Source organism: Pseudomonas sp. CC11G (assembly GCF_056174845.1).
Window position 1 is genome coordinate 600996 of sequence record NZ_JBWBZC010000001.1, and the last position, 56885, is coordinate 657880.

49 protein-coding genes and 4 pseudogenes (2 of these 53 cut by a window edge) are annotated in these 56885 nt (G+C 61.5%); 28 read left to right on the plus strand and 25 right to left on the minus strand.

The features are described 5' to 3' along the window. The 3 genes from AC0V2S_RS02855 to AC0V2S_RS02865 form a co-directional block, all read left to right on the plus strand. Window positions 1–336, plus strand: partial view of a spore coat protein U domain-containing protein gene (locus AC0V2S_RS02855; protein WP_475508421.1) — the 3' portion only. The gene continues 273 nt to the left of window position 1, outside the view; 336 of the gene's 609 nt are visible here — the last part of the coding sequence; its start codon lies beyond the left edge, outside the window; its stop codon occupies window positions 334–336. Further along, window positions 330–734, plus strand: a complete 405-nt coding sequence (locus AC0V2S_RS02860) for a Csu type fimbrial protein (RefSeq protein WP_475508422.1) — start codon at window positions 330–332, stop codon at window positions 732–734. Before AC0V2S_RS02855 ends, AC0V2S_RS02860 begins: the two co-directional genes overlap by 7 nt. 137 nt (window positions 735–871) lie before the next feature. After that, window positions 872–1465 (plus strand): HAD family hydrolase, encoded by a 594-nt coding sequence (locus tag AC0V2S_RS02865; RefSeq protein WP_475508423.1) that lies wholly within the window; start codon window positions 872–874, stop codon window positions 1463–1465. A 175-nt stretch (window positions 1466–1640) separates the two neighbouring features. Here the strand turns inward: AC0V2S_RS02865 and ureC are convergent, their stop codons facing one another. The 5 genes from ureC to AC0V2S_RS02890 form a co-directional block, all read right to left on the minus strand. Continuing rightward, the gene (gene ureC, locus AC0V2S_RS02870; RefSeq protein ID WP_475508424.1) at window positions 1641–3341 is read right to left on the minus strand and encodes an urease subunit alpha; all 1701 of its coding nucleotides are present in this window, start codon (window positions 3339–3341) and stop codon (window positions 1641–1643) included. A 115-nt stretch (window positions 3342–3456) separates the two neighbouring features. Further along, window positions 3457–3762, minus strand: coding sequence for an urease subunit beta (locus AC0V2S_RS02875; RefSeq protein WP_475508425.1), 306 nt, complete (start codon window positions 3760–3762; stop codon window positions 3457–3459). Further along, window positions 3759–4271 (minus strand): N-acetyltransferase family protein, encoded by a 513-nt coding sequence (locus AC0V2S_RS02880; RefSeq protein ID WP_475508426.1) that lies wholly within the window; start codon window positions 4269–4271, stop codon window positions 3759–3761. The genes AC0V2S_RS02875 and AC0V2S_RS02880 overlap by 4 nt, the downstream gene beginning before the upstream one ends. A gap of 17 nt (window positions 4272–4288) precedes the next feature. Then, a complete protein-coding gene (gene ureA, locus AC0V2S_RS02885; protein WP_108098576.1) occupies window positions 4289–4591 on the minus strand; it encodes an urease subunit gamma in 303 nt (100 codons plus the stop codon). A 3-nt stretch (window positions 4592–4594) separates the two neighbouring features. Then, a complete protein-coding gene (locus tag AC0V2S_RS02890) occupies window positions 4595–5446 on the minus strand; it encodes an urease accessory protein UreD (protein ID WP_475508427.1) in 852 nt (283 codons plus the stop codon). A gap of 309 nt (window positions 5447–5755) precedes the next feature. On the opposite strand from AC0V2S_RS02890, the gene AC0V2S_RS02895 reads away from it, so the two are divergent. The 3 genes from AC0V2S_RS02895 to AC0V2S_RS02905 all read left to right on the plus strand — a co-directional run bounded on the left by AC0V2S_RS02895 (window position 5756) and on the right by AC0V2S_RS02905 (window position 9762). Continuing rightward, window positions 5756–6466: a TSUP family transporter gene (locus tag AC0V2S_RS02895; protein WP_475508428.1), complete on the plus strand. Its 711-nt coding sequence runs from the start codon at window positions 5756–5758 to the stop codon at window positions 6464–6466. A gap of 310 nt (window positions 6467–6776) precedes the next feature. Next, entirely contained in the window at window positions 6777–8135 is a 1359-nt protein-coding gene (locus AC0V2S_RS02900) for an 8-oxoguanine deaminase (RefSeq protein WP_475508429.1), read from the plus strand. 112 nt (window positions 8136–8247) lie between these two features. Continuing rightward, the gene (locus AC0V2S_RS02905) at window positions 8248–9762 is read left to right on the plus strand and encodes a nucleobase:cation symporter-2 family protein (protein WP_475508430.1); all 1515 of its coding nucleotides are present in this window, start codon (window positions 8248–8250) and stop codon (window positions 9760–9762) included. Window positions 9763–9909: 147 nt separating this feature from the next. Here AC0V2S_RS02905 and AC0V2S_RS02910 read toward each other — a convergent pair whose 3' ends face one another. The 5 genes from AC0V2S_RS02910 to AC0V2S_RS02930 form a co-directional block, all read right to left on the minus strand. Then, window positions 9910–10671: an SDR family NAD(P)-dependent oxidoreductase gene (locus AC0V2S_RS02910; RefSeq protein ID WP_475508431.1), complete on the minus strand. Its 762-nt coding sequence runs from the start codon at window positions 10669–10671 to the stop codon at window positions 9910–9912. Between the two features lie 35 nt (window positions 10672–10706). Then, window positions 10707–11495 (minus strand): amino acid ABC transporter ATP-binding protein, encoded by a 789-nt coding sequence (locus AC0V2S_RS02915; RefSeq protein WP_475508432.1) that lies wholly within the window; start codon window positions 11493–11495, stop codon window positions 10707–10709. Beyond that, on the minus strand, window positions 11488–12150 hold the full coding sequence (locus tag AC0V2S_RS02920; protein WP_475508433.1) for an amino acid ABC transporter permease: 663 nt from the start codon (window positions 12148–12150) through the stop codon (window positions 11488–11490). Before AC0V2S_RS02920 ends, AC0V2S_RS02915 begins: the two co-directional genes overlap by 8 nt. A 12-nt stretch (window positions 12151–12162) precedes the next feature. After that, the gene (locus tag AC0V2S_RS02925; protein WP_475508434.1) at window positions 12163–12804 is read right to left on the minus strand and encodes an amino acid ABC transporter permease; all 642 of its coding nucleotides are present in this window, start codon (window positions 12802–12804) and stop codon (window positions 12163–12165) included. Between the two features lie 237 nt (window positions 12805–13041). Next, on the minus strand, window positions 13042–13929 hold the full coding sequence (locus AC0V2S_RS02930; protein ID WP_475508435.1) for a transporter substrate-binding domain-containing protein: 888 nt from the start codon (window positions 13927–13929) through the stop codon (window positions 13042–13044). A 166-nt stretch (window positions 13930–14095) separates the two neighbouring features. On the opposite strand from AC0V2S_RS02930, the gene pdxR reads away from it, so the two are divergent. Further along, the gene (pdxR, locus tag AC0V2S_RS02935) at window positions 14096–15592 is read left to right on the plus strand and encodes a MocR-like pyridoxine biosynthesis transcription factor PdxR (protein ID WP_475508436.1); all 1497 of its coding nucleotides are present in this window, start codon (window positions 14096–14098) and stop codon (window positions 15590–15592) included. Between the two features lie 743 nt (window positions 15593–16335). Here pdxR and mscL read toward each other — a convergent pair. Further along, window positions 16336–16752: a large-conductance mechanosensitive channel protein MscL gene (gene mscL, locus AC0V2S_RS02940; RefSeq protein WP_108098587.1), complete on the minus strand. Its 417-nt coding sequence runs from the start codon at window positions 16750–16752 to the stop codon at window positions 16336–16338. A 160-nt stretch (window positions 16753–16912) separates the two neighbouring features. Here mscL and AC0V2S_RS02945 point away from each other — a divergent pair, with 160 nt between their 5' ends. Together AC0V2S_RS02945 and radA are read left to right on the plus strand one after the other, a co-directional pair. After that, window positions 16913–17161 (plus strand): HP1242/YdcH family protein, encoded by a 249-nt coding sequence (locus tag AC0V2S_RS02945; protein WP_475508437.1) that lies wholly within the window; start codon window positions 16913–16915, stop codon window positions 17159–17161. A gap of 62 nt (window positions 17162–17223) precedes the next feature. After that, window positions 17224–18591, plus strand: coding sequence for a DNA repair protein RadA (gene radA, locus AC0V2S_RS02950; protein ID WP_108098591.1), 1368 nt, complete (start codon window positions 17224–17226; stop codon window positions 18589–18591). A gap of 122 nt (window positions 18592–18713) precedes the next feature. Here the strand turns inward: radA and AC0V2S_RS02955 are convergent, their stop codons facing one another. The 3 genes from AC0V2S_RS02955 to AC0V2S_RS02965 all read right to left on the minus strand — a co-directional run bounded on the left by AC0V2S_RS02955 (window position 18714) and on the right by AC0V2S_RS02965 (window position 22529). Next, window positions 18714–19082, minus strand: coding sequence for a PilZ domain-containing protein (locus AC0V2S_RS02955; RefSeq protein ID WP_475508438.1), 369 nt, complete (start codon window positions 19080–19082; stop codon window positions 18714–18716). Window positions 19083–19153: 71 nt separating this feature from the next. Further along, window positions 19154–21349 carry a hypothetical protein gene (locus AC0V2S_RS02960; protein ID WP_475508439.1) on the minus strand — a complete coding sequence of 732 codons (2196 nt, stop codon included), beginning with the start codon at window positions 21347–21349 and terminating at the stop codon, window positions 19154–19156. Next, complete coding sequence (locus AC0V2S_RS02965; RefSeq protein ID WP_475508440.1) at window positions 21336–22529, minus strand: DUF3142 domain-containing protein; 1194 nt, start codon at window positions 22527–22529, stop codon at window positions 21336–21338. Before AC0V2S_RS02965 ends, AC0V2S_RS02960 begins: the two co-directional genes overlap by 14 nt. 155 nt (window positions 22530–22684) lie before the next feature. Between AC0V2S_RS02965 and AC0V2S_RS02970 the strand changes: the two genes are divergently transcribed. Next, complete coding sequence (locus AC0V2S_RS02970) at window positions 22685–23191, plus strand: DUF3015 domain-containing protein (protein WP_475508441.1); 507 nt, start codon at window positions 22685–22687, stop codon at window positions 23189–23191. A gap of 101 nt (window positions 23192–23292) precedes the next feature. On the opposite strand, the gene AC0V2S_RS02975 is transcribed toward AC0V2S_RS02970, so the two are convergent. From AC0V2S_RS02975 to AC0V2S_RS02985, 3 genes are read right to left on the minus strand one after another with little or no spacing between them, the layout of a single operon-like run. Then, the gene (locus tag AC0V2S_RS02975) at window positions 23293–27036 is read right to left on the minus strand and encodes a hemagglutinin repeat-containing protein (RefSeq protein ID WP_475508442.1); all 3744 of its coding nucleotides are present in this window, start codon (window positions 27034–27036) and stop codon (window positions 23293–23295) included. After that, window positions 26922–27359, minus strand: coding sequence for an ESPR-type extended signal peptide-containing protein (locus AC0V2S_RS02980; RefSeq protein WP_475508443.1), 438 nt, complete (start codon window positions 27357–27359; stop codon window positions 26922–26924). Before AC0V2S_RS02980 ends, AC0V2S_RS02975 begins: the two co-directional genes overlap by 115 nt. A 31-nt stretch (window positions 27360–27390) precedes the next feature. Continuing rightward, entirely contained in the window at window positions 27391–29214 is a 1824-nt protein-coding gene (locus AC0V2S_RS02985) for a ShlB/FhaC/HecB family hemolysin secretion/activation protein (protein ID WP_475508444.1), read from the minus strand. 421 nt (window positions 29215–29635) lie between these two features. On the opposite strand from AC0V2S_RS02985, the gene AC0V2S_RS02990 reads away from it, so the two are divergent. From AC0V2S_RS02990 to yjiA, 3 genes are all read left to right on the plus strand, one after another. Beyond that, entirely contained in the window at window positions 29636–31702 is a 2067-nt protein-coding gene (locus tag AC0V2S_RS02990) for a carbon starvation CstA family protein (RefSeq protein ID WP_475508445.1), read from the plus strand. 49 nt (window positions 31703–31751) lie between these two features. Then, on the plus strand, window positions 31752–31955 hold the full coding sequence (locus tag AC0V2S_RS02995; protein ID WP_108098596.1) for a YbdD/YjiX family protein: 204 nt from the start codon (window positions 31752–31754) through the stop codon (window positions 31953–31955). Between the two features lie 90 nt (window positions 31956–32045). Next, window positions 32046–33023, plus strand: coding sequence for a GTPase (yjiA, locus tag AC0V2S_RS03000; protein WP_475508446.1), 978 nt, complete (start codon window positions 32046–32048; stop codon window positions 33021–33023). 91 nt (window positions 33024–33114) lie between these two features. Here yjiA and glyA read toward each other — a convergent pair whose 3' ends face one another. From glyA to rutA, 7 genes and pseudogenes are all read right to left on the minus strand, one after another. Then, window positions 33115–34368, minus strand: coding sequence for a serine hydroxymethyltransferase (gene glyA / locus AC0V2S_RS03005; RefSeq protein ID WP_475508447.1), 1254 nt, complete (start codon window positions 34366–34368; stop codon window positions 33115–33117). A gap of 195 nt (window positions 34369–34563) precedes the next feature. Continuing rightward, window positions 34564–38799: a sensor domain-containing protein gene (locus tag AC0V2S_RS03010; RefSeq protein ID WP_475508448.1), complete on the minus strand. Its 4236-nt coding sequence runs from the start codon at window positions 38797–38799 to the stop codon at window positions 34564–34566. Window positions 38800–39008: 209 nt separating this feature from the next. Next, window positions 39009–39521, minus strand: coding sequence for an NADH-dependent FMN reductase RutF (rutF, locus tag AC0V2S_RS03015; protein WP_475508449.1), 513 nt, complete (start codon window positions 39519–39521; stop codon window positions 39009–39011). Window positions 39522–39538: 17 nt separating this feature from the next. Further along, window positions 39539–40314: pseudogene (gene rutD / locus AC0V2S_RS03020) on the minus strand (pyrimidine utilization protein D). A gap of 14 nt (window positions 40315–40328) precedes the next feature. Next, on the minus strand, window positions 40329–40715 hold the full coding sequence (gene rutC / locus AC0V2S_RS03025) for a pyrimidine utilization protein C (RefSeq protein WP_108098601.1): 387 nt from the start codon (window positions 40713–40715) through the stop codon (window positions 40329–40331). A 2-nt stretch (window positions 40716–40717) separates the two neighbouring features. Continuing rightward, window positions 40718–41451 (minus strand): annotated as a pseudogene (gene rutB / locus AC0V2S_RS03030) (pyrimidine utilization protein B). After that, window positions 41451–42532, minus strand: a pseudogene (gene rutA, locus AC0V2S_RS03035) (pyrimidine utilization protein A). The pseudogenes rutB and rutA overlap by 1 nt, the downstream one beginning before the upstream one ends. A 273-nt stretch (window positions 42533–42805) precedes the next feature. Here rutA and rutR point away from each other — a divergent pair. Further along, window positions 42806–43480, plus strand: a complete 675-nt coding sequence (gene rutR, locus AC0V2S_RS03040) for an HTH-type transcriptional regulator RutR (RefSeq protein ID WP_108098604.1) — start codon at window positions 42806–42808, stop codon at window positions 43478–43480. Between the two features lie 6 nt (window positions 43481–43486). Here rutR and aphA read toward each other — a convergent pair whose 3' ends face one another. Further along, window positions 43487–44128, minus strand: coding sequence for an acid phosphatase AphA (aphA, locus tag AC0V2S_RS03045; RefSeq protein ID WP_475508450.1), 642 nt, complete (start codon window positions 44126–44128; stop codon window positions 43487–43489). A gap of 433 nt (window positions 44129–44561) precedes the next feature. Between aphA and AC0V2S_RS03050 the strand changes: the two genes are divergently transcribed. The 14 genes and pseudogenes from AC0V2S_RS03050 to AC0V2S_RS03115 all read left to right on the plus strand — a co-directional run. Further along, window positions 44562–44969: an ExbD/TolR family protein gene (locus AC0V2S_RS03050; RefSeq protein WP_475508451.1), complete on the plus strand. Its 408-nt coding sequence runs from the start codon at window positions 44562–44564 to the stop codon at window positions 44967–44969. Between the two features lie 3 nt (window positions 44970–44972). Then, window positions 44973–45743, plus strand: a complete 771-nt coding sequence (locus AC0V2S_RS03055) for an energy transducer TonB family protein (RefSeq protein ID WP_475508452.1) — start codon at window positions 44973–44975, stop codon at window positions 45741–45743. Window positions 45744–45793: 50 nt separating this feature from the next. Continuing rightward, entirely contained in the window at window positions 45794–48133 is a 2340-nt protein-coding gene (locus AC0V2S_RS03060) for a TonB-dependent receptor (RefSeq protein ID WP_475508453.1), read from the plus strand. Window positions 48134–48193: 60 nt separating this feature from the next. Then, window positions 48194–48835, plus strand: coding sequence for a MotA/TolQ/ExbB proton channel family protein (locus tag AC0V2S_RS03065; RefSeq protein ID WP_475508454.1), 642 nt, complete (start codon window positions 48194–48196; stop codon window positions 48833–48835). A 16-nt stretch (window positions 48836–48851) separates the two neighbouring features. Further along, on the plus strand, window positions 48852–50573 hold the full coding sequence (locus AC0V2S_RS03070; protein ID WP_475508455.1) for a bifunctional metallophosphatase/5'-nucleotidase: 1722 nt from the start codon (window positions 48852–48854) through the stop codon (window positions 50571–50573). Beyond that, window positions 50570–50989: a cytidine deaminase gene (locus AC0V2S_RS03075; protein ID WP_475508456.1), complete on the plus strand. Its 420-nt coding sequence runs from the start codon at window positions 50570–50572 to the stop codon at window positions 50987–50989. Before AC0V2S_RS03070 ends, AC0V2S_RS03075 begins: the two co-directional genes overlap by 4 nt. 62 nt (window positions 50990–51051) lie before the next feature. Beyond that, the gene (locus AC0V2S_RS03080) at window positions 51052–52317 is read left to right on the plus strand and encodes a NupC/NupG family nucleoside CNT transporter (protein ID WP_475508457.1); all 1266 of its coding nucleotides are present in this window, start codon (window positions 51052–51054) and stop codon (window positions 52315–52317) included. 30 nt (window positions 52318–52347) lie between these two features. Then, window positions 52348–53124 carry a deoxyribose-phosphate aldolase gene (gene deoC / locus AC0V2S_RS03085; RefSeq protein WP_475508458.1) on the plus strand — a complete coding sequence of 259 codons (777 nt, stop codon included), beginning with the start codon at window positions 52348–52350 and terminating at the stop codon, window positions 53122–53124. Further along, the gene (deoA, locus tag AC0V2S_RS03090; RefSeq protein ID WP_475508459.1) at window positions 53124–54446 is read left to right on the plus strand and encodes a thymidine phosphorylase; all 1323 of its coding nucleotides are present in this window, start codon (window positions 53124–53126) and stop codon (window positions 54444–54446) included. Before deoC ends, deoA begins: the two co-directional genes overlap by 1 nt. Further along, window positions 54443–55863 (plus strand): annotated as a pseudogene (locus tag AC0V2S_RS03095) (phosphopentomutase). The gene deoA and the pseudogene AC0V2S_RS03095 overlap by 4 nt, the downstream one beginning before the upstream one ends. Continuing rightward, window positions 55818–56405 (plus strand): purine-nucleoside phosphorylase, encoded by a 588-nt coding sequence (gene deoD, locus AC0V2S_RS03100; protein ID WP_475508693.1) that lies wholly within the window; start codon window positions 55818–55820, stop codon window positions 56403–56405. Before AC0V2S_RS03095 ends, deoD begins: the two are co-directional and overlap by 46 nt. A gap of 49 nt (window positions 56406–56454) precedes the next feature. Further along, window positions 56455–56724, plus strand: a complete 270-nt coding sequence (locus AC0V2S_RS03105; protein ID WP_475508460.1) for a hypothetical protein — start codon at window positions 56455–56457, stop codon at window positions 56722–56724. After that, the gene (locus AC0V2S_RS03110) at window positions 56721–56870 is read left to right on the plus strand and encodes a hypothetical protein (RefSeq protein WP_475508461.1); all 150 of its coding nucleotides are present in this window, start codon (window positions 56721–56723) and stop codon (window positions 56868–56870) included. The genes AC0V2S_RS03105 and AC0V2S_RS03110 overlap by 4 nt, the downstream gene beginning before the upstream one ends. Beyond that, window positions 56867–56885 carry the 5' portion of a S1/P1 nuclease gene (locus AC0V2S_RS03115; RefSeq protein ID WP_475508462.1) on the plus strand. The gene runs 551 nt beyond the window's last position, so 19 of the gene's 570 nt are visible here — the first part of the coding sequence; it begins with the start codon at window positions 56867–56869; its stop codon lies beyond the right edge, outside the window. The genes AC0V2S_RS03110 and AC0V2S_RS03115 overlap by 4 nt, the downstream gene beginning before the upstream one ends.

The following is a 56885-nucleotide window of genomic DNA, read 5'->3' on the forward strand; positions in this document are numbered from 1 at the left end:
AACGGTGGTTACTCGGTGCCCTACACCATCAGCACCACCCAGAACGGTACACCGCTGCAAAACGGCGTGACCGCAACCGCCACCGGCCTTACCGTGCTGTCGCTCGGCGGTGGCAGCAACGGCATCGCTCTGTATTTCACCGTGCCCATGGGGCCCAATGTGCAAGCGGGCACTTACACCGGCACCGTCAGCCTTCGCTGGTACTACGCCATTTGCGACGCCGGCCTGCTCGGCGCATGCAATTGGAGTCGCTCACCGGCCTGGTGCAGGGGTGCACTATCGTCCTGGGCCTGGAGCTGTGCGCCGACCCGACCAACTGGGGCACGGGCGTGCTGACCAGTGCCACGCTGACGCTGGTGGTGACCAAATCCTGCCTGATCAATACCGCCAATCTGGATGTGGATTTCGGCACCAAGGCGCTGGTCAACCAGTTCACCACGTTCACCCAGACCGTGAGCGTTACCTGCACGAATAACGAAGGCTTCAGTGTCAGCTTCGACAATGGCGCGAACTACTCGGCACCCTGGCGCCAGATGGCCAGCGGCGCCAACCGGATGCGCTACAACATCTACCAACCCAACACCACGGTGATCTGGAACGCCACGCAGCCGGTGGCATTTCTGGGGACCGGGTTGGGGCAGACTTTCAAGTTTGATGCGGCGGTGGATGCCACGCAGAACAACGTGCCCTCAGGGGCCTATCAGGACAATGTCATCATGACGTTGACCTATTAGGTTCTGCGTTTGCAGGAATCGAGGCTGAAGCCTCTCCCACCGGGGCGTGCGATCAATTGTGGGAGAGGCTTTAGCCTCGATGCTTTTGACTTTCGCCCCGTATACTTCGGCGATATTTGTTGCGCTGGAGTTAACCGATGAGCCTGGCCCCGATTCGTCACTGGGTGTTCGATATGGACGGCACCCTGACCATTGCCGTGCATGACTTTGCGGCGATTCGTCGTGAGCTGGAAATCCCTGCCGAGGACGACATCCTCCATCACCTCGCCGCGCTGCCGGCCGAGATTGCCGCCGCTAAACATGCGTGGCTCATGGAGCATGAGCGTGAGCTGGCGTTGAATGCGCAACCGGCGCCGGGGGCTATTGAACTGGTGCGTGAGCTTCACGAGCGCGGCCATCAGCTCGGCATTCTGACCCGCAATGCTCACTCGCTGGCGCTGCTCACGTTGGACGCGATTGGCCTCGGTGATTGCTTCGCCACGGCGGATATTCTCGGTCGCGACGAGGCACCGCCCAAGCCGCATCCGGGCGGTTTGCTGCACTTGGCTGAGCAATGGCAGGTGGCGCCGGGTGAGATGGTGATGGTCGGCGATTACCGCTTCGACCTCGACAGCGGCAGGGCGGCGGGCACTCACACGGTGCTGGTGAATGTGCCGGAGAATTTGTGGCCGGAGTTGGCCGATTGGTATGCAGAGGATTGCGAGGCGTTGTTGCGGTTGAGCCGGGCATAACGCGGAAATTCGACCCACACCGCAATCCCGCCATACCTCGTCATCCCGCCTCACACCGTCATTCCCGCGCAGGCGGGAATCCAGGCGCGGAGATAGCACTGCGAAAGGTATTCCCCTTCAATATTCTGGATCCCCGCCTGCGCGGGGATGACGGTGTCAGCTTTGAGGTCTTGGTTTAAAACAAAAAATACCGCTGCGCCATCGGCAACACTTCCGCCGGTTCACACCACAGCAACTGCCCATCGGCTTTCACCTGATAGGTCTGCGGGTCTACATCGATTTGCGGGGTGTAGTCGTTGTGGATCAGGTCGCTTTTCTGCACGGTACGGCAACCCTTTACCACGCCAATCAGCTTCTTCAAGCCCAACTGCTCGGGCACCCCGAGGTCCATTGCCGCCTGGCTGATAAAGGTCAGGCTGGTGGCGTGCAGCATGCCGCCGTAGCTGCCGAACATCGGGCGGTAGTGCACCGGTTGCGGCGTCGGGATCGAGGCGTTGGCATCGCCCATCAGGCTCGCGGCAATCGCGCCGCCCTTGAGGATTAGCGTCGGTTTCACGCCGAAAAACGCCGGGCGCCACAGCACCAGGTCGGCGAACTTGCCCACTTCAATCGAACCCACTTCATGGCTGATGCCATGGGTGATCGCCGGGTTGATGGTGTACTTGGCGATGTAGCGTTTGACGCGGAAGTTGTCGTTGCCCGCACCGTCGCCCGGCAAAGCGCCGCGCTGTTTTTTCATCTTGTCGGCGGTCTGCCAGCAGCGGGTGATCACTTCGCCAACACGGCCCATGGCCTGGCTGTCGGAGCTGATCATCGAGAACGCGCCGAGGTCGTGCAGGATGTCTTCCGCGGCGATGGTCTCGCGGCGAATGCGGCTTTCGGCAAAGGCCACGTCTTCGGCAATGCTTGGGTCCAGGTGATGGCAGACCATCAGCATGTCCAGGTGTTCATCGATAGTGTTGCGGGTGAACGGCCGGGTCGGGTTGGTGGAGCTGGGCAGTACGTTGGGCAGGCTGCACGCCTTGATGATGTCCGGCGCATGGCCGCCACCGGCACCCTCGGTGTGGTAGGTGTGAATGGTGCGGCCTTTGAACGCGCCGAGGGTGGTTTCCACAAAGCCCGACTCGTTAAGGGTGTCGGTGTGAATCGCCACCTGCACGTCGTACTGGTCGGCCACGCTCAGGCAGTTGTCGATGGCGGCCGGGGTGGTGCCCCAGTCTTCATGCAACTTCAGGCCGATGGCGCCGGCTTTCACTTGCTCGATCAATGGCTCCGGCAGGCTGACGTTGCCTTTGCCGGTAAAGCCGATGTTCATCGGGAATGCGTCGGCGGCCTGGAGCATGCGCGCCATATGCCACGGCCCCGGCGTCACGGTGGTGGCGTAGGTGCCGGTGGCCGGGCCCGTGCCGCCACCAATCATGGTGGTGGTGCCGCTCATCAACGCTTCTTCGATCTGCTGCGGGCAGATGAAGTGGATATGGGTGTCGATGCCGCCAGCGGTGAGAATCATGCCTTCGCCGGCAATCACTTCGGTGGCGCCGCCGATGGCAATGGTGACATCCGGTTGAATGTCCGGGTTACCGGCTTTGCCGATGGCCGCGATGCGTCCGCCCTTGAGGCCGACGTCGGCTTTGACGATGCCCCAGTGATCGATGATCAGCGCGTTGGTGATCACCGTGTCGACCACATCGGCCGCGCACAGTTGGCTCTGGCCCATGCCATCGCGAATCACCTTGCCGCCGCCGAATTTCACTTCGTCGCCGTAGACGGTGAAGTCTTTCTCCACTTCGATCCACAGCTCGGTATCGGCCAGGCGCACCTTGTCGCCGACGGTGGGGCCGAACATGTCGGCGTAGGCTTGTCTGCTGATTTTCATAGATCTGTCCCTGGCCACATGGGGAAATTCTTTCTGTGGGAGAGGCTTCAGCCTCGATGCTTTTAAGATCAAAAACATCGAGGCTGAAGCCTCTCCCACACGTCATCTGTTTGATTTAAAGATCGCCCATCACCCGCCCGGCAAAGCCGAACACCCGGCGGCCACCCGCCAGCTCCACCAACTCCACATCCCGCGATTGCCCAGGCTCGAAGCGCACCGCCGTGCCGGCCGGAATATTCAGGCGCATGCCACGGGCCACCGCGCGGTCGAAGGTGAGGGCGTCGTTGGTTTCGAAAAAGTGAAAGTGCGAGCCCACCTGAATCGGCCGGTCGCCGCTGTTGGCAACGTTCAGCGTGGCGGTGCGGCGGCCTACGTTGAGTTCGATGTCGCCGGGCAGAATCTGGTATTCACCGGGAATCATGGCGCGCTCCTTTCAGGGGTAAGGATCAGTTGCATAAAAGTCAGGTCCAGCCAGCGCCCGAACTTGCGGCCCACCTGGGGCATCTGCCCGGTGGTGATAAAACCGAGGCGCTCGTGCAGGCGAATCGAGGCCGCGTTGCCGCTTTCGATAGCCGCCACCATCACGTGCTTGCCGCCGGCTTTGCAGCGCTCGATCAGTGCTTGCATCAGCAGCGGGCCCACGCCCTTGCCGCGCTGGTCGCTGCGCACATACACCGAGTGTTCGACGGTGTTGCAGAACCCATCGAACGGACGCCAGTCGCCATACGAGGCGTAGCCGACCACTTCATCGGCTTCATCGACGGCCACCAGAATCGGGTAAGCCTGCTGGGCGCGGGCGGCGAACCAGGCCTCGCGGTTGGCCAGGTCGACCACGGCGTCCATCCAGATGGCGGTGGTGTTGAGGACCGCGTCATTGAAGATGTCGCGGATGGCGGGCAGGTCGGCCGAGACGGCGTCGCGAATAATCATGGGCTCTCTTCTTTTTCTCAGGCGATGGGCTGGTGCACGGTGACCAGTTTGGTGCCATCGGGAAATGTCGCTTCAATCTGAATGTCCGGAATCATCTCCGGGATGCCGTCCATAACCTGGTCACGGGTGAGCAGGGTGGTGCCGAAATGCATCAGCTCGGCCACGGTGCGGCCATCGCGCGCGCCTTCGAGCAAAGCTGCGGAAATATAGGCCATGGCCTCGGGGTAGTTGAGCTTCACTCCGCGCGCCAGACGGCGCTCGGCCACCAGGCCGGCGGTGAAAATCAGCAGCTTGTCTTTCTCGCGTGGGCTCAGGTCCATCGGTCAGGTACTCCAGATTCGCGGCGGTACGGCAGCGCGGCCCAACAAGGCCGGACGCAGCACACGCCAAAGGTCGATCAGCCAGGCTCGCGCATGCAGCGCCTCTACGGCGAGGCAGCGGGCTACCACCAGGCCTGGCAATTGGCTGAGGTCACCGCGCACCCGGGCATGGGGCCCGGCACAGAGTTCGCGGCAGTGTTCGAGTAGTTCGGGATCAAGCTCGCCGGTAATCAACAGGGTGGCGAACACCGGGTTGCCGGCCAGGCCGATGGGCGAGTCGAGCAGGCCATCGCCACCGACCACCCGTTGGCGTTCATGCCAGAGCAGCTTGCCGTCGCGGCGGATATCCAGGTGGGCCTGAAAGTGGCCTTTGTCGAAACGTTCACCGGCGGCGGGGCGGCCGAGGGCGATCATGTCCCAGTAGAGCAGCTTGGCATCGCCCTGCAGCTCGATACGGGTGGTGAGTTCGGCCTGGGCAGCGGAGTAGACGATGGTTTCCTGCGGCAGCCATTCCAGAGTGGCGCCAGCGGCAACCTGCATATCGAGCTGCTGAAACGCCGGCCCGGTGGCGCGGTACCACTTGGCCGCGCCCGGGCTGGTGAGCTGCGCCCAGGCCTGTTCCTGGACCTGCACGCTGATATTCAGGCGGTCGCCACCGGCAATGCCGCCGGGCGGGTGGACGATGATGTGCTGACACACCTCGGGCCCCTCGGCATACAAGTGCTTTTGCACCCGCAACGGCCCTTGATGGCGGCGCATCACCGGGCGTGTGCTGTCGCCCTGACGGGCATAGGCCAGCTCCAGCTCGGCGTACCAGCTGGGGGTGAAGAGGGTGGGGGGCAACGGTGCGTTCATCAGGGTCTTAGGTGAATTCGGTCTGTTGCAGGCTAGAGCAATAGCCGTGCCTTTTGCGCCGAAGTAGTGCGATGAAAGGCTGAAGGTGGCGGGTGTGGGGAATTTGTTGGCGTGTTGATCAGGTTTTCGGCTCGGCGGCGGTGCTTTTTGTGTGCTCTTTGTTGGTGCATATGTTGTGGGTTGATCTGAAATGGTGCGCGCCGCCTCGATGCTATTTGGGCGCTGGCTCAACCGCCGCGTCTATCTGGCTCTCTCGCCGCGCGCAGTCCACACCCTACAGTCAGCCCTCCACCACCAGGGGCTCCTGACATGTTGTTGATTCTGGCCTTCGCCGCCGGCCTGCTGCGCGGTTACAGCGGCTTTGGCTTTTCCATGGTGCTGGCCTTGGGGCTGCTCACCGTCAGCCCTCCGGCCGTGGCCATTCCCGTTGTGCTGCTGTTGGATCTGGTCTGCAGCGTTAGCCTCTGGCCTGGCGCGCGCAAAACCTTCGATACCGGCGTAGGCCTGCGCCTGCTCGCCGGCATGCTGCTGGCGGTGCCAGTGGGCTCGCTGGCGTTGGCGCGGTTGCCCGAGCAGTGGATGGCGCCGGTGGTGGCGCTGTTGTGCCTGCTGGGCGGCGTGCTGGTGCTGTTTCGCCAGCCGGTGGCAAGCCGGCCGGTGACTTCGGGATGGGCCATGCCGGCCGGGTTTATCTCCGGTTTGGTGACCGCCATGGCTTCGGCCGGAGGACCGCCCGTCGTCGTGTATCTGCTGCGCAGTGGGCTATCTGCCGTCAGCGTACGGGGCACCGCCATCGTGTTTTTTGCCGTCAGCGATGTGCTCGCCCTGGCCAGTTTGTGGTGGCTGCACGTGCTCAGCCTGGAACACCTGCACCTGGCGGCCAGCCTGCTGTTGCCGGCGCTGTTGGGCAATGTGGCGGGGCAGGTGTTGTTCCGCCGTAAGCCCATGTCGTTGCACCTGCTGATCGGCAGCGTGCTGGTGCTGCTCTCGGCGGCGACCTTGGCCAAGACGCTGTTGTAGGTATCGCCAGGGCTACATATTTTTTGTATACAAAACTTAACGTTCCTGGTTACATTATTTCCGCGCCTACGACACCGGTAATCGCCGGTGTGTATTGCGACGGTCTCAAGCCATGCAACACCCCTTGCTGCTCGAACCCATCAAGCGTCCATCACCCGCGTCGCTTGTCCCCTGCACCACCGGCCGCACCTGCGCCTACAACACCCCTGGCCCACCCTGGACCCCTTAGCTGATGCCCTCGCAGTACCTCAACGCGGTAACTGCAACACAACCAACGTGAAATCAGATTCAAGCGGGAAAGGAATACGTAATGCCCAAGACTCTACTGGTCAAAAACGCCGAACTATTGGTGACCATGGATGGCGAACGCCGCGAAATTCGCCGCGGTGGCCTGTACATCGAAGACAACGTGATCAAGCAGGTCGGCCCCAGCGACACGCTGCCGCAAACCGCCGATGTGGTGCTGGATATGACCGGCAAGGTGGTCATTCCCGGCCTGGTCAACACTCACCACCATATGTACCAAAGCCTCACCCGCGTGGTGCCGGCGGCGCAGGATGGCGAGCTGTTCAACTGGCTGGAAAACCTCTACCCGATCTGGGCCCGCCTGACGCCGGAAATGATCGCCGTCTCCACCCAGACCGCGATGGCCGAGCTGATTCTCTCTGGCTGCACCACCTCCAGCGACCACCTCTACATCTACCCCAACGGCTGCAAGCTGGATGACAGCATTCACGCCGCCGGCGAGATCGGCATGCGCTTTCACGCCGCGCGCGGCAGCATGAGCGTCGGCCGCAGCCAGGGCGGCCTGCCGCCGGACTCGGTGGTGGAGAAAGAAAGCGACATCCTCAAAGAATCCCAGCGCCTGATCGAGGACTACCACGACGCCAGCCACGGCTCGATGCTGCGCGTGGTCGTGGCGCCGTGTTCGCCGTTTTCGGTAAGCCGCGATTTGATGCGCGAAGCCGCTGTGCTGGCGCGCCAGTACGGCGTATCGATGCACACGCACCTGGCCGAGAACGTCAACGACATCGCCTACAGCCGCGAAAAATTCGGCATGACGCCAGCCGAATACGCCGAAGACCTTGGCTGGGTCGGTCACGACGTGTGGCACGCCCACTGTGTACAACTCGACCAGCACGGCATTGAGCTCTTCGCCCGTACCGGTACCGGTGTCGCCCACTGCCCATGCTCGAACATGCGCCTGGCTTCCGGTATTGCACCCATCCGCAAGATGCGCGACCACGGCGTGCCGGTCGGTCTGGGCGTCGACGGTTCGGCCTCCAACGATGGCGCCAGCATGATTGGTGAAGTTCGCCAGGCCCTGCTGCTGCAGCGTGTGGGTTTCGGCCCGGATGCCATGACCGCTCGCGAGGCCCTGGAAATCGCCACCCTGGGCGGCGCCAAGGTGCTTAACCGCAACGATATCGGTGCCTTGGCGCCCGGCATGATCGCTGACTTCGTGGCCTTCGACATGAGCCACGTGAGTTATGCCGGTGCCCACCACGACCCATTGGCGGCGCTGGTGTTCTGCACTCCAACCCAAGTTCATACCAGCGTGATCAACGGCCGTGTGGTCGTTCAGGACGGTCGCATTACCACCGTCGATCTCCCGCGGGTGCTGGAACGTCACAACCAATTGGCCCGCCAACTGGTGACCGGCGAGTAACGCCTCCAGTCGCTGCGCCCGGCACAGGGCGCAGTGGCAGGAATGCACGTGCAACACGGAACTCATCGACTGCTGTTAGACGCATAAAAACGACAAAAGCGAGCTACCTACCATGACTTCTCCTGCTACATCTCGTCCCGAAGACGAAAACCTCGGTATAGGCGCCAACCTGGCGTACGGCCTGCAACACGTGCTGACCATGTATGGCGGCATCATCGCGGTGCCGCTAATCGTGGGTCAGGCGGCCGGCCTTGCGCCTGCCGAAATCGGCCTGTTGATTGCGGCTTCGCTGTTTGCCGGTGGCCTGGCCACCTTGCTACAGACCCTGGGCCTGCCTTTTTTCGGTTGTCGTTTACCACTGGTGCAGGGGGTGTCGTTCTCCGGCGTCGCCACCATGATTGCCATCCTCGGCAGTGATGGCTCGAACGGCCTGCCCGTGGTGTTCGGTGCGGTGATAGCGGCGTCGGTGATCGGGCTACTGATCACGCCGGTGTTCTCGCGCATCATCAAATACTTCCCGCCGCTGGTGAATGGCATCGTCATCACCACCATCGGCCTGACCCTGATGCCCGTCGCAGCGCGCTGGGCCATGGGCGGCAACAGCCAGTCGCCAGACTTCGGCAGCGTGGCCAATATCGGCCTCGCGGCCCTCACCCTGGCCTTGGTGCTGCTGCTAAGCAAATTGGGCAGCTCGAGCATCTCGCGCTTGTCGATTCTGCTGTCGATCATCATCGGTACGCTGATCGCGACCGCCACCGGCATGGCCGATTTCTCCCGCGTGCTGGACGGGCCGATTGTTGCGCTGCCCGGCCTGCTGCACTTCGGTGTGCCGCAATTTCAGCTCGCCGCCATTCTGTCGATGCTGATTGTGATTGTGGTGACCATGGTGGAAACCTCGGCGGACATTCTGGCCGTCGGTGAAATCATCGACACCAAGGTCGACTCCAAACGCCTGGGTGACGGCCTGCGCGCCGACATGATCTCCAGCGCCCTGGCGCCGCTGTTCGGTTCGTTTACCCAAAGTGCGTTTGCGCAGAACGTGGGCCTGGTCGCCGTTACTGGCGTGAAGAGCCGCTACGTGGTGGCTACCGGTGGTTTGATTCTGGTGACTCTTGGTTTGCTTCCGGTGATGGGCCGTCTGGTCGCTGCCGTACCCACGGCTGTGCTGGGTGGTGCTGGGCTGGTGCTGTTCGGCACCGTGGCTGCCAGTGGTATTCGCACCCTGGCGCAGGTGGACTACCGCAACAACATGAACCTGATCATCGTCGCCACCTCGATTGGTTTCGGCATGATCCCCATCGCCGCCCCGACCTTCTACCACCAGTTTCCGGGCTGGTTCGAAACCATCTTCCACTCCGGCATCAGCTCGGCGGCGATCATGGCGATTCTGCTGAACCTGCTGTTCAACCACCTGCGGGCCGGCAACTCCGACCAGCAATCGGTGTTTGTGGCCGCGAGCGATCGCACCGTGCGCTACCGCGACATCGCCTGCCTGAACGATGGCGACTTTGTTCGCGACGGCAAGCTGTTCGACTGCGACGGGAAGGAAGTGCCGATTGTGGAGGCGGATGAGCACCATGAGCCGGGTGCGCCGCTGAGCAAGAAACGGACTGAGCACGCGCACTGATTATCAGATCAACGGCCCCTCACCCCCGACCCCTCTCCCGCACGCGGGAGAGGGGTGACGAAGGGCGTCGACTTCCCTCGGTCAGGCCCCCTCTACCGCTTGCGGGAGAGGGTTGGGGTGAGGGGCTTTTGATGTTTGCGCTGTAAGTTACTTATCCCGATCTACCGCAAACGCCGACCACGCCTGACGACTCGGCATGATTTCCAAGCGGTTGATGTTGATGTGATCCGGCAGACTCGCCACATAGAAAATCTGCTCAGCAATATCCTCAGCACTCAACGGCGTAGTCGTGCCGTACATAGCATCGGAAGCCGCCTGATTGCCCTTGGTACGCACCAACGTAAATTCAGTCTCGGCCATCCCCGGCGCAATGTCGGTAACCCGCACACCGGTCGCAATCAGGTCGCAGCGCAGGTTGTAGCTGAACTGCTTAACAAACGCCTTGCTCGCGCCATACACATGGCCACCCGGATACGGCCATTCACCGGCCACCGAACCGATATTGACGATGCTCGCGCCCGCGCCTGTTTCCAGTAGCTTCGGCAACACCGCGTGGGTCACGTTGACCAGCCCGGTGATATTGGTGTCGATCATGGTGTGCCAGTCTTCCAGAGCCACCTTTTGCGCCGGCTCCGGCGCCAGTGCCAACCCGGCGTTGTTGATCAGGCTGCGTACGTTGCGAAAGCCTTCAGGCAAATCGTCGACCATCTTCTGCACGGCGGCAGAGTCACGCACGTCCAGCACCGCAATATGCACAGGCACCTTGGCGGCCAGTTCGTTCTGCAGCTCGATCAGGCGCTCTTCACGGCGCCCGCTGAGCACCAGCGACCAACCCGCTTCGGCAAAACGCCGCGCGGTAGCCCGGCCAAAACCCGACGTTGCCCCTGTGATAAATACCACCTTGCTCATGTTTACCTCGTCTTCACGGCGACTTGATGGAGCGGTCAGTTCGACAGCTCGAGAAATTTGCGCACCCGTTCGGTTTCCGGGTTGCTGAAGAATTTGTCGGGCGCCGACTTTTCAATGATCAGGCCCTTTTCCAGAAACACCACCTGGTCCGACACGGCGCGGGCGAATTCCATTTCGTGGGTGACCACGATCATGGTGTAGCCCTCGCCCGACAAATTCTTCATCACCTGCAGCACTTCACCGACCCGCTCGGGGTCCAGCGCTGAGGTGGGTTCGTCGAACAATATCACTTCCGGGCTCATGGCCAGCGCGCGGGCAATGGCCACGCGCTGCTTCTGCCCGCCCGACAGGGTAAAGGGATAAGCGTCTTTGCGCTCGCTCATGCCGACCTTTTCCAGCAGCTGTTCGGCGACGGCGCGGGCCTGATCCTTGGCCATGCCTTTTACGTAAATGGGCGCTTCCATCACGTTCTGAATCACCGTCAGGTGCGGCCACAGGTTGAAACCCTGGAACACCATGCCGGTTTTGGCGCGCAGGGTGGCCAGTTCCTTGTTGTTCATTTTGCGCCCGGCGGCTTCGTTAACGCCGATGCGCTCGCCGGCGATATGAATGGTGCCGCGGTCCGGTACTTCCAGCCAGTTGATGCAGCGCAGCATGGTGGATTTACCCGAGCCGCTTGAGCCCAGCACGCTGACCACTTCGCCTTTTTTAACTTCAAGGTCGATATCGCGCAGCACCTCGATATCGCCAAAACTCTTGGACATGCGCTTGATGCTGACGGCAGGTGCGGCATCGGTATTAGACGCAGCGGTTGATTCAGACATAGTCAAAACCTCGTTTGGCGCCGAAGCGGCCGGCCCATTTGAGTGCCAGTTCCAGGCAGATGCTGATCAGCCAATACAGGATGATCACCAGCACAAACGCCTGGGTAGGAATGAAGTAGGTGGACTGCGCCGAGTTTGCGGCGGCGGTCAGTTCCTGCACGGTGATGATGGTGAGGAACGCGGTGTCTTTGAGGGCGATGATCAACTGGTTGCCCAGCAGCGGCCGGGTTTTGATCACCAGCTGCGGCAAGATAATCCGCCAGAACAGCCGCCCCGACGTAAAGCCATGGGCCAGTGCCGCCTCCACCAAACCGGCCGGCATCACCAGCCGGCTGCCGCGCAGAATCTCGGCAAAGTAGGCAGCGTGATAAATGATCAGGCTGATAAAGCCGGCGGTCCAGGCGTCCATGCGCACACCCAGTTGCGGCAGGCCGTAGTACAGCAGGTACGCGAGGATCAGAAACGGCAAGGTGCGCATCAGGTTCATCAACACGCGAATCACGGTGGAAAACCGGTCGCCAGCTTCTAGCCGATACACCGCCAGGCACCCCAGCGCAAAGGCGCAGACGGTCGACAACACGAACAGCACCAGGGTGCCGATCAGGCCGTTGATAAAGGTGTCGCGGGCTTCCCACAAAATCGTCCATTCGGTCATGGTGCGTCGCCCCTACATGGCCAGTCGGTTGGCTTTCTTTTCCGCCATCGCCTGCAGCTTGAGCAGCACGCTGATGATCAGCATGTACAGCAAGGCAGCGCACAGAATCGGCGGCAACGGCTCGTACGTAACGGCGGAAATCCGGTTGGTCACCCGTGTCAGGTCGACGATGCCGATCACCGCAATGGCCGGGCTGCCCTTGATCAGAAACGACATCTCGTTGACCAGGCCGGGCAGGCTGCTGGTGATCATCTGCGGCAGCATGATGCGGCGGAAAAACACCCCGCCCGTCATGCCGCAGGCCAGCGCGGCTTCACGTTGATCGCGGGAGAAACTGATAAAAGCCGCGCGCCAGATTTCGGCATTGAAGGCGGCGGTGTTCAACGTCATGGCCACGATGGCGGCGGTGTTGCGGTTCATGTTGATGCCGAACATCGGCGCCGACAGAAACAGAAACAGCACAAAGGTCACCAGCGGCGTGGCGCGGGCCAGGCTGATATACAGCACCAGAATTTGATCAACGAAAGGGATCTTGGCCATGCGCACCAGCGCGATGCCAAGGCCCAGCACAACGCCGATGGAAATGGCGATGCCACAGAGCCACAAGGTGGTCCAGGCGCCTTCCAACAGCAACAACCAGGCTTGACCGTTCATGCCTCGGCTCCTTAGTTAAAAACGGGGTTGATGCGAGCCAGACCGTGAGGGGTTTGTAAGGCTTGGGGGAAACAGAAGCAAAGCGGGGGCCAGGTGTGAGAGGGGGAGGCTTTAGAGACGAGACCCAACCAACCCACCGTCATCCCAGCGCAGGCTGGGATCCAGAATCTGTCAGGAGAACCGCGCTCGCCGGGCAATTCTGGGTCCCAGCCTGCGCTGGGACGACGGTGTGGATACTTACATCCCCGCCAATTTATGAAACTGCTCAACATTGGTGATCGGCTCTTTCGGCATATCCGGGAACGCTTCACCAAACCACTTGGTTTGCAGGGCAGCCAGGCGGCCATTGGCGCGCACTTTGTCCATAAAGCCGGTGAGGAACTTCAGCAGCTCTGGGCTGTTTTTCGGCATTGGCCAGGCCGCAAAACCAGGGCCGGAAACCGCGACACCTTTGGCGAAGGTATCGCCACGGGTTTTGATCAAATCATTTACCGAGATCAGCGCGTTGACCGCGTAATCCAGGCGGCCGTTGGCCAGGTCGGCATACACCTCTGGGTAGGATTGGTACTCCACCACTTTGCCCATCTCACAGCCTTTTTCTTTCATCATCGCCTTCAGCTCTGGCAAACGCGCCAGCAGGGCGCTACCGGCTTGCACGCCCACAGTTTTGCCGCACAGGCTGGCGATATCGCTGAGGCTCTTGTCGTCGGCGCGCTTCACGTAATAGTGCTGGGCGCTGGCGAACGGCGGGGTGAAGTTGAACACGCGCAGGCGCTCATCGGTGACCAGGGCGCCGGTAAAGGCCACATCGTATTGGCCGGACGACACCGAGGCGAGCAGACCGGTCCACGGCAGGATGTCCTGCTTCACATCGATTTTCTGTTCCTTGGCGTAAGCGACCAGGTCTTCCAGCAGCTCCTTGTGAAAGCCTTCCGGCTTGCCGTCGACGATGTAGTTGAAGGGCGCGTAGTCATCTTCGGTAGCCACGGTAAGCACGCCTTTGCTCTTCACGTCGTCAAGGTCGGCGTGGGCAAATGGGGCACTGAGTACCAGGGTGGCGAGGGTCAGCTTGCGCAACAGGCCAAGCGATTTGAGGGCCAGCGAACCGTTGTTCGTGTGCTTCATACGTGCTGCTCCAGTTGTCGTTTCAAGGTGGCTGGCACTCACCATAGAGAGGCGTCGAAGCGAGGGGATAGGGACAGATTTGGCCATTCCACTGGCCAGTCTGCGGGGCCAAAACCATGGCGCGCGAATTGCAAAGCTCATCGGTCGGCAAGCGAGAAAACCCACCATGATCGATCACCTGTTTCATCTGGATTTCGACCACCAGCGTGGCCTTCAGGAGCAACTGCGCGAGTCACTGGTGTCGACCATTCTCGGCGGCGGCTTCCCCGCGGACGAGCCGTTGCCCTCGTGCCGCAAGCTGTCCCAACAGCTCTCCATTTCCCGTAACACCGTGGCGCTGGTGTACGAAAGCCTGCTGGACAACGGCTACCTCGTCAGCCGCCCACGCAGCGGCTACTACCTGCACCCGGACTACTGCGGCGCCGACTTCGACGACAGCGTGCTGCGCATGACGCCGCAACGCCAACCCGAACATAACGATGACGGCGGCGAGGAACGTGCACCGAATTGGGCTGCGCGCTTCAAGATGCAGCCCAGCCTGAAGCATGGCGTGCTGCGCCCGAGCAACTGGCCGGGCTTTACCTACCCCTTCGTCTACGGCCAGCCGATTCGCGACCTGTTTCCGCTGGAGCGCTGGCGCGAAGTGTCGCGCAACACCCTGCGCAGCGAGCGCGACCAGGGTTGGCTGCGCGACCGTTTCGACCGCGACGATGAAATGCTCATCGAACAACTGCGCACCCGCGTGCTGCCCAAACGCGGCATCTGGGCGCGGGCCGATGAAATTCTGGTCACCCTGGGTTCGCAGAACGCGCTGTACCTGTTGGCCACCTTGTTGATGGGCAAAGGCGTAAAAGTCGCAGTGGAAAACCCCGGCTTTCGCGACGCGCTGAGCATCTTCGACCTGCAAGGCGCGCAGGTGCAGCTGCAAGACATCGACCGCGAGGGCCTGGTGGTCGACTCGCGCCTGAACGACTGCGAATACCTGTACGTCACCCCCGGCCACCAAGTGCCGACCGGCATCGCCATGAGCCCCGAACGACGCGGGCAACTGCTGCGGCAGATTCGTGAGCACGACCAGGTGCTGATCGAAGACGACTACGACGCCGAACTGAACCTGGACAACCATCCGCAACCGGCGCTGAAAGCCAGCGATAGCCAGGGGCGGGTGATTTACTTGAGCAGCCTTTCGAAAGCGTTTTCGCCGGGGTTGCGCATGGGGTACATGGTGGCCGATGCCGAGCTGATCGACGAGCTTCGCGCATTGCGGCGACTGATGTACCGGCATCCGCCGTTGAACAACCAGCGGATGCTGGCGGAGTTTCTCGCCCAGGGGCATTACGACGCGCACCTGCGCCGCTTCCGCGAAGAGCATGCGCGGCGGCGGGAGACATTGAGTGCCGCGTTACGTGAAGACTTGCCGGGGTGTGAGCATGTGGGTAGCCCGGGGGCGAGTGCGTTCTGGCTGGCGGCGCCGGAGGGGGTGGATACGCAGAAATTGGCGTGGGCGGCGGCGCAGCAGAGTGTGTTGATTGAGTCCGGGGCGCAGTTTTTCTTTGGGCAGCATGTGCCGGTGAATTTTATGCGGTTGGGGTTTCATGCGATTGATGCTGAGCGGATTCGGCCTGGCATCGGTGTGCTGGCTGAGGTGTTAGAGCGGATGTAGGTGGTGGTATTCGTTATCGCGGGTGCTGAGCGTTTTTGTTTCGCGCCTTACGCGCGAGTCACTTTTTAGCAGTCGCCCTAAAAAGTAACCAAAAACGGCTTGCCCCTACCTGGGTCCTCCGCTGCGCTCCGGATTCCCTCGCTCCGTCGCCGCTCCAGGGGTCGGCAAAACGCGGCCATCCATGGCCCGTCTTTGCCTTTCGCGGCTCCTGCCGCTCAACCCCTTCCACGACGACTCCGCTCGGCCTGCGCTAAAGGGGCGGGCAGATCAAGGTCAAAAGCCAGATCAAAAACAGATCAACAGCCCCTCACCCCAACCCTCTCCCGCAAGCGGGAGAGGGGGCAGATCGGAGTGGATTTTTCGCTCTACGTCACCCCTCGCCCGCGTGCGGGAGAGGGGCCGGGGGAGAGGGGCATTTGATCTGTCGCTTGTGATCTACCCGCCCCTTTAGCGCCAGGCCGAGCGTAGTCGTTGCGTAAGGGGTCGAAGCGGCCTGGAGCCGCGGAGAGGGATGGGGCCAAGGATGGCCCTCAGCCCGGCCCCTGGAGCGACGACGTAGCGAGGGAAGTTTTCACGCAGTGAAAACCCCAGGTGGGGGCTAGACCTTTTGGTTTCTTTTGGGGCAATGCCAAAAGAAACTCGCGCGTAAGGCGCGAAACAAAAACGCCCAGCGCACGCGCCAACGAATACCAACACAAATCCAAAAGCCAACAATGGCGCCGAAGCGCCACCTAAAAAAACCATCAAACCGGCGGCTGTTTATCCACCTGCTCGGTCTTCAACAAATCCCGAATCTCCGTCAACAAAACCACCTCGGCGGTAGGAGCAGCCGGCGCCTTAGCCTGTTCCTTATGCAACTTGTTAATCACCTTCACCCCCATAAAAATGGCAAAAGCCACAATCACAAAATCCAGACACGTCTGCAAAAACTTGCCATACGCCAGCAACACCGCCGGCTTGTCACCCACAGCCTCTTTCAACGTGATCGCCAGATCAGAGAAATCCACGCCACCGATCAACAGGCCAATCGGCGGCATCACCACATCGCCCACAAACGACGACACAATCTTGCCGAACGCCGCGCCAATAATGATACCGACCGCCATATCGACGACATTGCCCTTGACCGCAAAGGCCTTGAATTCGCTGAGTATGCTCATAGATGGACTCCCTGTTACTGATGATATTTGGAGGCAGTGTAGAGCAGCGCTTTAACCACTCCCAGCTTCAAGTGACCGGCCTGGGCGCTGAGTGTTCCCCGATTTTGCCGCTGGTCTAGGCTGTAAGGGTCAATCCACCCACCGCGACAGGAGACGGCTTATGACCCTCGAACACCACCCGCTGCATCAGGAATTCCCCGAGTTTCAGGGCGAGTTGCAACGGCTGCTGGGCCAGGACGCACACTTCAGCAAGCTCGCTGCCGACTACACGGCGTTGGATAAGCAGATCTTTCAGGTCGAGGACGGCCGCCAGGCCATGGACGATATGGCGCTCAAGGCGCTGAAGAATGAACGGGTAAAACTCAACCTGGAGATCGCCAGGCTGCTGCAGGCCGCCAGTAAAGGCTGACGCCCGGACCACCGGCGCCGGTAGCTGAGCTATCATCGGCGCTTTTCGGCGAGGGGGTTGAGATGGCCAAGGCCAAGCGTATGTATGGCTGCACCGAATGCGGTGCGACCTTCCCCAAATGGGCCGGCCAGTGCGGCGAATGCGGCGCCTGGAACACCCTGGTGGAAAGCATGATCGAGGTTGGCAGCGAAACCGCCGCCAGCGGTCGTGCCGGTTGGGCTGGGCAACAGGCGCAGCTCAAAACCCTGGCCGAAGTCAGCGTGGAAGAAATGCCGCGCTTCTCCACGGCCTCGGCCGAACTGGACCGCGTGCTCGGCGGCGGCCTGGTCGATGGCTCGGTGGTGCTGATCGGCGGTGACCCCGGTATCGGCAAGTCCACCATCCTGCTGCAAACCCTGTGCAATATCGCCATCCGTATGCCGGCGCTGTATGTCACTGGCGAAGAATCCCAGCAACAGGTGGCCATGCGCGCCCGCCGTCTGGGTTTGCCGGAAGACAAGCTCAAGGTGATGACCGAAACCTGCATCGAGCAGATCATCGCCACCGCCAAGATCGAAAAACCCAAGGTCATGGTGATCGACTCCATCCAGACCATCTTCACCGAACAACTGCAATCAGCGCCCGGCGGCGTCGCCCAGGTGCGCGAGAGTGCGGCCTTGCTGGTGCGCTATGCCAAGCAGAGTGGTACGGCGATTTTCCTGGTGGGTCATGTGACCAAGGAAGGCGCGCTGGCCGGCCCGCGCGTGCTGGAGCATATGGTGGACACCGTGCTGTATTTCGAGGGCGAGTCCGACGGCCGCTATCGTTTGCTGCGGGCGGTGAAAAATCGCTTTGGTGCGGTGAACGAGCTGGGCGTGTTCGCCATGACGGACCGGGGTTTGAAGGAGGTGTCCAACCCGTCGGCCATCTTTCTTACCCGCGCCCAGGAAGAAGTGCCGGGCAGCGTGGTGATGGCCACCTGGGAAGGCACGCGGCCGATGTTGATCGAGGTGCAAGCCTTGGTGGACACCAGCCATCTGGCCAACCCACGGCGGGTGACGGTTGGTTTGGACCAGAACCGGCTGGCCATGCTGCTGGCGGTGCTGCACCGCCACGGCGGCATTCCCACCCATGACCAAGACGTGTTTTTGAACGTGGTGGGCGGGGTGAAGGTGATGGAAACCGCGTCGGACCTGGCGCTGATGGCAGCAGTGATGTCCAGCCTGCGCAACCGGCCGTTGCCCCATGACTTGCTGGTGTTTGGCGAGGTGGGGTTGTCGGGTGAAGTGCGGCCAGTGCCCAGTGGCCAGGAGCGCTTGAAGGAAGCGGGCAAGCACGGCTTCAAACGCGCGATCGTGCCCAAGGGCAACGCCCCGAAAGAGGCGCCGGCGGGGTTGCAGATTATTGCCGTGACGCGTCTGGAGCAGGCGTTGGATGCGTTGTTCGAGTAACGGCTATCGAGGCGTAGGTTGGGCTAAGCACAGCGAAGCCCAACATTACGATCTGCGCCAAGTCCAGTTGGGCTTCGCGGTGCTCAACCCAACCTACTTCTGCGTGAGGAGCGAAATCGGTGTTAGGTCTCGCCCAACGACGCCAACTCCCGCTCCAACAAATCTTCATCACCCAGATTCAACTCCACCAGCCGGCGCAGATGGCTCACCGAATCCAGGTCGATATGTCGGCATTCAAAGCCGAGCAACCCGCCTGCGTCGCGGGCCAGCGCCACTTCCATGCGCACATGTACATCGGGGCTCAAGCGCACGTTGGCGTCAAACGTCTGCGCGGCGTCGCCGTTCCAGTTTTCTGGCCGCTGCACCAGCAGGCCTTTGAGGGACAGGTCGTGCAGTTCAACCGTCCAGCGCTGATCGCCCTGGGCGATTTCGGTGCTGGCGTCGAAGGCAATGCGCTGAAAGCGCCGACGCTCGTTGGTTGACTCACTCATGGGGTTGGCTCCAGTTGGCAGTGACTATCCGAGTTCATCGGGGCAGTTCGGTTCCATCACTATAGACAAGGCTACGGCCCCGGCGATGGGTCGGATGGTTGAACTGTGATGCGGCGCTTCTTGCGCCAATATCCAGCCGCCACGATGCCGGCCACCAGCGCCAGGCCGAACAGCCAGCCTTTGTACGGGCGGGCGGCGCGGCGCAGGTCGTCCAGGCGCAGTTGCCGCAGGTCGCTGTCGACGGTGTTGAACCTCGGCTCCGGGCACTGGTTGCCGAAATTGGTCGCCCAGGGCACGGCCGGGCCGTTTTCGACGTAGCGGCGGTATAGGCTCTGCGCCACGTCCTGGTCGCTCCACTGAATCCAGCCGGTGGCGTGGCACAAGGTGGCGGCAAAGGCTTGGCTGGTGTGGGGCAGTAGGTCGGCCGCCTGGCTGCCGAGATCGGCGGCAATCCAGCGGTAGTGGTAGCGGTTGTTCGGCTGCGCCAGGTTGGCGTTCTGCCGGTCGGCTTCACCGCGACTGAGCAGGCCGCCGGGCTCCTGGGTTTGCACGCGGTCTAGCGAATACAGGCCGTCGAACCAGGCGAAATCTGGCGACATTTCGTAGCCGAGCAACTCCATGCCCTGGCGGCGCGCGAGCTTGCCGGCCTGGTACAGCGCCTCGGCTTTGCCGGTGTCGGTCCAGCGTGATGCAGCGGCATGGCGCGCCTGGCCGTATTCGCGGGCGGCGGCTTGAGTGCTGAGTTCATAGAAGTAGGCCGGCGCCTCGTCGTAACGGCCCTCGCGTAGCAGGCGGCGGCCGAGCAATTGGCGCAGCTCGGCGGCTACCGGCCGTGGTTGGTACGCAAAGGGTTCTGGCGGCGTGGCGATGGGCGGCGGCGCGGGTACCTGGGCATCGACGAAGGTTTTCAGTTCGTCGGTGGTCAGCACGCGCTCGGCCACTTCGGCGGTGTCGGCCCAGTAGATATAGCCGCTGCGGTACAACGCCTCAAAGGCCTCCAGATACTCGCCACGTTCCAGCGCCAGAATGGCGCCTTCGCCCTCGACCCGGCAGCGCGGTTTGAGGGTTTCGCCATTCCAGTCGAGGTCACGTCGCCAGCCCCAGCTTTCGTCTTCGGGGAAGGCTTGCGCGGCCTTGGCATAGGCGGCCTGGGCGCTGGCTTTGTCGCCACTGCGCAGGGCCATTTTGGCCCGCAGCCACCAGGTCATGCCGTTATCGGCGGCGTGTTCCAGAAACGTGGCGGTGGCGGCATAGTCGCCAAATTGATAGCTCAAGGCGGCCAGCCGATCGGCGTTGGCCAGGTTGGCGATGGCGTTGCGTTGCAGCAATTGCACCAGCGCTTTCTCGCCGCCGGGTTGTTCGCCGTACGACCAGCCGGAATGGGTGACCAGATAAGCCGTGAGCAATTGCTGCACCGGCAGCTGCTGCAACAGCGGAACCAGTTGCGCTTCAGGCATCTGGGTGAGCTGTACGGCCAGTTGCTTCATCGAGCTGTAGCCGGTGGTGGAACCGAGTTTCAGCTGGCTGGCATACAGGCCGATGGCCGTGGACCAGTCGTCGGCATCCAGGGCCAGCCGGGCCTCTTCGCCGAGGCTGGCGATGCCCAGCTCCAGAGGGTCGCTGGCGCCGTCCAGGGCCAGTTGCCGGGTCAGGCGAAAGGCCTGCTTGGCCGCCTCGATGTCCGCTTGCCGGGCTTTTCTAAGCTGCTCGTCGCTCAGGTCGCCGTCGCGGGCTGCATCCGCGCCCCGGACCAGACTGCGGCCCAGTGAATAGGCGGCCCAGGTGCTGCGCAAGGGGCGTTCGCTGGCGGGCAGGGCCAGCACTTTCTGGAAATAGGCTTGGGCGCTGGCGTCATCGCCTTGGGTAAAGGCCACGGCGCCGGCCGTGTACAGGCGCAGCTCGGCGGGTAACTCGGCGCCGGCCTGTTCGGCTTGGGCGGGGTCGGTAAGGGTACGCAGGGCTTTGATCTTGGCCGCCTGCTCGGACGTCAGGCCTTGCGGCTCGGCTTTCTTCTGGCCGCGCTCGCCCTCGGCGTACCAGGGCGTTTCGCCGTCGAAGAGGGCCGCCTGTTTCAGCGCGGGCGTATCCACGGCCAGGCGTCCGGCCTCGAAGCTGAAGTTGCCTTCGGGCAACTCCTGCAGACTGCGCGCCCGGTCGCCGAGCAAGCGCAGCGGGTAGTCCGGGCCGCAGGCCATGGCGACAGGCGCGGTCAATACCGTGGCCACGGCAACGGCGAGCAAACAGCGAGGCAAGTTAAGACGAGACACGAAATCCTCCATGATCCAGCTGTGAACAACGCAACCAGCCCAGCGCACGGCTTTGGCCCGCCGCTAATTGACCGGGCGGTTGGCGAATAAATTCAAGCGTGTTGGGTGCGCGGTGCAGGCGATAGCCCTGGACGCCGTCGCCGCTTTCGCAACTGGCGGTGTCGTTATGTATGCGAGCCGGCAACGGGGCGCTCAGGTTGCCGGAGTTCACCAGGCGCAGCTCATACAACTCACCGTGTTGCTGCACCGTCACCTGCAGATCGCCGCGCAGCGGTTGCTGGTGCAGCACGGCTTGCAAGGTAACCAGTGGCCAGGCGCGGCGGTCACCGGCCAACGGCAAGCGAAACCAGATCAAGCCGGCCAGTTGCGGGACGGGCGCAGCCTGCATATCGCGCAGCAGCTTGGCGACCTCGATGGGCTTGGCCTGCAACTCCCGGCGGGCACCGCTTTGCGGTAGCGGCGCTTCGCTTTCCACGTCGCCGTTGTCGGTCAGCGCCACACCATAGGCGGGCAGGGCGAGGTGGAAGGGTTTGCTACTGACGGCGCCATACGCGTTGGCCCAGCGCAGCGCTTGTGGAGCATCAAACAAGCCGGCCTCGGGGCGGCTCACGGCGTGCACCTGCAATACCGAGCTGTCCACTTCCTGCAACACGGCTGGCAAGGCCGGGCTGCTCAGCCAGGCGGGCAGGGCGGTAATGCTCAGGGCCAGCTCGGCCGGCAGCTCGGCGCGCACGGCATGCAGCAACTCGGCATAGGCATTGAGGCGGCTGCTGGCGCAGTCATGGTCGATTTCCACACCGCGCAGATTCAGGCCGCTGGCCTGCCAGCTGCGTACGGTGGTCTGAATGTGTTGGCGGATGGCGGCGCTGTCCAGACTCGGCAATTGCCCGTCCAGGCGAATCACGGCAATCAGCGGGCGGCCGTCCTGGCGCAGCAAGTCGTGGTCGATTCGCGGTGCAATCCAGCCTTCGCCGGGGTGCGCCTGGGCGGCCAGAACCCGCAAGGTCGAAAAGTCTGCGTGGCTGGCTGCGAGCGCCTGGGCATGGGCCGGGCGCCATTGCCGTTGCCAGATATACACCTGCTGATCCAGGGCGACGGCGGGCGGCCGTTCGCAACCGGCCAGGGTCAGCAAGGCCAACAGGAACACCAGGAAACGCCGGAGGGGCAGCAAGGCAGACACGGGAAATGGCTCGGAGCACGAAGGCAGCGCGGCATGGTGCCATCAGCGCTGACGGCGTGCCAAGCCTACCGGTCGTCCGGCGCTGGTTTGACAGGGGGGTATGTGTCACCAAAGCTGCAAGAGCGTTTAAAAACAACTTACTGCGGAGCGCAGACATGGATAAGCGACTGCTTGGCAAGGTTTTGACCCTGGCGATTCTTGGCGCCACCAGTTTTGCGGCCCAGGCCGATCAGGCAGGTGGGGGTGGTTGCGGCTGGGGCAATATGCTCTTCGAAGGACAGCGCGGGCTGGCGCCGCACTTGCTGGCCACCACCACCAACGGCACCTCGGGTAACGCCACCTTCGGCCTCACCTCTGGCACCAACGGCTGCGACTCCCACGTAAAACTGGGCTACGGCGGCCGCTCGATGCTGGCCATGAATGGCATGCTCGATTCCATTGCTGAAGACATGGCTCAAGGCCAGGGCGAAGCACTGGATGCCTACGCCACCTTACTGGGTGTGGAGAAAGACGACCGTGCGCATTTTGCCCAGGTCACCCACGCCAACTTCGACACCATCTTCTCCAAGGCGGACGTGACCAGCGAGCAAGTGCTGGCCAACACCCTGGATGTGATGAGCAAAGATTCGCAGCTGGCGCGCTACGCAAAACAACCCGCGTAATCGGTTAAATCGCAGGCACAAAAAAAGGGCTGGAATTCCAGCCCTTTTTATTTGCGAGGTTTAGGTGACCGCTGGCATCCACATGACAGCGGCCGAGTTAGCTACAGCGGTTTAGGCTTGGTAGGGGTAAAGGTGGTGGTAAAGCCACCACCCGGTTGTGGCACCAATTTGATATATAGGCTGGAGCTTTGGCCCATAGGGCTGCCGACGTTTATGCCTTCTGCACGTTCACCGGTCACCACCAGTTGGCCGTGCAGTGCTATCAGGGTGTTAGTGTCTTTAACCGAGTGGACGATCACTTTGCCATCTGCACCACGGATCTTGACTTGTACCGGCTTATTCGCGATTGCTGCCTGATCAGCCCGATCAGGACTGTTGAGCAGGGCCAGGGCGCTTTTCAGCGCGGTTGCTGTAATGGCCGCCGTCATATGCCGTGCGTTGGTGTCATTGGCAGGCCTGGACGCTCCGTCCACCACGTCAACTGCAGGTTTCGCAGTGCTCGGCGCGTCATCTGTCGCCTGTGCCGGTTTAGCTGCCTCGGTGTCCTGGGCAGGCCTGGACGCTCCGTCCACCGTATCAACTGCCGGCTTCGAAGTGCTCGGCGCGTTATCTGCCGCCTGTGCCGGTTTGGTTGCCGGGGTGTCTGGGCTGTGCGGTGGTGTCGGGGAATCCGGCGCCGGACGTACCAGGGTTGGCTCCGTCTCGGAGGCTATCGGGGTGGTTGGCCGCGGCGTGCTCGGGGTGTCCCCGTCTGCAACTGGTCGTACTGTTGGTACATCCGCATCGGGTGCCGGCGCGACCTTGTTGCTTTTCTTATCCTTGCCCCAGGACGGGATGGAGATTTCGACTTTGATGTCGGTGCCCGCCACTTTCTTGTCTTTGGTTACGTCGACCAACTTGCTGGCGTCATGGTTAACGGTCCCCACTACACCGCCGTCCACGTTCATCGCCATACCGCCCAGATCGATGGTGGTTTGTTGGGTGGCCTCGTACTTCACCTGGTCAACCCGTCCGACTTCGACGATGACGCTAGGCAAGCCGGTTTTGCTAATCCCACCGCCACCGCCGCCATAGCCGCCATCTTTGTCGCGATAGTCAGCAAGGGTGGTTGCCGTAAGCGTGCCATCAACCTGGTACGAACCCTGGCCAGAGCTATTGATGATATGTGCACCGGTCAGGTTCTGATCACCGCCGACATGCAGGTTCATCGAGTTCGCCTTGATGCCAGACTGTTGCGCGGTCAGTTTACTGTTGTCGTAGTCCTTGCCACCCGATGCAGAAGCATTGGCGACAGGCACGACTCCCTGCGTGGCAATGGCGATGCCGCCTGAAGCACTCCAATTGCCGCGCTCGTGCTCCATAGTGGCGACGTTCTGCTTGCTGGTAATGATCTGGTTGCCGCCGATGTCGTAGTTCAGTGAACCGGCCTCAATGTTAGCGCCCTCCATGGTGTGGTCACCCTTGGCACGGATGGTGACATCGGCGCCACTAATCACACCATTGGTATAGCTGGTGAAACTATCTTCACTTCTGTCGTAACTGCCGCTGGCACCTGCCGATAAGCCGAGCCCTGCGCCCATAGGTCCGGCGCTCACGGCGCCAGTTACCCCAGCGCTATGAATATCGGTGCTGCTCTTGGCACTGCCGCTGGCCTGCGCGGCGCTCTGGTGGATGGCTGCTGCGGAGTCGAGTGCCACCGAACCACCCTGGATATTGACCCCCTTCAAATTGATATCGCCTTTGGTGGTAGTCAGGCTGATATTGCCGCCAATCTGGTTGATATTTTCGGAGGTACTTTGCGCCTCGCTTGTGGTTTTGGTGTGGGTAACACCCAACGTGCCGCTCATACCTACCGCGTCACCGAACACTGCTTGGGTAACATTGCCAACCTGTGCCACAGCGGTCAGTGCGCCATCTATTTCCATACCCTCCTTTGCCTTGTCAGCTGTCTTCTGGATGTTGGAAGAAATATTGAGGAGTGAGGAATGGGTCTCGTGGTTATACCCAACAAATGTCTCTTCGCGACTGAAGGTTTGTTTGTGTGAGTCTTCGAACTTGGTGCTTTGGATATCACCGGCGGTGATGGCAAGGGTTGGCATGGCCGCCTTGGCTGCTGCCAACTCGTCGGCACTCATCTTGGCGCGATCTGCAGCGGTTAATTGATGGCCGGAGTTGATATCGGCACCGCCAAGGTCAAAGGTGCCACCGACTCGCAGAGTGCCACTGCCCAGGTTCAACTGAGAGTTGGTATAGACGGTGTCTTGTATCGTCTCCTTGGTGTCTACGATTTCGATGCCAATCCGGTAGCGAGTGCCGACCGTATCTCCACGGTTCTGGTTGGCACCGGAAGCTGCACCGGCGTGTTGGTTGAGGTCCTGATCGGAAAGCTCGAACGCAGAGGCACCAGTGGCCGCTTCTTGGGTGTCGAATTTGCTGGCTCTGCCTGAGGCCTCTTTACCGTTGGAGCCTGCGCTGGCGCCGGCCATCACTTGCATGGTTTTTTGTACTTCTTCGTAATAGGCGGCGTTTTTGCCAGCGGCGACGGTCGTATCGCCTACCACCGACACATCGCTGTTTTGCGCATTGACATTGCTGCCTGTGACATTCCAATCGCCGCCCACTTTGATCGTCAGGTTGTCGGCATTGATATCATTGCTTTTGGAGGTTGCACTGGCGGTGGTAGTGCGGGTGGTTTGGTAACTGAGTAAACCGTGCTCGGTGCTGGACGTGAAGTCAGATTTGACCTCATGAATATCCTGCATATTCAGATCGCCCGTTGCTTGCAGGGTTACGTTGTTGGCGACGGTGTGGGCGCCGATCAAGTTAATGTCGCCGCCGGAAATCACCGCTACCGACGACACGGCATCGTCGGCCACCGCGCCTGCTGCCGACTGTTGTTTGGCATTTTCGAAAATCGCCCGCACATCGGGCTTGGGCGGCGCCTTAGGGGCTTCGGCTTCGGCTACGGTAGGCACTGGCGCCGGTTGCGTTTCTGCGTCGCTATCATCGTCGCCATCCGCTGGCATTTCCAACGCGTCCGGCTGCGTTGGCGCTGCTGCTACGGTGACGTCACTGCCCGCCTTAGGCGCTGCACTGTCGTCGGCCTTGTCGGTGAGGGTTAGCCCCACGCCGAATATGCCGTTGTTGCGTACCACCAGGTCGCCTTTTTCGTTAAAACCGGTGGTGGCGGTGCTGGTCACACCTTCGCCGCCGACCACGGTTTGTTCGAAGCCCTGCATATTGCCGCCCTGGTTGAGCACCTTGCCTTCGGCGGCCACTGTCAGGCGGCCATGCTCGCCACCGTAGATGCCGGTGTCGGTGCCCCCTTGGGAGACATTGTTGATATCGGTTTCAGAGTAAACCAGGGTGTCGTTGGTGCCGCGTATAACGCCATTGATGTTGTCCACTGCCGTGGCATCGATCAGCACATCCTGGGCGGTAATCATGCCGCCGTTGTTCTGATCGCGTTGACGCGCCAACAGGGTACTTTTGCTGATGTAGACCTTGGGTGCCAATGCGGTAACGCCGTTTACCTCCTGGAGTTCATACCAGACGATGTCGCCGTCCAGCTTCTCGTACTGTTCCTGGGTCAACGGCTTGCCTATCTCCAGCCCCAGTTTGGCCATTTGACTGGCGGCGCTGTCCAGCAGGTTTTGAACCAGGCCGGTGCCGCTCAGTTGACGGTCCGTGGTGAAGAAATTGCCAACCGAGTTTTCGACGGTGCGCACGATCAGTTCGTTATCAAAGTACGCATCACCCAGCACCGTGACGGTTTTGTCGGGGCTATAGCCAAGTTTGTCGAACAGATACTCCGAGCCGAAAAACGCGTCTTTGTTATACGACACGCGGCTGGTGTAGAGCGGATAGACGCCTTTGAATGCGGCAACCTCCAGACCCGTTTGTTGATTTCCATCACCGGCACGCCACCGGCCGACACCGCCATGCTGGCGCGCTGGGCAGGGGCGATCACGATTTCGGCACGCGTGTAGGGCAGAACGCCGATCAGGGCCAACGGCAGCGCCTTTAATAGCCAGCGCGCCTGCCTCGACGCGGGCGCGGACGGTGCTCGGGTTTGCCCCGGTTTGCCCGCAGCGCAGCAGGTTTCGGCGACGGGAATCAGAAAGCCCAATGTTTTGCTAAAGATAAGGCGATAACAGTGCTTGTTCATCTCTATAACCCTGTTTGAAGTTGTTAAAAGTTCAGAAGTTCAGATAAGTGCTTACGTACAGCACCGAAGGGTCCGTACTTTCTTTCAAAACTTTGTCCATGGATAAAGGCAAGCCCAGCGTTATCGAGGCTCCGCCATAGCGCCAACTTCCGCTGGCACCCAGAGCAAGTCCGGTAATGCCGCCGTTTTTTTGCGAATACGCCACATCTTTTACGTAACCGGAATCCAGGCCGACCTGCGGCGTTATCGTGCCGCCGAGAAGTTGCAGCGGCAGGCTCAGCGTGTTGGATATATAAATACCTTGGTCACCCCAGAGCGCCGGGCCGTGAAAACCGCGAACGGTGAACTCGTCACCAATACTCAATTGTTCGGAAGTTATCAGGTTGTCTTTTGAGTATTGGCCGCCGATACGTGAGGCGAAGTTAAAGTTCTGATCCAGCCAGGTGAGTGGGCGCGACCACGCGGTATTGAATTTAACTTTCTGAACGTGTTTGCGTTGTTTGTTTTTCTTGTAAGCCGCTTGTTCGCTACCCCAGGCAGAAATTCCCTGATTGAACGTAACGTCGGAATATAGGGAGCCACCGATAAACTGGGTGACGTGTTCCAGGCCAAATGCCAGATTGGTATAGGGGTTGCTGCCCGTTTGCAGGAAAGCGTCTTCCAGGTAGTTGGCATTTTCCTTGTGTTCCAGTTCTGCCGATGCCGACAGTTTCTCGGTTTTCTCGCGCATCAATACATGGCTGAATTTGGCGCTGTATGTTTGCGAATTGCCGCTGCTGTTGTAATCGCCGTAATTGCCGCCGGTTAGGGCTTTTTCATATTGCGAGTGGTTAAACCGCAGGTCTATCTGGGAAAAACCAATGGGGATGGAGTAGCTGACGCCGGCGTTATATTCGGAGTTGTTTTCATCTAACTGATAACGTCGGGTACTGCCATTCAGCGCCAGGGTGTCGTTGCCCAGCAGCAGGTCGCTCAGGCTGGTGGACGCACTGTAGCGGTAGCGGCCGTTACTTGGGCTGCCGAGCCCCGAGTTATCAGCGCGCAGGGTGATGGTTTGCGGCTTTTCCTGGGTGACGAGGTTGAGGTAGGAGTGGCCGAGGCGAGGTGATGGCTGAATATCGACACGGGCGCTTTTGGCCGCGTTATCGAGGTTTTCGACCATCTGGTCGACCTGATGAATATTTAATGGTTTGCCCACCACGCCCGGCATGGCGAATGTGGCCACCATTTTTTTATAGGCGCCTTCAGGTGGTGCCCCATTGATGAGCCAGCCTTCTACCAAACCCCAATTAACTTTCAGTTCCACGCTGCCCTGTTTCATGTTTTTTGGCACAAGACTTATTGTGGTGGTGGAATACCCGCGTTCGGCATAACGATTGGTAACGCTGCGAATAAGCTCGAATAATTCGGTATTACCCAATTCGTGGTTTTCGTAATTTTTCAGAATGTCCGCTATATCGACTGCCACGCCTGTATAGTCGCCGGCATCCACGGTTATAGTTTTAATCAAAAACTTGGGCCCGCTCTCGACTGGCGCACTGTCGGGGGGCGCAAGTGAGGGGATAACTTGCACCGCCGAACCCTGACGGTTTCGGTCCAGTTGGCGATTGATCTCCTCTTGCTGGCGTTGTTTATTTTGTAGGTCCAGTTCGCGCACGGCGGGGCTGACGGGCGTGGGGGGCGTATCTGCGTGCGCGAACTGCAAAGATGATACGGCACAAAAAAGACTCGCCATAAACGCCGTAGTGGTGCAGGTGAATCGCTGGCCGCTTTTCGAGGAAGTCAACGACGCCATGACGCGTCGGTATAGGAGGCGGGGGGAAATATAACGAGGTTTATCGATATCCGGCTTCATGGGTGGGCGTTCGCAATTGATTAGAGCTGCATTGTTACTTACTGAATATTGGGTAAATAGAATTCCCTTCGCTCAAAGTTGTAGGTCCGAGACTACAACCGTGTACGGGGAGTGCAGGTTTCGGGTGAGGAGGATGGCTGGTGTTGGTGTAAGTGATTCGCTTCGAAAAAATTAAGTGGTTTTCTTCAGCGGAACCCTTGTGATAGCGGATGTGCAAGGTGTTTTGGGGGGGCTGTTTAAAGTTCCTCGGAATATTCCTTCATTGATACAGGAAGTTTAAAACATGGCATTGAATTGAGGCCCTTAAACAAAAGGGCGCTAGCCTGCGCCCGTTGCCGGTAGACCATCGTCGGATACCTGTCCTCACAGAAGCGTCTAAACTCGAAAGGCCGCTTGTACGTCCATCCATTCGGAGTTTTCCATGAACAATAACAATAGCGTCCTACGCCATCTGCCTTGGGCAGTGCTGGCAGTAGTGGGCGCCGGTGCCTTGGGAGTCGTGGCCTTGCGCCGCGGTGAAGCCATCAATGCCTTGTGGATAGTGGTGGCCGCTGTGGCCCTCTATCTGGTTGCGTACCGCTACTACAGCCTGTTTATCGCCACCCGGGTGATGCAGCTGGACCCTAACCGCGCGACCCCCGCTGTACTGAACAACGACGGTCTGGACTACGTTCCGACCAACAAACACATCCTCTTCGGTCACCACTTTGCCGCCATCGCCGGCGCCGGCCCCCTGGTCGGGCCGGTGCTCGCCGCACAGATGGGCTATCTGCCCGGCACGCTCTGGCTGATTGCCGGGGTGATTTTCGCCGGTGCGGTGCAGGACTTTATGGTGCTGTTTATCTCCACGCGCCGTAACGGCCGTTCGCTCGGCGAGCTGGTGCGGGAAGAAATGGGCCAAGTGCCGGGCACCATCGCCTTGTTCGGCGCCTTCCTGATCATGATCATCATCCTTGCGGTGCTGGCGCTGATCGTGGTGAAAGCCCTGGCATCGAGCCCATGGGGCATGTTCACCGTGATGGCGACCATCCCGATCGCCATGATGATGGGCCTGTATATGCGCTACGTGCGCCCGGGCCGCATCGGTGAAATTTCAGTTGTCGGCCTGGTGCTGCTGCTGGGTTCCATCTGGCTGGGCGGCCAAGTGGCTGCAAGCCCAGAGTGGGCGCCGGTGTTCACCTTTACCGGTATTCAAATCACCTGGATGCTGATCGGCTACGGTGCGGTGGCGTCGGTATTGCCGGTGTGGCTGCTGCTGGCGCCGCGTGATTACCTGTCTACCTTCCTGAAAATCGGCACCATCATCGCCTTGGCGCTGGGCATTCTGTTCGTGATGCCTGACCTGAAAATGCCGGCGCTGACCCAGTTCGTCGACGGCACCGGTCCGGTGTGGAAAGGCGGTCTGTTCCCGTTCCTGTTCATCACCATTGCGTGCGGTGCAGTGTCGGGCTTCCACGCGCTGATCTCCTCGGGCACTACGCCCAAGCTGCTGGCCAGTGAATCCCATGCGCGTTACATCGGTTACGGCGGCATGCTGATGGAATCGTTCGTCGCCATCATGGCCATGGTTGCCGCGTCGGTGATCGAGCCAGGCGTGTACTTCGCCATGAACAGCCCACCCGCCGTGGTGGGTGTGGACGTGCAGTCGGTGGCCGCCACCGTCAGCAGCTGGGGTTTCATGATTACGCCGGAGGCGCTCGAAGCCACCGCCCGTGATATCGGTGAAACCACCATTCTGGCCCGTGCCGGTGGCGCGCCGACCCTGGCGGTGGGTATCGCGCAAATCCTCCATCAGGTGTTGCCGGGTGAGAACACCATGGCGTTCTGGTACCACTTTGCGATTCTGTTCGAGGCGCTGTTTATCCTCACCGCCGTAGACGCCGGTACCCGCGCGGGACGCTTTATGCTGCAGGACCTGCTCGGCAACTTCGTGCCGGCGCTACGCAAGACGGACTCCTGGGCCGCCAACATTATCGGCACCGCCGGTTGCGTCGCGATGTGGGGCTGGCTGCTGTACCAGGGCGTGGTCGATCCGTTGGGTGGCATCAACACCCTGTGGCCGCTGTTCGGTATCTCCAACCAGATGCTCGCCGGTATCGCCCTGATGCTCGGCACCGTGGTGCTGATCAAAATGAAGCGTCAACAGTACGTCTGGGTCACCATCTTCCCGGCTGCCTGGCTGCTGATTTGCACCACCAGCGCCGGCCTGATCAAGCTGTTCGACAGCAACCCGGCGGTGGGTTTTGTGGCCCTGGGTCGCAAGTACAGCGATGCGTTGGCGGCAGGACAAGTGATTGCGCCAGCCAAAGACGCCGAGCAGATGCAGCACGTGATCTTCAACGCGTACACCAACGCCACCCTCACGGTGCTGTTCCTGTTCGTGGTATTCAGCGTGCTGTTCTATGCCATCAAGGTCGGTCGTGAAGCTTGGGTGCGCCCAGAGCGCAGCGACAAGGAAACCCCGTTTGAACCCATTCCACACATTTGATGTGGACGCGGGCCGGCGCCAAGCCGGCCCGATTTATTGAGGACAGACCATGTTCAATGACCTGAGTCGCATGGGCAAATACCTGGGGCAGGCTGCGCGCATGCTGGTGGGCATGCCCGACTACGACAACTACGTCGAGCACATGGCCAACAAACACCCGGACACGGTGCCGATGACGTACGAGGAATTTTTCCGCGAGCGTCAGGAAGCCCGTTACGGTGGTGGCAAGGGGCGGCCGATTCGCTGCTGCTAAGCACCACTCGCACTCTTTTTTAAAGAGCACCTTCGCGCCACGCTCGTCGTGGCGCGTTTATTTTCGGTATGCAGCCTTCAAGGTTTCTTTATGGCCACTCCCACACCCATTCCCGTCACCGTGCTCAGCGGTTTTCTCGGTGCCGGCAAAACCACACTGCTGCGCCATATCCTCAAGGCCGAGCACGGCCTGAAGATTGCGGTGATTGAAAACGAGTTCAGCGACACCCCTATCGACGGCCAATTACTCGGCAACGAGCCGGTGCAGGTGATGACGCTGGCCAACGGTTGCGTGTGCTGCTCCATTCACGTCGAGCTGGAAAAAGCCCTGTACCTGCTGCTCGACCGCCTGGACAGCGGCGAGCTGGCTTTCGACCGGCTGGTGATCGAATGTACCGGCCTGGCGGACCCGGCGCCGGTAGCGCAAACCTTTTTCGCCGAAGAAGAACTCTGCGAGCGCTATGTGCTCGACGGCATCATCACCCTGGTGGACGCCGCCAACGCCGAGCGCCACCTGGCCGAACCGATTGCCCAGGCGCAAGTCGGGTTTGCCGACCGTATTCTGGTGAGCAAGCGCGATCTGGTGGACGACGCCCATTACGATGCGCTGGTGCAGCGCCTGGGGCGGATCAACCGCCGCGCGCCGATTCGCGTGGTGGAGCACGGTCGCATCGATCTGGCCGAGCTGCTGGATGTGCGCGGCTTCAACCTGAATGCTGACCTGCCGGCGACCATCAGTTTGCGTCCGCTGACGCCGACGGCCAGTCCGGACCGCATTGGCACCTTGGTGCTGAAGAGCGAGCAGCCGCTGGATATCGACAAGCTCAGCGCATTTATGGAGAACCTGCTGGAAGAGCACGGCAATTCGTTGCTGCGCTACAAGGGCGTGCTGGATATTGCCGGAGACGAGCGGCGCATGGTGTTTCAAGGCGTGCTGCGCTTGTACGGGTTCGATTGGGACCGCGAGTGGGCAGCGAGCGATGTGCGGGAGAGCGTGATTGTATTTATTGGCGATCAATTGCCGGAAGAGCAGATTCGCGCGGGGTTTGCCGAGGTGGTAGCGGTTTGAAAAAAGCTTCGCGAGCAAGCTCGCGAAGCGATTTCAGAGTGTCCACAAAAAAGCCCGGCACATGGCCGGGCTTTTTTATGTCTGCGAAACCTTACTTGCCGTAGACCGGCAGCTTGGCGCAGATGGCTTTCACTTTCTCACGCACGGCATCAATTACCGCGTCGTTGTTCAGGTCAGCCAGGATGTCGCAGATCCAGCCAGCCAGTTCCTTGCACTCGGCTTCCTTGAAACCACGAGTGGTCACCGCCGGGGTGCCGAAGCGCAGGCCGGAGGTTACGAACGGGGAGCGTGGGTCGTTCGGCACCGAGTTCTTGTTCACGGTGATAAAGGCTTTGCCCAGCGCCGCGTCGGCGTCTTTACCGGAGATGTCCTGTTTGATCAGCGACAGCAGGAACAGGTGGTTCTCGGTCCCGCCAGACACCACGTCGAAGCCGCGTTCGATGAACACGCCGGCCATGGCCTTGGCGTTTTTCACCACTTGCTGCTGATAGGTTTTGAACTCAGGTTGCAGCGCTTCTTTGAAGCAGATGGCCTTGGCGGCAATCACGTGCTCCAGCGGGCCGCCCTGGCCGCCTGGGAATACGGCGGAGTTCAGCTTCTTCTCGATTTCAGCGTTGGCTTTGGCCAGGATCAGGCCGCCACGTGGACCGCGCAGGGTCTTGTGGGTGGTGGTGGTTACCACGTCCGCGAACGGTACCGGGTTCGGGTACACGCCAGCGGCAACCAGACCGGCGACGTGGGCCATGTCGACGAACAGGTAAGCACCGACTTTGTCGGCGATGGCGCGGAAACGAGGGAAGTCGAGAATCTGCGAGTACGCCGAGAAACCCGCCACGATCATTTTCGGCTTGTGTTCAACGGCCAGGCGCTCGACTTCGTCGTAGTCGATCAGGCCGTTGCCGTCGATGCCGTACTGCACGGCGTTGTACAGCTTGCCCGAGGACGAAACGCTGGCGCCGTGGGTCAGGTGACCGCCGTGGGCCAGGCTCATGCCCAGAATGGTGTCGCCGGCGTTCAGCAGGGCCAGGTACACGGCGCTGTTGGCTTGCGAACCGGCGTGCGGTTGCACGTTGGCGTAGTCGGCGCCGAACAGCTCTTTGGCGCGGTCGATGGCCAGTTGCTCAACGATGTCGACGAATTCGCAGCCGCCGTAGTAACGCTTGCCCGGATAACCTTCGGCGTACTTGTTGGTCAGTACGGAGCCTTGGGCTTCCATGACCGCTGGGCTGGTGTAGTTCTCCGAGGCGATCAGCTCGATGTGCTCTTCCTGACGCTGAGCTTCTTGCTCCATGGCGGCAAAGAGTTCGGCGTCGTAGTTGGCAATAGTGGTCGAGCGACTAAACATGGCTGTCTCCTAAGAGTGAGCTGGGCAAGATTTGATCAAGCGCTTTATGGGCGTGCCCAGAACAACAAAGGCGTACCCGAAGAAGGCGCGGATTCTACCGGAATAGTCGTTATCTGGCACATGACGGTCGGTCATGTGGCAAACAAGCCGGTCTCATTGTGGTTATAAGACGCGGCCTAGACGGGCTGACGGCGCTCAGCTCAGCATAAACAGCGCCGTGCCGCTGAACTGCGCGGCCAGTTGATGCGCCGTCATCGGCCTGCCGAGCAGGTAACCCTGCACTTCGTCGCAGCCGTGTTCACGGAGGAAGTCGAGTTGTTCCTGGGTTTCCACGCCCTCGGCGATCACCGCCAGGTTCAGGCTGTGGGCCATGGCAATAATGGCACGGGCGATCTGTGCGTCCTGCTCGCCGCTGGGCAAACCGTCGACAAAACTGCGGTCGATTTTCAGCACGTCGATGGGGAATTGCTTGAGGTAGTTGAGCGACGAATAGCCGGTGCCGAAATCGTCTACCGCAATGCTCAGGCCCAGCTGTTTGAAGCCCATCAGCACCTGCATGGTTTCCTGCACGTCCCGCATCAGGATGCTTTCGGTCAGCTCAAGCTCCAGGCTGCTCGGGCTCAGGCCGCTGCTGTGCAAAATATGCGCAATGCGCTGGCCCAGTTGCCCCTCGGCAAATTGCCGGGCGGAGAGGTTCACCGACACCTTAGGCACCCGCACGCCGTCGGCATGCCAGGCGTTCATTTGCCGGCAGGCTTCCACCAGCACCCAGTCGCCCACATCCACCACCAGGCCCAACTCTTCCAGCACCGGAATAAATTCGTTCGGCGCAATCAGGCCGCGGCGCGGATGCTGCCAGCGCAGCAAGGCTTCGGCGCCGATCAGGCGTTGGCCGTTGGCGCTGAATTGCGGCTGGTAGTGCAGCACGAACTGCTTTTGGTCGAGGGCGTGGCGCAGGTCGCTTTCCAGCTCCAGACGCTCCAGCGCCGTGGCGTTCATGGCCGCCTGGTAAAACTGGAAGTTGTTCTTGCCGCGCTCTTTGGCGTGGTACATGGCGGTGTCGGCATTTTTCATCAACTGGCTCAGCTCTTCGCCGTCTTGCGGGCTGAGGGCGATGCCGATACTGGCGGTGACGAAGAACTCGCGGCCTTCGAGAATAAACGGCTGCGACAGGCTCAGCAGAATCTGCTCGGCCACATGAATGGCACGGGTCAGGGCGCCCTCGCGGGTGTCGCGGGCTTGCAGCAGCAGGGTGAATTCGTCACCGCCCATGCGCGCCACGGTGTCTTCCACTTCCACGCAGGCGGCGAGGCGCTGGGCCACGTCTTTGAGCATGCGATCGCCGGCGGCGTGGCCAAGTGAGTCGTTGATCGGCTTGAAGCGGTCGAGGTCGAGGAACATCAGCACCACCCACTCCAGATGCCGTTCGGCATGCTGCAAGGCAGTGTGCAAGCGGTCCTGGAACAACGTGCGGTTGGGCAGGTTGGTCAGGGCGTCGTAGTAGGCCAGGCGGTGAATGCGCTGTTCGCTGGCCTTGCGCTCGCTGATGTCGCTGAAAAAGCTCACGTAGCTGACCAGGTCGCCTTCATCGTCATGCACGGCGGTAATGCCGACCCACGCCGGGAAATTCTCCTGGTTGCGGCGCTTGAGCCACACCTCGCCTTCCCAGCTGCCGTTCTGCCCCAGCTGGCTGAGGATATAAGCCTGGTGGCTGGTCTGTTGGCGGTCGGCCATCAGCATGCCGGGCTGCTGGTCGAGCACCTGGGCGCTGGTGTACCCGCTGACGCGGCTGAACGCCTCGTTCACCTGCACGATATAGCCGGCCGGGTCGGTTACCAGAATCGCGGCGGTGGAGTGTTCGAATACGGTGGCGGCCATGCGCAGGTCTTTTTCCGCGCGGCGTTGCTGGCTGATATTGCGGCCCACGCCAAGCACGCCTTCGAAGCGGCCGTCCTGGTCCCACATCAGCGTCATGCGCAATTCGGTGGGCAGCTTGTGGCCGTCGGCACGTACGCAGTCGACCATAAACAGGCGGGTGGCCAGTTGCTGACGCAACTCGCGCAATTTCTGCGGGTCGTTCAGCGCCACGCGCACGCGGATCAACAGCTGATCGACATCCGACAGCTGACGCGGGTTGGCCGCCAGCGGGTGGAAGCCGTTGGCGATGATCCACTCCGGCGTGTAACCGAACATCGCCAGCGCCGAGGGGCTGACGTAGTCCAGCTGCAGGTTGTTGTTGGTGGTGAAAATCACGTCGCTGATGTTCTCGGCCAGCAGGCGGTAACGGCGCTCGTTTTTGCGCATCAGCTCGCTGGCTTCGATCTGGTCGGTCACATCCTTGGCCACGCCGATCAAGCGGTGCACGCGGCCTTTGGGCGTGCGGCTAAGGGCTTGTTCGCGGATGTCGAACCAATGCCAGGTGCCGTCGCGGTGGCGCCAGCGCAGGTGGCATTGCAGCAATTGGCCGTCGCTGACCACCTGTTGCAGGCGGCGCATGGCCGCGTATTGCTCGGCGTCGTCGGGGTGCAGCACCACTTCCCAGAAGTGGCCGTCCATTTCCCGGAGTTCTTTGCTGCTGTAGCCCAACTGCTGACCGAGCCGGTTGTTGCTGAACAACACGCGGCGGTCGGTCATGTCGTGCACGTACAACGTGTCGGGCACCGCACGCACCACGTCCGACCAGAATCGCTCGCGCTCGATCAGCGACAGCTCGATGCGCTTGCGGCTGGTGATGTCGTTCATGCTCACGGTAACGGCATGGAAATCGTCGCTCTGTTCCGGCAGACGCAACACCAGCCACAGATGGCGCTCGTTGCCCTGCGGCGTGACGATCTGGCTTTCCATCTCGATCTGCCGCTGCTTGCTCAGCACCGCGCCAATCAGTTGGTAGCGCACGTTTTCCGGGGTGATCGGGCCCACATCCACCAGGTGGTTCCACAGCTCCTGTGTCGAATCGACGCCGAGCAGTTGCTTGGCCACCTGATTGATTTCGGTGATATGCAGGTGCTGAATGAGTTCGTCGTGCAGCGCCGGATTGTCGTGCAGCCAGCGGTCGAACTGGCCGAGGGTTTCGATCTGATGCAGGTGCAGGAACGCGCGCAGGTCCGCCAGGTCGAGCACGCAGTGGGCCACGCCGCTGCCTTCGAAAATATCCTGATAGCGGCGCCGGGTGTCTTCGAGCACATGCAGCGCCAATTGCTGTTCGGTGGCATCGCGCAGCACCCACACGTGGCCGGGCTGGCTGTGTTCCTTGCCATCTTTGAACACGCTGCGAGTGACGCTGAACACCCGTTGTTGCTGGTGTTGCTCAACGTCTACCCACACCGGACTGAAGTCGTCGTGGGGCTCGTCATCGTGCATCAGCAGCGGGTTGAGGCTGGGCAGCAGGTCCAGCAGGTGGCGGCCGCGCGCATCGGCACTCGACAGGCCGAACAGCTGCGCGGCCTGCGGGTTGAGGTAGCGCACTTGGCCGCCCACGTCGGTTACCACCACGCGTTCTTCAATGGCGCCCAGGGCAGTGGCGGCATCGCGCAGTTCGTGACGCGAGGCGGTGGTCATGGCGCGCAAGCGGGCTTGTTCGCGCAGCAGGCGAAACAGGGCCAGCAGGGTGAGCAGGGCGCAGGCCATAAACAACAGAAACTTGCCGGTAACGGCGGACAACTGCTCGGTCCAGGCGCTTTGTTTGTCGACCACGCTGCGGATCATCAGGTCGGTGCCAGGCACTGCCACCCATTGCACGGTATTGGCTATTTCGAACGGCGTGGCAGTGCGCATCTGCTCGTTGGCCGGGGCCGGTTGCGTGGCAAACACGCGCCCGCTGACGGGGTCTTCCAACTGCCAACGGTGATCGCTGCTGTAGAACTGTTGAATGTTGCGGCGCAGATGGCCTACGCCCATGCGCACCACCCAATAGCCTTTATCGTCGCCCTGGGGCAGCAGCGCATAAATCTGCCCGTCGCCTTCGGGGTTGGAAACGTACAGGTAGGGCTGGCCTTGGTAGCGTTTGAACAGTGCGCCAAGAAACGCCTGATCGTGGCTGGCAGGCTGGGTGTCCGCCAGCACGCGACCGTTGCTATCAAGCCACGCCACGCTGACCAAGGTGGGGAAAATGCCGCGCAGGCTGGCCAGGAGTTCGTTGGTTTTGTCGGGGGGCGGTGGTTGCAGGGCGGTCTGTTTCATCAGTGCCAGTGCGGCATGGGCACGCATCTCCACGCTGAGCCCCATGTGCTCGGCCAGCTGCTGGCCAAATTCCTGCTCGCGTTTCTGGCGGTTTTCCGTGCCCTGTTCCAGCTCGTGGTACAGCTGCCAGAACAGCAAGCCGAGCATCACCACGACAAGCACCACCAAGGCGCCCTTGACCGAATTCGGCAGGGTGGTGGCGAGTGAATCGCCGGGTGCGCGCTGGTGGGTGAACAATCGAGGCACGGGCAAGTCCTGCGCTGACGGCTTATATAGAGGGTGCAGCTACCCAGAACGCTAGCAGAGACGGCGGGCTGCAGAGAAAAGCGGCTAAGAATGCCTAGTTACGTGGCAAAGTGCCAGCTATGCCGACGAGTGCGCGCTTGCCGCGCCGCAGTAAGCGTGGGTGGCAGCCTCCTTTATCCAGACAGCTGATAGAGAAGCGGGGTTCCGCTGGGACGTCAGGCGCCCAGCGGGTGATAGGCGCGCTCGAAATACATCAAGCCCTGGCCCGGCTCGCCGCAGCGGATGGCGAGCACTTCACAGACCAAAATGGCGTGGCTGCCAACCTGGCTGGTGTCCACCACGCGGCAGTCAAAGGCCACCAGCGCATCGTCGAGTACCGGCGCGCCGGTCACCTGCTGGTGCCAGCGGCCGGCGGCAAAGCGTTCATCCAGCGGGGTTTTGCCGCCGAACAGGTTGGACAGCGTTTGCTGGCCATGGCCAAGCACATTCACCGCCACCACCCCATTGGCGCGAAAGGCGTCATACACCGAGGCGCTGCGGTTCAGGCACACCAGCAGGGTAGGCGGCTCGTCGGTCACGCTGCACACCGCGGAGGCGGTGAAGCCGGCGCGCCCGCCGGGGCCGTCGGTGGTGATGATGCTCACGGCGGCGCCCAGGCGGGCCATGGCGTCGCGGTAATCCTGCTTGGGTACGCAAGGTGGTTCGCAGGTTTGCAGGGCCGGGTGCATGGAATTCTCCGGTTGGTTCATACGGGGCGTTGGAGGAAGGCCAGCAGGCGGGTTTCGAAGTCGGCTTGTTCCGTCAGGTTGCAGGCATGGCCGCCGAAGTCGCGCACGTCCAGTTCGGCATTGGGCAAGCCCTCGGCCAGCTGCACCGACTGCGTCCACGGCACCAGGCTGTCGTCGCGGCTGGCCATCACCAGCGTTGGCACCTTGATTGCGCCCAACTGCGCGCTGATATCGAAAGCCCGCAGCGCGGCAATGCGCGCCAGGGTGTTCGCCTCGCCGGGAAAATTCACCAGGGCGTGGGCAAGGTCGGCTTCCAGGCGTTCGCCGTTGGCGACGATCCAGGTCGGCGGATACAGAAACAGCGGCTGCGCGGCGACATAGGCCGCCGCGCCGCAGTGTGTGAGCAGTTGAATGCGCGTGTCGAAACAGCGCGCGCTGTGGGCATTGGGCGCGGCCCAGGCGTTGATCAACACCAGACGCTCCAGCAGGGCAGGGCGCTGCAAGGCGATCTGCAGGCCGACCAGGCCACCGAGGGCATGGCGACAAACGCACAGCGCGTAACGGCCAAGCTGTCGAGCAGGGCCAGTAGTTCATCGGCCATATCGGCAATCGAGTAGCCCTCGGCCAGCGCCGCCGGACTGCGCCCGGTGCCGCGCTGGTCGTAGCTGATCACCCGCCGCGTTGCGCCCAGCGCAGCCAGGTGCGGCGCCCAGTAACCCGCTGCGCCGCCGAGGCCGGAACACAGCACCATGGTCTGGGCGGCCTTGGGGTTGCCGTGGATTTCGTAGTGCATGCCAACGCCTCCGGTCATTTGCCGACGTGGGCGATGGAGGCAATTTCAATCAGCGCCTCGGGTTTTACCAGGCCGCACTGGATGCAGTAGCGGGCCGGTTTTTCCCCGGCAAAATACTCGGCGTACACGGTGTTGATGGCGGCGTAATCGGCCCAATCCTTGAGCATGATCATGTTGAAGGTGACGTCGTCCATCGTGCCGCCGGCGGCTTCGACCACGCCCTTGATGGTTTCCAGTACATGGCGGGTTTGCTCGGTGGCGTTGCCCACGTGCACCACGTTGGCGTCTTTATCCAGCGGCAACGTGCCGGCGACATACAGCACGCCATCGGCCAGCGAACCCGGCACGTAAGGGGCGAGCGGTTTGCCGGTACCCGGCGGAATAATCGATTGCTTGGGCATGTTCAGGCTTCCTGTGTGGGACGAAAAGTGGTGCAGAAGGCATCGACCGAAGACACCCAGCCGAAGAAGGTTTCAATATTGAACAGCGCCGCCTCTTGAGCGGCGGGCGGGCCGGCCTGGTGGGTGGCGTCGGCCAGTACCACGCCGAAGTATTCGAGAAAGAAGCCGTCGCGCAGGGTCGACTCCACGCACACGTTGGTGGCGATGCCGGTAAACACCAGGTTCTTGATGCCACGGGCGCGCAAGATGCTGTCCAGCGGCGTATTGAAAAAGCCGCTGTAGCGGGGCTTGGGCATCACGATGTCGCCGGGCTGCGGTTGCAGTTCATCCACCAGCGCGTAATCCCAGCCGCCTTTGGATAACAACGTGCCTTGCAGCTCCGGGCGCTTGCGCATGGTTTTCAGGGCGTTGGACTTATGCCAGTTCGGCGAGCCCGGGCCGCCGGCTTCCACGTAGTCCGCGTCCCAGCCATTCTGGAAAAGATCACCTGCACACCGGCAGCGCGTGCGGCGGCGATGGCCACCTGAATCTTTTCGATCACCGGGCCGGTGGACGACACATCGAACCCGGCCAGATCCAGGTAGCCGCCGAGGGTGGAATAGGCGTTCTGCATATCCACCACAATCAGGGCGGTCTGGCTGGCGCGCAGTTGCAAGGCCTCGGGGCGTGCCGGCAGGGTTAGCGGCGTGCTGCTATCGACGGCCAGCGCGTAGCTGGACACCTGTTGAACGGTCATTACGCGATCTCCTGCAGGGCGGCGGCGCGGCTGTTCATCAGCGGCTGGATGCGCTGGCCGAATTTTTCGATACCTTCGACAAAGTCGTCGAAGGTCAGCATTACGCCCTCCGTGCCCGGCACCTGGGCCACTTCATCGAGCATGGCGGCCACCTGTTCGAACGAGCCCACCAGGGTGCCCATGTTGATATTCACCGCCGAGGTCGGGTCGGACATCTGCCGCACGTTGGTATCGCTACCCGAACGGGTGTCCACCGCCGCCTGATCGCCCAGCCATTGCAGGGCGGCCTGGTCGGCGCCGTCTTTGTACAGCTCCCACTTGGCGCGGGCGGCGGCTTCGGTTTCCTCGGCAATCACCATAAACAGCACGCAGGAATTCACGTCGCGGCCGGTTTTTTCCGTGGCCAGGCGCAGGCGCTCGGTGGTCGGGCGAAGGCGGCCGGGGTGTTCACGCCCTTGCCGAAGCAAAAGTTGTAGTCGGCGTATTGCGCCGAAAAGGCCATCCCGGCGTCGCTGGAACCGGCGCAGATAATCTTCATGTCCGCCTGCGGTTTGGGACTCACGCGGCAATCGTCCATGGTGAAGTACTCACCCTTGAGATCGCTGTGGCCGGTGGCCCACAAGTCGCGCAGCACTTGGGCGTACTCGGCCAGGTAGGCATAGCGGGTGGCGAAAAAATCATCACCCGGCCACAAGCCCATTTGCGAGTACTCGGGGCGCTGCCAGCCGGTGACCAGGTTGATGCCGAACCGGCCGTTGGAGATCGAGTCGATGGTCGAGGCCATGCGCGCGACGATGGCCGGCGGCAGGGTCAGGGTGGCGGCGGTGGCGAACAGTTGAATCTTGCTGGTGACCGCCGCCAGGCCCGCCATTAGCGTGAAGGACTCCAGGTTGTGTTCCCAGAATTCGGTTTTGCCGCCGAAGCCGCGCAGCTTGATCATCGACAGCGCAAAGTCGAAGCCGTAGTGCTCGGCGCGCTGCACGATCTGCTTGTTCAGCTCAAAGGTCGGCATGTATTGCGGGGCGGTCTCGGAGATCAGCCAGCCGTTGTTACCGATGGGAATGAATACACCAACTTTCATGGATATAACCCCCTGATTATGCTTTTGCCGGGCAATGCCAGCATGATCGCTGCGCGTTCGTGCAGCGACAGGTCGCAGGGGATTGAGCACGGACTGTGCCAAAAATGAAAAATGCAGGGAAAACAGCAGCTTGAATAAAAACGCCGGCTTAGCGCAGACCAAGTGGTCTGCTTTAGAGCGCCTGGTTTGTGCACGCTGCCCGCAAAAGAGGCGTGCGCACTGACAGCCTCAGCCGTTTTGGCTATCGTGGCGCGGGCTTATTGAGGAGGCTGTATGGCCGAGCAACATCCACCGAGCGCTGCCAAGGCCGTGCGTACCCCCAGCGCGGCGACGCTGGCGCGGCGTGAGCGGCAAATGGAAAGCAAGCGAGCCGCTATCAGTGCGGCCGCCATCGAGTTGTTTTCCCAGTTTGGTCTGCACGGCACCAGCCTGGATCAGGTGGCGGCCCGCGCCGATGTGTCCAAAACCAACCTGCTGTACTACTTCGGCAGCAAGGAAGACCTGTACCTGGCGGTGCTGCATCAGTTGATGAGCGTTTGGCTGGCGCCGCTGCGGGCGCTGAGTGTCGAGATGGAGCCATTGGCAGCGATCAGCGAATACCTGCGCCTGAAGCTGGAACTGTCGCGGGACGAGCCGGCGGCCTCGCGGCTGTTCTGCCTGGAAATCATCCAGGGTGCACCGCTGCTGCGTGGCGAACTGCAGCACGAGCTGCGCGACCTGGTGCACAGCAAAACCGAGGTCATCCGCACATGGAGCGAGGCCGGCCGGCTGGCGCCGGTAGACCCGTACCACCTGATCTTTTCCCTGTGGGCCACCACCCAGCACTACGCCGACTTCCGCGTGCAGGTGGAGTCCATCACCGGCCGCACCCTGGATGATCCAGCCTTCTTCGAGCAAGTGCTGAGCAGCTTGCAGGCGCTGATTCTGGATGGCATCCGCCCGCGTTAAGCGCGCTTAACGGGTGGAGTCCACCAACACTTCTTCACCCAGGGCGCCATTGACGGGCAGCGGCTGGTACGTGGAGTTGGCCGCGCGCATCACGCGAATGGCCCGCGCGCCGGCAGACTGAGCCGAGGTGATGTCGGCATCCGAGTCGCCGTAATACACATGCAGCCCGCGGTCGTGGATAAAGCGGGTCTTCTCCGGCCCTGAAGTAAACACCACCGGCTGCATCGCTTTGATGGCAAACGTCTGCTGCAAGATGGCGGTCAGTTGCTCGCCCTCGGTGTGCGGCCGGCCGGTAATAAAGTAGATGGTGTCGCCACGCTGCTGGTGCAGGGTAATCAGCGCGCGCGCCACTTCCTTGGGCAGGGAATAGCGGTCGCAGCCGCCATTGGTTTCCTTCCAGAACTCGGTGTTTTTCAAATAATCGTTGCTGCCTGGCGAGTACTTCTGCTGCCCGTAATAGAAGCACGGGCTGGAGAACAGCACGGTGTCATCTATGTCGAAACCGACCGCCATCGGCGCGTCCTTCTGGATGCTCTCGGCCAGCCGCTCGAGGGTGATCCAGTGGATGGGCGATTGCGGTGCTTGGCTGGCACAACCAAGCAACAGCAGGGAAAGAACAGCTGCCAGGGATAGGTGGGAAATACGCACGAAAACCTCAAAGTCTGGAGAGTGAGCCTTTGCCGTCAGCAAGCGGCATGCCGGGAATGCTGGCAGTGGCGACAAAATCCGGCGAGGCCGTCTGTTAATACCTGTCACATGTGTCAATTAGGTTTCGATAGCGACAGGTTTCGCCCTGAGCGCGACTAAAAGTTCAAAATAAGTGCACGAATGATCATTTAATGAGCGCTTATGGGGCTAAAACGCGCTGTTAGACAATGTGACAAAAGTAACCAGCCTGTTCGTTTTCCCTCCCTTGCCTTGCCGAAAACCCACTTAATCAAACTGTAACCTCGTCCTTCTACTGTATTCCTGACGCCTGTGACAGTTTTGGCATGCTATGTGCTCAAGCTCTTGCAACGAAGTCGAGGTAGTCCCGCTGCGGGTGCAGTGGGGCTGGCGAAGAAAAGGTGGAGTGCAAGCAATGCGTAGTTGGGAAGAACCGAAAAAGAAGCGCCTGCATATCGAGATCATCCCGATGATCGACGTGATGATGTTCCTGCTGGTGTTCTTCGTGCTGATCAGCCTGAACGTCATTCCGGCCCTGGGGATAAAAACCCAACTGCCGGGCGCCGCCCATGCCCAGCAACTGAAACCGCAGAACAAGGCGGTGATTACCCTCGGTCTCAACGACCGTCTGCAACTGGACGGTCAGGACATGGCAGAGGACGCGATCGTCGCGCAACTGAAGACGTTGGAAAACGTTGACCAGAAGCTGGTGATCATCCTCAACAGTGATGAAGGCGTGGAAGTCGGTCGGCTGGTAGCGGTCATGGACCTGCTGAAAAGCAATGGCTTCTCCAGCGTCTCCATCGCGACGAGAAAGCTGTAAGCCATGTCGCTCTTCTTCAAATCCCGCAAAGCACTCGCCTGCCTGCCCGCTATCTGTCTGCTCGTGGTGGCCGTTCAGAGCGCCTTGAAGGCGGACCTGAAAATCACCCCGAAGTACGACGACAGCACCGTGGAAGTGGCGCTGATCGATCCGGCCGAGTTGCAGCCGGAACCGATCCCCGTGCCGCCGCCACCGCCGCCTGAGCCGGAGCCGCTGCCCGAGCCTCCACCTGAGCCCGATCCGGAGCCCGTGGTGGAGATCCCCGAGCCGCCGCCCAAGCCCAAGCCAAAACCGCCGGAGCCCAAGCCGCAGCCACCGAAGCCAAAACCTCAAGTGGCCAAGCCTGCACCCACGCCAACGCCAACCCCGCCGCCGCCACAAGCGGTGGTGGCCAAGGCCGCGCCAGTGGCTCCAGCAGCGCCGGTGGCTGCACCGACACCGCCAGCAGCACCGCGGGTTGATGCAGCCGCCATTGAAGGTCGTTACACCGCGGCGTTACGCGCGGATCTGGAACGTTACAAGAAATACCCCACGGGTCGCGAAGCCTCGCTTCAGCACCCAGAGGGCGATGTGGTGGTGTGGTTGCTTGTGGACCGCAGCGGCAACGTTGTGGACTCCGGTATCGAAACCAAAGCCAAAAACATGCTGCTCAACAAAGCTGCGCAAACCAGCTTGCGGCGTTTGGAGAAGGTCACTCCGTTTCCTCAGGAGGCCTTCGGGGGCAAGGACAGATACCGCTTCACGGCAACCTTTGTTTACAACGTAGAAAACTAGAAACCATAACTAAAACAAACACCTGCCAAAGAAATTTCAGGAGTTAGTACGTGAAACTTAATCCAATTTTCGCGATGTTCCTTGCAGCCGGCCTTGGGGGCTGGACGGTGGCTGCACTGGCCGAAGACTCGGTCGATGTCGGTGATGTAAACGTCACTGGGCAAACCTTGGGCAACGGCCAAATGGTCAAGGAAGAGGCGCCCAAAGCGCGCTCCACCGTGACCAAAGAAGCGCTGGAAAAGATGGCGCCGACCGGCAACGCCATCGACAAGCTCAAGTACACCCCGGGTGTGAACGTTTCCAGTGACGACTCCACGGGTCTGAGCGGTTTCAACTTCACCATGCGTGGCATGAGCGCTGACCAGATCGGCGTGTCGCTCGACGGCATCCCGGTCAACGACTCGGGCAACTACAACCTGTACCCGAACTTGCTGGGCGACCCGGAAAACCTCGGCGAAGTGTTCGCCACCCAGGGTTCTTCCGAAATCGACGCGCCGCACATTGGTTCCTCCGGCGGCAACATCGGCCTGGTGACCCTGCGTCCGGAGAAAGACTTCGGCGTATTCGGCAAGCAAACCATCGGCAGCAACAACCTGCGCAAAACCTTCGTACGCCTGAACACCGGCGAATACATGGGCCTGAGCAACTACATCTCGGCATCCCATACCGAAGGTGACAAATGGCGCGGGGAGGGTGTGCTGCGTGCGGACAAGGTGACCTTGAACAGCCTGTTCGATGACCACGAAGGCAATACGGTCAACGCGATCATCAACTACCACCAGCAAGACAACTACAACTACTCCAACCCGAGCAAGGCGCAGTACAAAACCTACGGCCGCGACTTCGACTACCTGGACAGCCCGAGCTACAACAGCAACGGCAAGATCCGCACCGGCACCGGCACCACCGTTAACGGCGTGACTCGCGGTACCGGTTACTCGGTGCTGATGCGCAACCCGTTCGAGAACGTGACCGCCTCGCTGACCGGCCGCTTCCAGCTGCGCGATGACGTGTTGCTGACCGTGGCGCCTTACTACTACTGGGCCAACGGTGGCAGCTTCAGCAACTTCACCGGTCCGTACTCGTTGAACCGCACCACTGGTAACGCGGGCGGTAACTACGACCTGAGCAACCTGGCCACGTCGGCCCAGTACAACGCCGATGGCACCCCCAACGGTGGCCTGTACTACCGCCCTTCGATCACCGAAACCTGGCGTCCGGGCATCAACACCAGCATCAAGTGGGATATCAACGACGAGCACACCTTCAGCACCGGTTACTGGTATGAGCGTGCGCGTCAGCGTCAGAGCCAGCCGTACATTCGCCTGACCGAATCGGGCAAGCCGGTGGATATCTCGCCCGGCTATGACGATGGCAATGCGGTCGTCGACGCCAATGGCAACGTGATCCAGGGCCGTAACCAATTCACCGTCACCCCGGCGCAGAAGCTGTTCGTGCAGGACGTGTGGAGCGTAAACCCGGACTTCAGCATCACCGCTGGCCTGGCGTACGACTACTCCGAGCGCAAAGGCAACAACAAGGGCAGCCTGACCGCTAAGAAAGAAAAGCGCGAGCAGACCTACCACGAGTTTCTGCCGAGCCTGAGCGCGGCGTATCAGGTGAACGCAGAGAACCAGGCGTTCTACAACCTGACCCGCAACATGCGTACCCCGCCGAACTACGTGCTCTACAACAAGGGTGACTCCCTCAGCCTGAAACCTGAGCTGAGCTGGAACCAGGAACTGGGCTGGCGCTTCGCGACTGAAGACGTGGCCCTGAGCGCGACCCTGTTCTACCTCCAGTTCAAAGACCGCCAGGTGTCCAGCTACAACGTGACCGAAGGCGACTACGAGATGCTCAACGTCGGCAAGGTGATCAACAAGGGTGTGGAACTGGAGCTGAGCGGTCTGTTGCCGCACGACTTCAACTACTACGCCTCGTACACCTACACCGAAAGCGAGCAACAGGACGACCTGCTGTACCGCGGCATCAACCTGCCCACCGAAGGCAAGACGGTTGCCGGCGTACCGCGTGACATGTTCAACGCAAGCCTGGGTTGGGATGACGGTCGGTACTACTCGAACATCGTGGGCAAGTACGTCGGCAAGCAATACGGCGACATGACCAACGACGAGAGCATCTCCGACTTCGCCGTGGCCGACTTGAACTTCGGTGTTCACCTGCCGGTGAACAAGAACTTCATGAAGGCTGCGACCATTCGCCTGTCGGTAACCAACCTGTTCGACAAGGACTACCTGAGCGGCGTGAAATCCACTCAGTTCTCGGCTGTCGACTACGACCCACGCAGCACCAACTCCACGAAGTCCGACCCGTACTACACCATCGGTGAAGAACGCACGGTTTCGGTTTCTTTCGAAGGTTCGTTCTAACGCGTCCCCCAAGTCCGGGGCGCGCAAGCGCCTCGGCATTTCAGCCCGAGGTATCTCAACATGAACATGGATCTACTCCACGACATTACCTTCTACATCATGTACGGCGCCGCGGCCCTCGCTGCGTTCGTGGTGGTGGAGCGCGGTATTTTCTTCGCTTACAACCTGAGCAAGGCGCGCAAGCTGGAAGCGGCCCTGCACAAGAAAGTACGCAGCTACGACGAGCTGCCTGAAGAGCTGCGCAAGCGCGACAGCCTGCCGTTGCAGCTGGTGCGTGAACTGTACGAAGGCCGCGTCGGCCTGCACTCGCACAACGAGCTGGAAGACCTCGGCCAGGCGATCTACATCTCCATGCGCGGCAAGCTCAACCACAGCCTGTGGATTCTCGAAGCCGTGGTCGCCGGTGCGCCGCTGCTGGGTCTGCTCGGCACCATTCTGGGCATCATCGACACCTTCAAGGCGCTCGCTGAAGCCGGCGTTTCCGATCCGGGCGAAGTGTCCCGCGGTATCGGTACAGCGCTCTACGCCACCGCCCTGGGTATCTCCATCGCGCTGGTGGGTCTGGTGTGCAACAGCCACCTGCAAGACCGCCTCGAACTGATCAACGACCACCTGAAAATGCTCCTGCTGCGTGCTGGCATGGGTACTGCTTTCGTTGCCAAACCGGTGGCTGCTCAAGCCGCCAACCTGCAACACGCCTAAGCGTCTGGGGATAGTCATGTCGTACCCGAGTTCCGCTATACGTCCTGTGTCTGTGCTGCTCGCCGCCCTGCTGCTGGCCAGCGGTTGCGATAAAGCCAAGCCGCCTGTTGAAGTCACGGTGGCCGCCATCAACGACTTTCACGGCAACCTGCTGAGCAGCCCGTTCAAGTACCCCGATGCGGCCGCGGCCGGTGGTGAGGTCAAACTCAAGGCCGGTGGTATTGCTGCGTTGAGTGGCGTGCTGGCCGAGTTGCGCCAGAAGGATGCCGAGCTGCTGTTGGTGGGCGCGGGCGACATGGTCGGCGGCAGTCCGCCGATTTCCTCGATGTGGGCCGATGAGCCGAGCGTGGATGCGCTTGACCTGTTGGGCCTGAAGTTTTCCGTGGTTGGCAACCATGAACTGGACCAGGGCAAAGCCGAACTGCTGCGGCAGATCAAGGGCGGCTGCGAGTCGACCCGGCCGGACAAAGCCTGCCAGTTCGACAAGGCCTACAAGGGTGCGAGCTTTCCCTATATCTCCGCCAACCTGATCGACACGCAAACCGGCAAACCGCTGTTTCAGCCATACCGTATCGAGCAGGCCCACGGGGCTAAAATCGCCTTCGTTGGCGCCACCCTGCGCAACGTCAGTGCGTTTGTCAGCAGCAAGTCCATGGACGGGCTGTCGACTGTCGATGAAGCCGACGCCATCAATGCCTTGCTGCCGGAACTCAAGCAGCAAAACGTCGATGCGGTGGTGGTGGTGATTCACCAGGGCGGCGAAACCCCGGAGCGTTTCGACCAGCCGAACTGCAGCCAGCTGAGCGGCGACATTGTGGATGTGGTCAAGCGCCTCGACCCGCAGATCAAAGTGGTGATCACCGCGCATACGCACCAGGGTTACCTGTGCCGTGTCGGCGACACGCTGGTCACCCAGGGCGCCTCGTTTGGCCGTCTGCTGACCCAGCTGACCCTGACCGTCGACACCGATAAACACCAGCTACTGGATGTGAAAGCGCAGAACCTGGTGGTCGACCCGCAGCGCTACCACGCCACCGAGGCGATTGCCGCCTTGCAGGCGCAAGTTGAAAGCCGCAGCCAGGCGCAACTGAGCCACCCGCTGGCCCGCTTGGCGTCCCGCCAGGTAGGGCGCGAAACCAATGCTGCCGGTGAGTCGGCGATGGGCGATCTGATCGCCGATTCGCAGCTGGCCGCCACCCGTTCGCTGGGTGCCCAGGTGGCGTTGATGAATCTTGGCGGCATGCGCATGGACATCGCCCTGGAGGAAGGCCAGGAACAGGTCAACTACGGGCAGGTCGCCAGTGTGCAGCCGTTCAACAACACCCTGAATATCGTCACCCTGACCGGCGCGCAGTTGCACCAATTGCTGGAGCAGCAATGGCAGGACGGCAGCATGGGGTTCTACCCGCTGCAACCGTCGGCCTCGCTGACTTACCGCTGGGATGGGTCGCGGCCACAGGGGCAACGCGTTCTCGCCGAGAGCCTGATGGTCGATGGCCAACTGGTACAGCCCGAGCAGCAGTACCGCATTGCGCTCAACTCGTTTCTGGCCGAAGGCGGTGACAACTTCACCGTGCTGAAACAAGCCAGCAACCGGGTGGACACCGGCTTCAACGACCTCGAAGCGCTGATCAACTACCTGCAAGTGCGTGACCAGGCCGGGCAACCGGCAGGGCAGGCGCAGGCTGAGCAGCGTATGCAGAAAGTCAGCGCGAACCTCGCCGGGAGCGACCAATGAGCCGCTCCGCTGAACTGCAAGCCGTGTTCGAGCGCCTACTGCCCGAGGCCATTGCGGCCTCGCAAAAGGCCTGGTGCCCGCACTCGGATTTTCCCGTTGGCGCCGCCCTGCTGACCGCCGAGGGCGAGGTGATTCAGGGCTGCAATGTGGAGAACGTGTCGTATGGCTTGACCAACTGCGCCGAGCGCACCGCGCTGTTCACCGCCATCTGCCAGGGGGAGAAGCCGAAGAGCTTCCAGGCGATGGTGGTGTACGCGCCCAAGGTGGCGCTGATCTCACCGTGCGGCGCGTGCCGCCAGGTGATGGTCGAACTGTTGGCCAAGGATTGTCCGGTGTTCTGCGTGGGGCATGACGCATCGGCAACCCGTGACTGGACGGTGGAACAGCTGTTACCGGGCGCATTCGACGCCTTCTGAACAGCGCAATAAAAAAATTAGAAATCTGCCGTTCGTAACTTTTTGTGGGGAGTCACCGGAACATGAGCCTTATCGGCATAGTTGTGCTGTTTCTGATCGCGTATGCGCTGTCTTCAGCGCGCCGCGCGATCAAGTGGCGCACGATAATCGGCGCGTTCGCTTTTCAAGTTTTCTTCGCCGCGTTTGCGCTCTATGTGCCGTGGGGGCAGAGCGTAATGGCCACCGTGTCGGATGCGGTCGCCAACCTCGAGGTTTACGGCAACCAGGGCATCAGCTTTCTGTTTGGTGGGCTGAATGACAGCGCGCTGATGCAGCAGGTGTTCGGCAATCACAGCTTTATTTTCGCCCTCAAGGTGCTGCCGCTGATCGTGTTCTTTAGCGGCCTGATGGCGGTGCTTTATCACATCGGTGTGATGGGTGTGATCATCCGCGTGTTCGGCGGCAGCCTGGGCCGCGTGCTGGGCACCAGCCGCACCGAAACCATGTCGGCGGTGGCCAATATCTTTGTCGGCACCACCGAAGCGCCGCTGGTGATTCGCCCGTTTCTGGCGCGCATGACCGAGTCGGAACTCTTCTCGGTCATCGTCTGCGGGCTGGCCTCGGTGGCCGGCTCAGTGCTGATCGGTTACGCCATGCTCGGCATCGATATGCGCTACCTGATTGCCGCCAGTTTCATGTCGGCACCGGGTGGCCTGCTGATGGCCAAACTGATGGTTCCGGAAACCGAAAAGCCCCACGACGATCCGGCCGAACACCCTGAATTCGAAGACCACGAAAAGCCGGTGAACATCATCGACGCCGCCGCCATCGGCACGGCCAATGGCCTGCAGCTGGCGCTGAATGTGGGCGCCATGTTGCTGGTGTTTATTGCGCTGATCGCCTTGCTCAACGGCATTCTCGGCTGGTGCGGCGGGCTGGTGGGTTTCCCCACGCTGAGCCTGCAGATGATCCTCGGCTACGTATTTGCCCCGCTGGCCTTCGTACTCGGCGTACCGTGGAGCGAGGCCGTTACCGCCGGCACGCTGATCGGCGAGAAGCTGGTGCTCAACGAATTCGTTGCCTATGTGGACATGGCGCCGCTGATCGATCCGGTGCAGGCCGCCGCCCGTGGCGTGGCCGTGCTGTCGCAGCAGACCCAGGTGATCATCACCTTCGCCCTGTGCGGTTTCGCCAACCTGTCATCCATCGGCATCGTGCTGGGCGGTATGGGCGTCATGGCCCCCAACCGGCGCAAAGACCTGGCGCGCCTGGGTTTCAAGGCGGTGATCGCCGGCACCCTGGCTAACCTGATGAGTGCGGCGATTGCCGGCTTCTTTATCTCGATTTGAACCGTACCAGTTGATTAGTGTGAATAAGAAATGACCGACAACGATGAAAGCTTCGCGCGCAGAGTCATTGCGCTGCTTGATCTGACCTCTCTGAACGACGATGACGACGACGCTCGTATTGTTGAGCTTTGCCATAAAGCCATGACTCCGATTGGCCCCGTTGCGGCCGTCTGTGTTTACCCGCGTTTCGTTGCCCTGGCCCGCAACACCCTCGACGCGCTCGGTGGGCAACAGGTACAGGTTGCCACCGTGACCAACTTCCCCTCCGGCGCCGAGCCGCTGGAGAAAGTATTGCTGCAAACCCGTCAGGCCCTGGATGACGGTGCCGACGAAATCGACGTGGTGTACCCGTATCGCGCGCTGCTGGCCGGTGATGCGGCCAGCGGTGTGGCACTGGTCAAGTCATGCAAGGCGCTGTGTGCCGGCCGTGCGCTGCTCAAAGTGATTCTGGAAACCGGCGAACTGGTGGACCCGCTACTGATCCGCCGCGCCAGCCAGGACGCGATTGTTGCAGGTGCCGACTTCATCAAGACCAGCACCGGCAAGGTCAAGGTCAACGCCACGGCCGAGGCAGCCGAGATCATGCTCACCTGCATTGCCGACTCGGGCATGGAGGTCGGCTTCAAACCCGCCGGCGGGATGAAAACCCTGCCTGAAGCACTGGTGTATCTGTGGTTGGCCGAACGCATCAATGGCAGCGACTGGGTGTCGCCACGGCACCTGCGGTTTGGCGCATCGAGCCTGCTTAACGATTTGCTGCGTCGGGTTGGCGCAGAACCTGCTGCAACCATGGAAGGAAGTTATTGATGGGCTGGTTACCGCAGGAAGTGATTCGTCGCAAACGCGACGGCAAGGTGCTTAGCGAGGCGGACATTCAACGCTTCGTCGCCGGCATCACCGATTTCAGTGTCAGCGAAGGGCAGGCCGCGGCATTCGCCATGGCCGTGCTGCTCAAGGGCATGACGGTCGACGAACGCATCGCCCTGGCGACCGCCATGCGCGACTCCGGCCGTGTGCTCAGTTGGAACCTGCCGGGCCCCGTGGTGGACAAGCATTCCACCGGCGGCATCGGCGACCTGGTCAGCCTGCCGCTGGCGCCGTTGTTGGCCGCCTGTGGCTGCTACGTGCCGATGATTTCCGGGCGTGGCCTGGGGCATACCGGCGGCACCCTGGACAAACTCGACAGCATTCCCGGCTACGACAGCCAGCCGAGCATGGCGCGGCTGCATGAAGTGGTGGCCAGTGTCGGCTGCGCCATTATCGGCCAGACCAAAGACCTGGCCCCGGCGGACAAGCGTCTGTACGCCATTCGCGATGTGACGGCCACGGTGGAATCCATCGACCTGATCGTGGCGTCCATCCTCAGCAAGAAACTCGCCGCCGGCCTCGATGTGCTGCTGATCGATGTAAAGGTCGGCAACGGTGCTTTTATGGCCCAGCCCAGCGACGCCGCCGCGTTGGCCGAAAGCATTGTGGCCGTGGCCAACGGTGCCGGGGTGCGTACCCGCGCGCTGATCACCGACATGAGCCAACCGCTGGCCCGCTCGGCAGGCAATGCCCTGGAAGTGGAAGAGGCCATCGCCCTGCTGCAAGGCGAAGTGCGCAGCCAACGCCTGTGGGACGTAACCCTGGCCCTGGCCGAACAAACCCTGCTGTGCGCCGGCCTGGCCAGCAGTGCCGAACTGGCCCGTGAACAAGTGCTGGCGGCCTGGCAGAGCGGCGCCGCGTTGCAGCGGTTTGCCGAGATGGTCAAAGCCCTGGGCGGCCCGGCCGATCTGGTCGAGCGCCCGGACAACTACCTGCCGGCCGCGCCGGTGGTGATGCCGGTGTACGCGCCGTTCGACGGCATTGTGCAAAGCATCGACACCCGCGCCGTGGGCCTGGCGGTGGTCAGCCTCGGCGGTGGCCGCTGCGGTCCGCAAGACACCATCGACCCGGCAGTCGGCCTCAGCCAACTGACGTTTGTCGGCGAAGCAGTCGGCCCGAACCGGCCGCTGGCGCTGGTGCATGCCCGCGACCTGGCTCAGGCCGAACAAGCGGCCGCCGCTGTGCAAGCGGCCTATGTGGTTGCCAGTGAGCCCCACGTCGCCGAGGAACTGTTTTCCGGCCTGTGCCTGGAGCCCGCATGAAACGCGCCTTGCTGCTGGTACTCGACTCTTTCGGCATAGGCGCCAGCGCCGATGCCGAGCGCTTCGGCGATGCCGGGGCCAACACCTTGCTGCATATCGCCGAGGCCTGTGCCCGTGGCGAAGCCGATAACGCGCAGCGCCATGGCCCGTTGCACCTGCCGAACCTGGCCCGCCTGGGCCTTGGCCAAGCGGCATTGCTCAGCGCCGGTACGTTGCCGCCGGGCTTTAGCGCCGACACCGAAATCGATGGCGCGTATGGCTATGCCCGCGAACTCTCCAGCGGCAAGGACACGCCGTCCGGGCACTGGGAAATGGCCGGCGTGCCGGTGTTGTTCGAGTGGGGCTATTTCGCCGAGCGCGAGAACAGCTTTCCAGCCGAATTGCTCGCCGCATTGATCGAGCGGGGCGGGCTGCCGGGCATTCTCGGCAACTGCCATGCCTCGGGCACCACCATCCTTGAACAGCTCGGCGACGAGCATGTGCAGAGCGGCAAACCGATTCTCTACACCTCGGCCGACAGCGTGTTGCAGATTGCTGCCCACGAAGAGCACTTCGGCCTGGAGCGCCTGATGGCGCTGTGCGAACTGGCCCGCGAACTGTGCGACCCGTACAACATCGGCCGGGTGATCGCCCGGCCGTTTCGCGGCGACAGCCCGAGCACCTACACGCGTACCGGCAACCGCCGCGACTACGCCGTACCGCCACCGGCGCCAACCCTGCTCGACCGTTTGTGCGCGGCCGGCGGCCAGGTGTTTGCGGTCGGCAAGATCGGCGACATCTTCGCCCACCAGGGCATCAGCAAGCTGTACAAGGCCGACGGCAACCACGCGTTGTTCGACGCCACCTTGCAGGCCCTGCAGGACGCGCCGACCAACACCCTGGTGTTCAGCAACTTCGTCGACTTCGACATGCTCTACGGCCACCGCCGCGATATCGCCGGTTATGCCGCTGCGCTGGAAGCCTTCGATGTGCGCCTGCCCGAGCTGCTGGCGCAGATGCAGCCGGCGATCTGGTGATGCTGGCCGCCGACCACGGCTGCGACCCGAGTACGCCGGGCAGCGACCACACCCGCGAACATATTCCCGTGCTTGCCTGGGGCCATGGCGTAAGCGCCGGCAGCCTCGGCGAGCGCGAAACCTTTGCCGATATCGGCCAGACCCTGGCCGACTTTTTCGGGCTGCCGTCGTGCTCCCACGGACGGTCTTTCTTTCCTCCTCCAGCAGTGGACGTGCCTGAGATGCCTACTCCCCATATCGCCGCCGAGTTCGGCGACTTCGCTGAAACCGTGCTGATGCCCGGCGACCCATTGCGCGCCAAGATGCTCGCCGACACCTACCTCACCGAGGTGCGCCAGGTAACGGCGTGCGCAATATGCTCGGCTACACCGGCCTGTATCAGGGCCAGCGCATCTCCGTGATGGGCTCGGGCATGGGCATTCCTTCGGTGTCCATCTACGCCCATGAACTGTTCAGCCAGTACGGCGTCGAGCGGATCATCCGCGTCGGCAGCTGCGGCGCCACTCAGCCCCACGTGAAGGTGCACGACCTGGTGATCGGCATGGGCGCCAGCACCGACTCGGCGGTAAACCGCAAGCGCCTGGGCGGCTTCGACTTTGCCGCCATCGCCGACTACCGCCTGCTGGAACGCGTGGTGCAAAGCGCTGATGCCAGCGGCCAAGCGGTGCACGTGGGCAATGTGTTTTCCGCTGACCTGTTCTACGAACCGGACCCGGCGCTGTTCGAGCGCATGACCAAGATGGGCATCCTCGCCGTGGAAATGGAAGCGGCCGGCTTGTATGGCGTGGCCGCCGAACTGGGCAAGCAGGCGCTGACCGTGCTGACCGTCAGCGACCATATTCTTACCGGCGAAAAACTCAGCGCCGAAGCGCGCCAACAAGACTTCCACGCCATGCTGCGCCTGACGCTGAACGCGCTGTGCCCGGCGGCTGCCCCTAACTGATTTCGGCTGGGCGGCAGGATTGGCGCCGCCGCCACATGGAGATGTGCACATGAAAGCGAGCAACACCCTACGCAATGGCCTGCTGCTGGTAGCCGGTCTGTGGGCGGGTCAGGTTTTGGCCTGGGGCCAGCAGGGCACCGCGCTGGTCGGTGAACTGGCGCAGCGCCAACTCACCCCGGACGCCAAGGCCGAAGCCGGGCGCCTGCTGGGCTTGATCAAGCAAAGCGATTTCTCGGTTGTAGCCAACTGGGCCGGCAACCTCGACCAGAACCCGCAGACCCAACCGCTGTGGAGAAAACCAAGAACGAAAGGCTGGTGATCTACAAGGCCGACGACTGCGCCTACCAGCCGCCGCGCGACTGCCCGGATGGCCTGTGCACCGTGGCCGCCATCGAGCGTAACCGTGCGGCGCTGGCCGACCCCAAGGCGCCGAATCAGGCGCGCCTGATGGCTCTGCGTTTTTGATTCACCACACCGCCG

What these genes read in the sequence shown, in the direction of transcription:
- yjiA (WP_475508446.1), top strand. Translation starts at nt 32,046, where the DNA reads ATGGCCACTCCCACACCCATTCCCGTCACCGTGCTCAGCGGTTTTCTC.
- AC0V2S_RS03050 (WP_475508451.1), top strand. Translation starts at nt 44,562, where the DNA reads ATGCGTAGTTGGGAAGAACCGAAAAAGAAGCGCCTGCATATCGAGATC.
- radA (WP_108098591.1), top strand. Translation starts at nt 17,224, where the DNA reads ATGGCCAAGGCCAAGCGTATGTATGGCTGCACCGAATGCGGTGCGACC.
- deoD (WP_475508693.1), top strand. Translation starts at nt 55,818, where the DNA reads ATGCTCGGCTACACCGGCCTGTATCAGGGCCAGCGCATCTCCGTGATG.
- AC0V2S_RS02930 (WP_475508435.1), bottom strand. Translation starts at nt 13,929, where the DNA reads ATGAAGCACACGAACAACGGTTCGCTGGCCCTCAAATCGCTTGGCCTG.
- AC0V2S_RS02995 (WP_108098596.1), top strand. Translation starts at nt 31,752, where the DNA reads ATGTTCAATGACCTGAGTCGCATGGGCAAATACCTGGGGCAGGCTGCG.
- AC0V2S_RS02915 (WP_475508432.1), bottom strand. Translation starts at nt 11,495, where the DNA reads ATGTCTGAATCAACCGCTGCGTCTAATACCGATGCCGCACCTGCCGTC.
- AC0V2S_RS02985 (WP_475508444.1), bottom strand. Translation starts at nt 29,214, where the DNA reads ATGAAGCCGGATATCGATAAACCTCGTTATATTTCCCCCCGCCTCCTA.
- AC0V2S_RS03065 (WP_475508454.1), top strand. Translation starts at nt 48,194, where the DNA reads ATGAACATGGATCTACTCCACGACATTACCTTCTACATCATGTACGGC.
- ureC (WP_475508424.1), bottom strand. Translation starts at nt 3,341, where the DNA reads ATGAAAATCAGCAGACAAGCCTACGCCGACATGTTCGGCCCCACCGTC.
- AC0V2S_RS02910 (WP_475508431.1), bottom strand. Translation starts at nt 10,671, where the DNA reads ATGAGCAAGGTGGTATTTATCACAGGGGCAACGTCGGGTTTTGGCCGG.
- AC0V2S_RS02945 (WP_475508437.1), top strand. Translation starts at nt 16,913, where the DNA reads ATGACCCTCGAACACCACCCGCTGCATCAGGAATTCCCCGAGTTTCAG.
- glyA (WP_475508447.1), bottom strand. Translation starts at nt 34,368, where the DNA reads ATGTTTAGTCGCTCGACCACTATTGCCAACTACGACGCCGAACTCTTT.
- rutR (WP_108098604.1), top strand. Translation starts at nt 42,806, where the DNA reads ATGGCCGAGCAACATCCACCGAGCGCTGCCAAGGCCGTGCGTACCCCC.
- AC0V2S_RS02895 (WP_475508428.1), top strand. Translation starts at nt 5,756, where the DNA reads ATGTTGTTGATTCTGGCCTTCGCCGCCGGCCTGCTGCGCGGTTACAGC.
- rutC (WP_108098601.1), bottom strand. Translation starts at nt 40,715, where the DNA reads ATGCCCAAGCAATCGATTATTCCGCCGGGTACCGGCAAACCGCTCGCC.
- AC0V2S_RS02925 (WP_475508434.1), bottom strand. Translation starts at nt 12,804, where the DNA reads ATGAACGGTCAAGCCTGGTTGTTGCTGTTGGAAGGCGCCTGGACCACC.
- AC0V2S_RS03070 (WP_475508455.1), top strand. Translation starts at nt 48,852, where the DNA reads ATGTCGTACCCGAGTTCCGCTATACGTCCTGTGTCTGTGCTGCTCGCC.
- ureA (WP_108098576.1), bottom strand. Translation starts at nt 4,591, where the DNA reads ATGGACCTGAGCCCACGCGAGAAAGACAAGCTGCTGATTTTCACCGCC.
- AC0V2S_RS02920 (WP_475508433.1), bottom strand. Translation starts at nt 12,150, where the DNA reads ATGACCGAATGGACGATTTTGTGGGAAGCCCGCGACACCTTTATCAAC.
- AC0V2S_RS02955 (WP_475508438.1), bottom strand. Translation starts at nt 19,082, where the DNA reads ATGAGTGAGTCAACCAACGAGCGTCGGCGCTTTCAGCGCATTGCCTTC.
- AC0V2S_RS02890 (WP_475508427.1), bottom strand. Translation starts at nt 5,446, where the DNA reads ATGAACGCACCGTTGCCCCCCACCCTCTTCACCCCCAGCTGGTACGCC.
- AC0V2S_RS02990 (WP_475508445.1), top strand. Translation starts at nt 29,636, where the DNA reads ATGAACAATAACAATAGCGTCCTACGCCATCTGCCTTGGGCAGTGCTG.
- deoA (WP_475508459.1), top strand. Translation starts at nt 53,124, where the DNA reads ATGGGCTGGTTACCGCAGGAAGTGATTCGTCGCAAACGCGACGGCAAG.
- AC0V2S_RS03105 (WP_475508460.1), top strand. Translation starts at nt 56,455, where the DNA reads ATGAAAGCGAGCAACACCCTACGCAATGGCCTGCTGCTGGTAGCCGGT.
- rutF (WP_475508449.1), bottom strand. Translation starts at nt 39,521, where the DNA reads ATGCACCCGGCCCTGCAAACCTGCGAACCACCTTGCGTACCCAAGCAG.
- AC0V2S_RS03075 (WP_475508456.1), top strand. Translation starts at nt 50,570, where the DNA reads ATGAGCCGCTCCGCTGAACTGCAAGCCGTGTTCGAGCGCCTACTGCCC.
- AC0V2S_RS02900 (WP_475508429.1), top strand. Translation starts at nt 6,777, where the DNA reads ATGCCCAAGACTCTACTGGTCAAAAACGCCGAACTATTGGTGACCATG.
- AC0V2S_RS02875 (WP_475508425.1), bottom strand. Translation starts at nt 3,762, where the DNA reads ATGATTCCCGGTGAATACCAGATTCTGCCCGGCGACATCGAACTCAAC.
- pdxR (WP_475508436.1), top strand. Translation starts at nt 14,096, where the DNA reads ATGATCGATCACCTGTTTCATCTGGATTTCGACCACCAGCGTGGCCTT.
- AC0V2S_RS02905 (WP_475508430.1), top strand. Translation starts at nt 8,248, where the DNA reads ATGACTTCTCCTGCTACATCTCGTCCCGAAGACGAAAACCTCGGTATA.
- AC0V2S_RS02970 (WP_475508441.1), top strand. Translation starts at nt 22,685, where the DNA reads ATGGATAAGCGACTGCTTGGCAAGGTTTTGACCCTGGCGATTCTTGGC.
- AC0V2S_RS02865 (WP_475508423.1), top strand. Translation starts at nt 872, where the DNA reads ATGAGCCTGGCCCCGATTCGTCACTGGGTGTTCGATATGGACGGCACC.
- AC0V2S_RS02980 (WP_475508443.1), bottom strand. Translation starts at nt 27,359, where the DNA reads ATGAACAAGCACTGTTATCGCCTTATCTTTAGCAAAACATTGGGCTTT.
- AC0V2S_RS03080 (WP_475508457.1), top strand. Translation starts at nt 51,052, where the DNA reads ATGAGCCTTATCGGCATAGTTGTGCTGTTTCTGATCGCGTATGCGCTG.
- AC0V2S_RS02880 (WP_475508426.1), bottom strand. Translation starts at nt 4,271, where the DNA reads ATGATTATTCGCGACGCCGTCTCGGCCGACCTGCCCGCCATCCGCGAC.
- mscL (WP_108098587.1), bottom strand. Translation starts at nt 16,752, where the DNA reads ATGAGCATACTCAGCGAATTCAAGGCCTTTGCGGTCAAGGGCAATGTC.
- AC0V2S_RS03055 (WP_475508452.1), top strand. Translation starts at nt 44,973, where the DNA reads ATGTCGCTCTTCTTCAAATCCCGCAAAGCACTCGCCTGCCTGCCCGCT.
- deoC (WP_475508458.1), top strand. Translation starts at nt 52,348, where the DNA reads ATGACCGACAACGATGAAAGCTTCGCGCGCAGAGTCATTGCGCTGCTT.